The organism is Corynebacterium drakensteinense, assembly GCF_041224285.1.
GTDB lineage: Bacteria > Actinomycetota > Actinomycetes > Mycobacteriales > Mycobacteriaceae > Corynebacterium.
Window position 1 is genome coordinate 57,672 of sequence record NZ_JAXOFP010000010.1, and the last position, 46,654, is coordinate 104,325.

Below are 46,654 nucleotides of genomic sequence, written 5' to 3' on the forward strand. Positions count from 1 at the left end.
GACACTTACCAAGAATTGATCGACTACATCGACGAAATGACCGCCACTGTCCTCGAGCGCAACGACACCGTCGACTTCGCTCTGCGCACCGCTCGTGTCGAACCAATTAAGGCTCCGGATGGCGTTTCCCCGCGTGTCTGGAAGATCATATGGAAACCAATCATGCGCAGCATGATCTGGCTCACCGTCGGCACCCTGGAACAATCGCAGCGCGACATTTTGCAAATTTCTTGGACCAAGAAAGACCAAAAGCGCTTCGACCGCATCAGCAAGTTCATCCGTAAAGTTTACCCGAAGCTACCACTATCGAAGCGCTACATGAACCCAGGCCGTGACGAGATGATCAAGCACGAAATGTTTGACGAAAATGATCAGCTCAAGCCCGTCGGCTCATTCGGATAATTAAGACAGGACAATTAAGACAACGGTGTATTCGGCCAACAAATCACCGACGCCGTAACCGTGGCGGCCCGGTCGTAGTGTGAAACTGCCCGGGCCGCTTTTCGTCTTTCAACTCTCCAATACTCCAGCAGCACAGAACCTACATACAGAAAGTTTTCCTCATGGCACCTCGCATCAAAGTCGCACCCTTACCCGAAGACCTCCTGTCTGCTTACCTCGTAATGACAGCCAACGTGGTCGGTCGGTTCCACGAAAACGAAGAGCGCCAAGACATCGCTTCCCCATTTTTGGATGAACCGTTCGCACACGTCTATGTCGGCGATGAAGAAGTTGTTGATTTCGCATTCGGTCGCGCCCGCCAAGCACAACAACGCTGGGCAGAAACCCCCATCAAGACTCGGCAACAGATCTTCCGCGACTTCCACGATCGCGTGCTCAAAAACCGGGAGCTCTTAGTCGATATCGTGCAAATGGAGACTGGGAAAAACCGTCTTTCTGCACTCGATGAGGTTCTTGACGTCGTCAGCAATGCCCGCTTTTATGCAAACGCTGCTCCCCGATTGCTCAAGGAAAAACCTATGCCTGGCGCAATTCCAGGCCTGACTCGCTCTAAGCTCCAGCGCACCCCGAAAGGCGTGGTCGGCCAGATCAGCCCGTGGAATTACCCGCTTGCCCTTGGAATTTCCGATGCTATTCCGGCCTTGTTGGCGGGTAATGCCGTGGTGGCCAAGCCCGACTCCCAGACTCCATTCTCCTTGCTTTCCGTTTTGCGGCTGCTGTATGAATCCGGCTTGCCACGCGACCTCATGCAGGTAGTGACGGGATCCGGCCGCGTTGTCGGCAGTGCTATCGCCAACAACTGCGACTACCTGATGTTTACCGGTTCGACCGCCACTGGACGGGTCCTGGGTAAGACCGCCGGCGAGCGATTGATCGGGTTTTCCGCTGAACTGGGCGGCAAAAACCCATTGTTGATCTCTGCCGATGCCGATCTAGACCGCTCGATCCGCGAAGCCATTTCTGCCTGCTTTTCCAACAGCGGCCAGCTGTGTGTCTCGATCGAACGCATCTATGTCGAAGAAGCCATCTACGACGAATTCGTCTCGCGCTTTGGCACCGCAGTCAATAATATGCGCCTAGCTTCCGGCTTCGACTGGGATGCTGACATGGGGTCGCTGATTAACGCCGACCAGCTCGAGACCGTCGAGACCTTTGTGGAAAACGCTAAAGAAAAGGGCGCTCGTGTGCTGGCCGGCGGACGCACACGTCCAGAACTCGGACGCTTTTTCTTCGAACCTACCGTGCTTGTCGACGTCCCTAACGACGCTGATCTTTACTGCGACGAAGTATTCGGCCCGGTGGTATTCATCGAAAAAGTCGCAAACCTTGACGAAGCAATCGCCAAGGCCAACGACACTTCCTATGGCTTGAACGCGGCGGTGTTTGCAGAATCCGAAACCGGATGGAAAGCCGCTGGCAAGCTGCTCGCGGGTGGGGTCGGCATCAACGATGGTTACACCGCCACCTGGGCTACTGTTGCCAGCCCGTTGGGTGGCATGAAAGACTCCGGCGTCGCCCGCCGTCACGGCGATGAAGGAATGCTGAAATACACCGAGCCCCGCAACGTTGCCGAACAACGCGGCATTTCGATGCGCGGCCCAGCATCATTACCCCGCAAGACCTACGGCACCCTCATGGCAAACGCCATGCTGTGGGGTAAGAAGCTGAAATTCCTGCCGTAGGCAGTTACAGTAAAGCCCCCTCCGGTGCTGCCGGAGGGGGCTTCCGGCGCTGCTAGCACTGCGTATCCCCGCTAGTAGGTGCAGACGAAAAAGGGCCACGGTGTCATTCATCCTGACACCGTGGCCCTTTCTGGCTATCGTGGCACGACGTTAACTAACGTCCTGCCACCGCGCCGTGAGCTAGCTATGCTCCTGCGCGTTTAAATGCGTTATCGGCGATCGGGACCATCCGCAGCTTGCGCGGCAGCACCGCAAAGATTCCGCGTACGGTCCGAGAGAACAAGAAGAACCGTCGTTGATCTTTCTTCGTCCACGTCCAACCAAGTTTGTCTCGGAGGTTTTCTGGGACCAGTCCGGTAGATACCCAGATGAGGAGACGAGCCACCACCGGCGATAACGGCGCCCACAGCTTTGCCGGGATCGCAGGGTGTGGCGGATCAATGTCGAGGACGCGAACGATGCGCGAGCGCTCAATCGTTTCTGTCTTCTGCAGCTTGTTATCAATGAAATCATTGACATAAGCCTCGAATTCGTCGTAATTAGTCGGAGCATTCTTGGGTTCTGCGACACCGTAGTACGAGTACCACTTGCGACATTCCAGGAATAGCTGCTCTTTTTCTTGCTTGCTCAGTTTCGGCGAGAAGTTTCCAGCAAGGACGAAGGGCATCATCGCGAAAGTCGCATGTGCCCAGTAATAAGCGTCCGGGTTCATCGAGTGGTAGCGCGTGCCGTCCTCATGGGTGCCCTTCACATTGCGGTGGAAATCGCGGATCATGGCACCGTATTCTTCGCCTTCATACACCGTGCGAATGATCGGGAAGGCGGAACGGACCAAACGGGCGACTTCATTGTCGAAGAAATTCGAGTGTTCCACCAGGGAACGGCTGATGTCTTTGTGCGTAGTCTGCAACACACCGGCATACAGCGCTGCGAACAAGGAACGCCAATCGCCAAAGCGTTGCCACAAAATAGAGTCTGGCCCTAACTCCGGAAGTTGTGCTGTAGGTTCTCCCGATGCCAGGTATTGGTTCGATTCACTATCGGTCATATGATCGCGTGGACTCATACTGGTAGTCATAAGAATCTAGCTTTCTGTGAGTGGAGTGTGCGTGTGCGCGGATTCCATGAAGTCGCGCAATTGGCTAATCAGTTTCTTTCGTTCCGGCGCAGCGGTCTTCCAATACGATCGGTTGACGGCGAGCTGGCCAGGCCCTTTCACCTCAAGACGACGAACCCAATGTTGGGCATGATTTGCTTTTGCCTCGATGAGGTCGAGTGGATGACTGAAAAACCCTTCTACCGCAGGTTCCGGAGCATCCATGAGCAGCATGTTCGGTGCCCCGATCGGAACGATGTCCAGATGGCGGTGCAACCCGGCGACATCAATCTCACGCCCGTGTGGGCCACGGATCTCATCTAAGCTGCTGGTACCGGTGGCGAGAATAAGCACATCTGCCTTGATAAGCTCGTTCGCCGATTCACCGGTGTTCGCATCCGATACGCCGATGTGCCATTGTGCAGTCTCTTTATCGAAAGCTGCGCTATCTGCTCGCGTCTGCAGCCGCAACCGTGCTGGGGAATAATCCAACGCAGCTTTGATATGTGCGCACGCAGATGCGGCAGAGCCCTTGTATTTGGAATGTTTCAAATTGCCTTTGCGGAAACCGAATTTCTTCGGCCGATCGGCTGGACGAGGGCCGGCATATTTACCGCCGACTTTGTCCTTTTCGTCTACAAGGACGGTGTCAAAACCAATTAATGCGCATTCAGCTGCAGCTGCGACTCCCGCTGCACCTGCACCGACGACACATACCGTCGGCTTTCGATAGGGTTTCATAGCCATACCAGGCTCCTTAATTTAGCGAATTCAGTAATGTCGTTGGACTAGCTGTTTGTGTGGGACTTTGTTATCGGGCGTGCACACTCAGATTCGGTGCATCCAGCACGTCACCATCGACGGACAATGCATCCAGCGAGACATCACGCAATGCAATGTGGGACATCACTGCATCGGGAACGGATAGTTCGTGCAAACCAGCTGCGACCAGCTGATCGGTGAGTTCATCGATGTTTCCCGCTGCATCAAGTTCGACGGGAATCGTATTCACACCTGCTACTGCTGGGGTTGCATTCAGCGTGCGTGTGCGCAATACCGCTGGTCTTCCGGTCAAAGTAGCCTTGGTCCCCGGACCAGAGGTCAATGCCGAAATCGCCCCGTTTTGTCCTGGTAGCTCGAATGCGATGTTGTCGACAGTTACCGTGTTTCCACTGAGCTCAATCATTTTCTGTGGGCCTTGTTGAGTTTCTACCGTGACAATCGCAACCTTGGCATTGCCGACGACCTTGACCTCATCGGCAGTCACTGGCTGCGTGATGCCAACGATGCTGGGCGCTACCGGCTCCACTTGTGCTTCAGCGTGGGGCTGTGGAGCAGTCATCACCGCGGTAGTCGCAGAAAGCGCAAGCACAATCGCTAACACGGACTTCGTCGTCGACGAGTTACCGAGCAGCTCCTCCAATGTGACAGTGTTCTGGTTTTTGCGCTGCTTTTTGCGCTTGACGACGCTGTGCTCTGTGACGCTGTGCTCTGTGACGCTGCGTCCTGCGGGGCTGTCTTCTGCGGGGTTGTCTTCTGCTGGGCTATGTTCTGTGGGTACGCCATGTTGCGATGGAGAATCATCCGCGGCTTGTGCAGCTGAGTTCGCTTCATCCGCAACCTCCGATTCCGCAGCAGACTCAACGGCTAGGTCCTGATCACTGTGCTTTTCAGCGCCTGGTTTTTTGGCGCCTGTTTTGTTGGATCCTAGCCTTTTGGCACGCTTTTTCGACCGAGCTTGCTCCTTCACTTCGGCGCGATCACGGCTATCCCAGGCAATCAACAAAGAACCACCAATGATGCCGCACAGGGCACCGATGATGAAACCGCCGAAATTTGAGGCAGGCAAGGAAACAACGGCCAATACCAACGCCAGAATTCCCGCGAAAACAGATAAATCTGGACGGACCCAGACACCGATGCCCGACATGATGAGTACCACGCCGATCAGCAGCGTCGATACACCTGACATAGCGGAGACAACGACGAGCAGATCCTGCACCTGAAAGGACAAATACGCTGGCGCCAAGATGATGATGCCCGACAAAATCAGAAACAACCCGCCCATAAACGGCCGGTCACGTCGCCAGTTCCGGAAACGGCTAGTCAACGATTGTGCTGCGGGTTCTTCTACGGGCTGCTTCGATGATTCCTGCGCACCAGCGATATTTTTAGGTGACGCAGACATTGTTATCGCCCCTTTCAATCGTGACTGAGACGTTCTGTACTGTCAGATCGTCCGACGCCAAAGAGGTTGCGTCGATATTGCGTGCCTGGACATTGATGTGATCGGTAACCAGACCCCAGGATCCAGGAGGCGCAGCCGGATTGCGTTGACTAACGTCGGCTCCCAGTGTTGGCCGCTGCAGGGTCAAATCGCCTTGCAGCACTTTCGCGCCGACCACTAGGTTGTTACCGTGCACAGTGTCTTCGCCATCGGCAGTCAGCTTAAAGCTCACATCGCCAACTCCCGGGATATCACCCAATTTGGCTGATAAGCACAGATTCGAGGCTGTCACTTCGCCAAAGTGCAGGCGAGAAACCGGTATATCCCCTTGGTCTCCGAGGGCATCAGAATCTACGAATAGCGAGAAATTAGTACCGTTGGCATTACCCATGGTGACCTTGAAAATGGTTCCGGACAATGCCAAACCGGCATTCAGGCCACCTTGCGCCATGGCTACCCCGGCGCCACCGGCCCCGATTAGGCCTACTGCTAGAGCTGCGGCGAGCCGCCGTGCTCGTGTGTGTCCCATACCTGCTCCTCTTGTGAACTAATCCCACTTCGTCGTGGTGCTTCAGCTCACAATACAGTCGCTTACAGGGCCTTCCGAATAGCCTTTTGTGTTTTTGGCCATACTGCACAACACCCGCTATATTTTTCTAACAAGCCTGTTAAACAGGTCACTAAGTTTTATGTAAGGCTTAGCGAACATTTGCACAAATCTTGCCCGAATACCCCACCCGTACATATTAGCTTTACCTTATTAATGGACAGTGGGCCACCGGTTCGATACTTCACCGCCGAAGCACTTCACCGCCGCAGCCCTGACACAGGCGAAAGGATGAATGACGATGGATAAACAAATCCGAGTCATCTTGACCCAGCATCTTGATAAAAACGTTGCTTCGCTCACCGACTCGATCTGCACCCAGGTCAACAAAGAATTTCAGGAACTGTTCACTGCAGATTTCACCGAAATCATGCGGCAAAGCATCTACACGAATGTGACGCTGTTTAAAGACTTCATCGCCTCTGATGGCGATCCACGCACGATTCAGCCCGGCCAGCCCCTACGCCGGATGGCCCACACCCTGGCGGCGCGCGGGATGCCTTTATCGACGTTGATCATGTTGTTTCATGGCACCCACAACGTCTTAGAGCACAAGCTCTTATTGCTCACCCAAGAGCTGTTCCACGAATATGATGGTGCAGATTTCGTGCAGATCTTAGAACAACTTCGGGTGCTCGCCAACAACTTTGTCCGCATCCGTACAAGTTCATTTCCTGCGATCTACGCTGAAGAAGCAGCTCGTTTGCGCGTACCTGGAGATCCCGCGTTGCTGAATGAAGTACGCAAGGCGCTGCGCGCTCCCGAAGAAACCACGGCGATCATGGATTATTCGCTAGATGCGCGTCACGTCGCATTCCAATTATGGGCTAGCCCCACCAAGCAATCAGAACCAGATGAGCTGTACACAGCAGCGCAACTGATTGCCGAAAAAATTGCACCGCAGCGCACATCACTCATCGTGCATGCCAGCCCCACCCAGGTATGGGGCTGGTGTGCGAGTGACCCAGAACTAGAACATGGACAGCACGTAACGGTTCCCAAACAAGACCTGTTTGCGATCGTTCCTCGACATTGCCATCTCACCGTTGCCGCAAGCTTTAGCGGGCCGAATGGCTTCAAGGTTTCCCACGCGCAGGCGGATCGATTGCGCAGATTAGAAGAAATTCAACCCGGTAAAGAACACTCGGTTCTGAGCAGTGTTGATGAAGGAGCGTTGACCGCAGCTGCGTTTGTTGATCGCTTGCCGTTGGCCAACAGCCTTATTTGGTCGGCGCTGGGCGAATTATCGGGCTCTGACGAATATTCGTTCGCGATTCGCGAAACAGTTCGCAGTTTCTTGAAAAATGGTATTTCGGGCGCAGCCAAGGAGATGGTTATTCACCGAAATACCGTGAAATATCGCGTCGATAAATTCCGTGATGCGCTGCACCTCGACGATATAAACAGCGCCGAGGTGCGCCTCGCCCTGGAGCTATCGCACTGGCTCGGCGCGACTAACGCCACAACCGACTAACGCCGAGACCAGCGGGGCGATGTCTGCCGAGCACGCCTGGCTATTACCAGGTGCGTGCGATGATATCGGCGATATGGCGGTTGCCTTCGTGGGTGTAGTGGAAAGTCATATTGTATGGGTCGGACTGATTATCCAAGAACCCAGAAACCCAGCGGTGTTCCTTCCCTACGCACTGCCCATGACCACGGGTAGCCGACCACAGATCAAAATATTCCACATTTTTATCCGCGGCCACAGTTCTTTGCCAATCAGCGACAGCACGCAAAGAATTGCCCAGTGGTGGGAACGGGAAGTTGAGATCAAACTGGTTCATGTGCACTGGGCACACGAAGTCATCAAGGCCCATCATTTCCGGGTAACCGAGTATTTGAATGCGGGCATTCGGTGCAGCCTCACGAATGCGATCAATCTGGTGACCGACGTAATCACGATAGGACTGCTTTTGGTGGGCGTAAAGGCCAATACCTTTGAAGTTGTCGTTGAGCCCCACCTGCATGTGCACGTTTGTTGTCTGTGGGTTCAGGCGGCGGGAATGCAAAGCTTGGTCAACCTGCATAGCCAACGGGCTGTGGTTGTTAATTTTGCCGAAAGTGGCAGCACCAGAGCATGAGAAATCCGATACTTGTGCGCCGTGACGACGTTCCAGCTCTACACCAACGCGGTCGATTCCTTTTGGACAGCTGCTGTAGTCAGTCTTGGTGACACCGGTGGTGAATCCGGGGTTTACGAAGTCCACGAAGCCATGGGGCGGGTTCGCGAGTAACGAATCGCCGAACAAAACAACGTTACGCTGCTGCGCTTCAGCCACCGGCGAACTCGCCACTGCACCGGTGATGCCCACTACTGCGGCTGCTGCGGCAACAAGGATTTTCCGGATTCTCATACAATTCCTTTTACTGTTTTCCAACAAGTCACAATATTATATCGTCACTTTAGCAACCGCCGTTTCAGAATGTTGCCCGCGTTTAGCTTTTCGGTTTGCGGCCCCAGATGAAAAACGCCAACGGACCAAAGAAATCAACCAATCCGGTCGCCGCTAACCAGGCTTTCCGGTTACCCCGCAGTCGCTTCTCCGGGGTGTGGTAGACGTGATGCCAAGTGAATGCTTTTTCACACACTAAATAGACTCCGACGCCAAGAAATAGTCGTTTTGCCTGCGGGCTGAGCTCTCCCCAGCGCCGCGCCCGGCTGATCCCATTCGACATACTCTCAAACTGTTTCCATGTCTGCTTCAGACTCATTGGTTGCTTCCTTATTTCCAGACCTAATTTTCAGACTCATTAGTCGAACCATTTAGCCGTTTAAGCCACAAAACAGCTCGACGAGCATAGCAAAAAGCGCAGGTGATCAGTTTCCAGATCACCCTGCGCTATATTGTACCCCGTACGGGATTCGAACCCGTGTTACCGGCGTGAGAGGCCGGCGTCCTAGGCCTCTAGACGAACGGGGCTAGAACTAGTGAAACTGTAAATGTCTCACTGCTGGCCTACCAGGACTCGAACCTAGAACGACGGTACCAGAAACCGCTGTGTTGCCAATTACACCATAGGCCATTGCCACAAAACTTAAGAAAGGAAACTAAAAACCAACCAGCTTGATGTCATCGCGATGGCCGTTTCGGTCTTTATTTATCTTTTCCGTGTCGCTCTGTGCAACGGTTATTTACTATAACCATCGCCCTAATATTTCACCAAATCAGCAGCGCAACACTAGTTTTTGTGACGTTTTAGGAACGCTATAGCCTATTCAGATAGCCTATTCAGCTTGTGCTTCCCACGGGGTTTGCGCACGCGCAGACCCCAGGCGCGCCAAAGTGGATTCGCGGCCTAACAACTCCATGGACTCAAACAACGGTGGCGATACCGCAGCGCCCGAAATTGCGACCCGCAGCGCACCGTATGCTTTGCGTGGCTTCAGCCCCAGATCCTCAATGAGTGCTTTGGACAGTACTTCCTCCAGCTTCGCCGTAGACCATTCATCGACGCCTTCGAGCGCAGCAATCGCCTCATCCAGAGGCTGGATTGCCTCTTCCTTCAAGTTCTTGCGCGCAGATTTTTCATCCAACACCAGATCATCGTCGGCGGTGACCAAAAAGCGCAACAGGCCATAGGCGTCGGAAAGCACCTTGATGCGAGTTTGCACCAGGTCGGCAGCGATCGCGAACTTCTCCTCCGGATAATCAGCCGGAAAGTCCGTGTACTCGGTCAAAAACGCACGCAAGCGCCGGGTGAACTCCTCGGTATCTAGACGACGAATCTGGTCAGCGTTAATCGCCTCGAGTTTCTTCTGATCAAACCGCGCCGGATTCCCCAACACATCTTTGACATCGAAAGCCTCGATCAGCTCGTCGACACTGAAAATATCGTGGTCACTCGAAAGCGACCATCCCAGCAATGCCAGGTAGTTCAGCATGCCTTCCGGGATGATGCCGTTGCTGCGATGATTAAACAGGTCCGACTGCGGGTCGCGCTTGGACAGTTTCTTGTTGCCCTCGCCCATCACGAACGGCAAGTGACCAAATTCTGGGGTTGCCTCAGCAACGCCAATACGCTGCAATGCGCCGTACAAGGCCAGCTGACGTGGGGTCGACGACAGCAAATCTTCACCGCGCAGAACGTGGGTAATGCCCATCAACGCATCATCAACAGGGTTGACCAGGGTGTACAGCGGATCACCGTTCGAACGCGCGACGACGAAATCCGGTTGCGTCGAGGCTTTAAATTCCACCTCGCCGCGCACCAAATCGGTCCAGGCCCAATCTTGCTCAGGCATACGCAAGCGCCAGACTGGCTTGCGACCTTCCGCCTCAAAAGCGGCGATCTGGTCCTCGCTGAGGTCGCGGTCAAAGTTGTCATAGCCCAGCTTCGGGTCCCGGCCAGCATCGCGGTGACGCTGTTCAACTTCTTCGGCCGTCGAATACGCCGGATAAACCTCATCAGCCTCGATCAGCTTGTTCAACACATCCGCATAGATCTCTTTCCGCTGCGATTGCCGGTAAGGCTCGTGCGGGCCACCCACATTGATGCCTTCATCCCAGCCCAGACCGAGCCAGTCCAGACCGTCGATAATGGCCTGGTAGGACTCTTCCGAGTCACGTTTCGCATCGGTATCTTCGATGCGGAAAATTAGCTTGCCGCCGGTATGCCGGGCATAGGCCCAGTTAAACAGCGCCGTGCGCACCAATCCGACGTGCGGGGTTCCGGTGGGCGAAGGACAGAATCGTACACGTACATCACTCATAGCAGCCATGGTAGCCCAGTTGTCAGTGCACAGTGCACGGGCGGTATTATCAACTCTTATGCAATCGTCCCGCCCTTCCACCGCACCGGATTTTTTGCTCTCTCGAGCACACGGATCCGTGCGTACCCAAGGTTGTGTGGACACCTATACCGATATCGATGCCGCTGTGCAGGCGCTTGCCGACGGCAAACACGAGATGATCGTCGGCGCGCTGCCCTTTAATCCGAATGACAAAGCAGCGCTCACGGTACCGGAAGCGATCATTCGGGAGGATGGCCCCTTGGAGCCACCCGCCTATTATCGGCAGGGCTCGTTGCGTGCCCGCATCAGTGCGGTAGACCCAGAACCAGAAGAACACCTACGTCGCGTCGAAGCCGCCATCGACACAATCATCTCGTCACGCTTGGAAAAAGTCGTGCTCGCCCGTGCGGTAGACATTGAGTTTCTTGACGACGTCGACCCGCGCTTAGTCGCCGCCCGTCTGATTGATAACTCCGCGCACCGCGACGGTTTTATCGCCGACCTGTCGCCTGCTGGCCGCGAAGGGCACATGCTAGTTGGGTCTTCGCCAGAAGTACTGGTGAAACGCCAAGGTTCTACCGTTAGCGCGCTGCCACTGGCAGGCTCGGCGGCGCGCTCTGCTGATCCGGTAGAAGACGAAAATGCACGTTTTCACCTGCACAATTCCGCGAAAGATCTACACGAGCATGCATTCGTCGTAGAGCATTTGCGCGCGGCACTCTCGCCACTGTGCGAACAGATGAGCATTCCAGCGAAACCACAGCTGATTAAAACGAATGAAATGTGGCACTTGGCAACCCCGATCAGTGGACAGCTCAAGCAACCACAGCTCAGCGCGCTGGATCTGGCAGCACGCATTCACCCCACCCCCGCCATCTGCGGCACCCCCACAGCTGCAGCAGATCACCTAATCCATACCGCGGAATCAGCTCGTGGGTTCTACGCCGGCGCTGTCGGCTGGTGCGATAACACCGGGGACGGCGAATATTTGGTCGCAATCCGCTGCGCAGAAATCTGGGGCCGCCAGGGCCGCACATGGGCCGGTGGCGGCATTGTTGCCGATTCTGATCCAGAACAAGAACTGGCAGAAACCACCGCCAAGCTGCAAACTATCTTGCGCTCCCTGGGACTTTAATTTGTGCAGCTAAGACTGTAATTCGTGGTAGCGCTAAGCCCCCAGACAATGTCAATGCATGGGGCCGGCCTGAATCATGTGAATAAGTTTTTTTGCTAAGCGCGTTCTACCGGGTTGCCGAGCTTACCCAACCCTGGGATCTCGATTTCAATGAAATCTCCCGGCACCATTTCTTCGGTACCAGCAGGAGAACCAGTGCAGACAACATCGCCTGGCAGCAACGTCATCGAAGCCGTAATCTTTTCCAGAATCTGCCCGACAGTGTTGATCATCTGGCCAGTCGAAGAATCTTGCTTAATGTTGGTCTCGCCGTCGTGCGTCAAATAAGCCTTAATTGGATGGTCCGACAAGTCGAATTTATCGACATCAGTCTCAATCCACGGGCCCAGCGGTGCGAAGGTATCGATGCCTTTCGCACGCGCCCACTGCCCATCAGAGAACTGCAGATCACGCGAGGAAACGTCATTAATGATGGTAAAGCCCAAGGTGACGTCTTTCCACTGCTCCGCCTTCAAGTTCTTGCACGGACGCGAAATCACCAGAGCTAACTCGCCTTCAAATTCCACGCGCGTGGCGAAATCTGGAATTTTAATTGGTGCGCCCGGGCCAGTAATAGCTGTTGGGGGCTTTAAGAACAGCGTCGGCGGCAACGATTCCGCCGATTCTTTGAAGACCTCCGCGACGTGGTCGGCGTAGTTACGGCCGAGCGCCACAATCTTCGATGGCAGCATTGGTGCCAACAGTTTCACGTCATCAAGCTTCCATTCCTTGCCAGTAAATTCTGGCTCCGTAAACGGAGTTGAGGAAATTTCACGGGCTACCAGCTCGTCGTCGCCTTCGATGACGACGAAAGCCATACCCTCTGGGTGAGCAATTCGTCCAAAACGCATGCTTTCTACTGTACAGACCTGTCTAAGAGCTGTCCGCAGATAGGTGCGCACATGATTCGCAGCTACGATGCGCACCGAAACTGGCAACCGGGACTATTCCTTAATGTCTTTGAGCGTATGTACGCTACTGACTTCGGTAATCGCCAAATAAGCCTCGGCGCAGGCCAGCGCGTCGCTGAGTGCGTTGTGGCTGGTATAGCGTGGGAGATTATAGCGTTCCCGCACCCGCGGAAGCCGGAGATCTTCGCCACGCGGGTACGTCGCCATCCGCTCCATGTGCCGGCGCTCCAGGGTAAAGGTGTCAACGACGCTCATATCGGGTATCGCCCCGTCATATAATTCACGACAATATTTGTGCACGAAGCCCGTTTCTAGCGCGGCGAAATGTGCCAACAGCACACGCCCACGCAGGGCATCCAGCAACTGCGCGATCGCTTCCTGCGGGGAAACTCCGGTGGCGACCTCATCATCGGTCAGCCCATGAATGGTGGCAGATTCGCCGACCTCGGTGCCCGCAACAACAACATAACCGGCTCCGGAAAGATCAATGCTGCGCCCGTTCAGTGGAACCCAGCCGATCGAGAGCATCGCATCCTTGGCTGGTTTAATGCCAGTGGTTTCCATATCCACCGCGAGTGCCGGCAGCTGGTCCAGTGGTGTATCAGCCGCCGGTGTCTGGATATCGAAAGTCTTGTGCCCAAAGCGCCCACCGGTGATAGCAGAGAGAAAACTCATCACAGCCGTCCTTTCGACGAGAACTCGATCAGGAAATGCTCCGCAGCGGGTATTTATTTCCCAGCGCAGACTGCATCCGTTTGATTACTTGGAAAGAATCGCGCAGATGCTCACGATCCATCTTGGACAAGCGCTTCGGGTCCACGTGATAGTCAGGGTCTTCGTCGTGCCGCAACTGGCGGGCCTGATGGCGCAAAGTCAGTGTGCGTAGGAAATAAAACGCATCGGCAAGATTGCGCGCTCCTTCTCGTGAGACGCTGTTGCCTGCGGCCTGCTCCAGACGAGTCACGGTATCCACCGCATCGACGCCAGCGGCAATCGCATACAGCCGCGCCATCTGCACGATGCCATAGGTGCCGCCGGTTTTGATATTCAGCGTGCGGGCATAATCGCCGGAACGCTCGACGACTAAGCCTTTGAAAAACGTCAACGGTGGCTCGCGGCGCGCTGCGAGGCTAGCCAGGTGGGCATGCAAGCGCTTGGAATCACCGCCCATGTGCACGGCGGTGCGGTGGACGGCATCGGCAAGCTGCATGTCGCCATAGATCGGACGGAAATCAAAAAATGTCTGTGCGTGCAATAGCGCATCCGCATCCGGCGCGGTGATCCACGTGTGAAACGTATCTTCCCAGTCGCGGGCAGTCTGGCGCCATTGTGGGTTCGTCGCCATCATATCGCCCGGGCACCAGGCCTGGCCTGCCTCGGCCAAGCCCTCACAGACCCAGCGCGCCAAGGCCTCGAAATATTCTCCGTGCTGGTCAGGATCATAATCATTGGACAACACCATCGCATTGTCTTGATCAGAAGATAAACCCATCTCGCGACGGCCCTGCGAACCCAGCACCACGAACGCATACGGTACCGGCGCGGGACCGAATTTCTCTTCGGCTAGCTCCAGAAGCCTACGCGCGATGCTGTCTGCGGCGATTGTCATCATCTGTGCTGATTCAGCAGAATTTCCGCTGCGGTCGATGAAGCGCGCGATGACAGCGCAAGCATCGCGATAAGCGTTGCGTAAACCCTCCCGCGAAGTACGCCGGGAAAAATCAGCGGTCAGATACACGGGGTTAACACGCAAAAGCCGAGCGATATCCGCGCCAGCAACAACACCGACCACCTTGTCGGCTTCCAGAACTGGCAGATGGTGAATATTGAGTTCTGCCATGATCAGCATGGCTTCAAACGCCAAGGTCTCTGGGGTGACGGTACGCAAATCTGTTGTCATCACCTCGCTGACAGGCAGTGCGGTATCCAGTGACTCTGCGACGACGCGACCAGTCATATCACGGTCGGTCACGATGCCACGCAAATCATCATCGTCGGTAATCAATAACGACGAAACTACTTTTTCGCGCATCTGCCTGGCGGCCGCAGCGATACTGGTGTTCGGCGAAGTCGCCTGCGGGCTGGTGATCATGACATCACGCAACGGCGTGCGCAACACCCCGGTGGAGGCGTCTTCGGCAAGCTCTTGCGCCGCGCTGCGAATCTGGCGCGACTGCAGCGAATAAAACCTCTCGATATCCGGGTGTGCGGCAATAGCGCGTTGAAAGCTTTCACGCGGCAACTCAAGCACCAAGCTGTCTTCCACCGCGACGATGGTGTACCGCGACTCCGGAACACCCGGATCTGCCAGCAGCGTCGAATAGCCGAAACTTAAACCGGGCTCACGCCGATCCAATAACCCGCCCTCGGCGTCCATGACATCCATGGCGCCTGAGCGAATGACATGCAAAACATCGTTGCGCTCACCGGCGTGCACCATCGTGGTACCTCGCCGGATATACCGCATGGTCATCGACGCGGCGATCGCTGCGAGATCATCCGCGGGCACATGGGAAAACGGCTCGTGCTCTGCCAGAAAGCCGGTAACTTCCTCTACTTCAACGCTCATGCACCCATGCTACTGATTAAAACTTACTGGTAGGAAACAAACCACGGACGTGGATCAATCGCATAGGTTTCTTCCGGGGTGAATGTCGGATCGTCCTCGTCGATGAAGTTCTTCCACGCCATGTACCAATCGTCGGAAAGATCATTACGGACCATATCCCAGGTCGCGAATTTCTCTGCCGGTGGGCCGTGACCATCGGCGTGCAAGACGAATCCCAGCTCCGGGTGCGAGGTGTTGACCGCTTCCCGGTTACGGATCATCTGGTACTGGAACTGGTGCACCATCAGCGCTTTTTGTGGCAGGTTGTTCTCGCGTACCAGCTCGGCCAACCAATCGGCGACCTCATTGATTTCGGCGGCATCGACGTGCCCGACCTGCTGCAACGGTTGCTCGTCAGGGCCCAGCTTCCACTCGGGATCCAGCGCCAAGCCGACGTTGGGGTGTTTCAGCAGATCTTCATAGTGCTGGGCCTGGGATAGCAGGCTTTCGCGTCCCGGCTGCAAGTCCAAGAAAGCATAGCCGCCGTCGTCAACCACAGCATCGATATATGGCTGCAGCTCAGCCTCGTCGGTGTAGTTGGTGTACAGGTTGTGCGGTCCGGGCTGCGCCGCAGCGATCGTGGCAATGATTTCAAAAGCCGGGATCACAGGTTGATCGCTGAACTGCTGGTACTGCTCAGCGAGATCATGCGCGTGGCGAATGGCTTCTTCTGGTGGCATCTCGCCCATCACGCCCAGAGCTGGGCCAGCTGGATGACCGTACAGGGCGATCATGCGACGCCCAGGAAAGACCAATCCGCCGCCGCCTGGCAGCTCGCCGTTTTCGGCAAGATCAATCGTGCGATCAACATAGTCTTGGTCGCCGAAAGCAGCTCCCAAGGTGATGATGTCGCCTTCTAGTGCCGCCTGCATCGACTCAGAGGTAGCCCGAATATCCGGGGCATCCAGGAGTGTGACCTCATTACCAGCAGCCAAAACAGTGGCCACGGATGCCAGGGCGGTCTGTTCGCTGACATAAATCGGCGTGGCAGCTTTATCGGATCCGCCCGGCAAGTCGCCGGCCTGCTCAAGGTGGTCCAACAGGCCTGCAATGCGTGGGCCTTCATAGAGCCATGGCATCGGTTCCGCAGGTGCGGCAGGTGCGGCATGCGCTTCGACGCTGTCCGACCATTCCGACCACTCATGGCCAGCGGGCGCGATCGGGTTCCCGACGGTAATGATGCTTTCTACCTTGTGTGCATCGAAAAATTCCACCAAATCCATCTCCGCTGCCGGCAAGGCAGCGATCATCGGTGCAGATTCTTCCACCGCGACGGTCGCGGCCGTGCGCTGGGCACCCTCGTCGTCAGACGAGACCACGATGGTGGAAATGTCATCGTAGAAATCGTCGATGGTGACATCGCCGGTGTGGTTGCCATCAGTGAGCGCGGTGGCAACTGGTGAACCGGAATCTTTATCGTCTTCCCCACCTTCTCCGTTAGCTTGAGAATCGTGAGCAGAACTCAACGGTGAGGAATCTTCTTCAGCATCAGCACACGCCACAAGCCCGCAAGCCATCACAGCAGCGGTGCTCAACCCCAGAGCTTTCTTCATTCCCGACGGAGAATTCTCCGTAGTGAACGTGGACGGAATGACTTGAGACAGCATGCTGCGCGAATTCATAGCTACTATCCTATGCATTCACCGCGTTGGCGATGCGATCGCCCACTGCGCTCGTGGAAATAGCTTGCTGACCACGGGAACTAATATCAGCGGCAACAGCGGATTCGATCTTGGCGGCATTATCTTCATCACCCAGGTGACGCAATAGCAGTGCGACAGACAAAATCGCGGCGGTTGGGTCGGCGACTCCCCGGCCCGCGATATCAGGTGCCGAACCATGCACGGGCTCAAACATCGACGGATTGGTACCGGAGGCATCGATATTGCCAGAGGCGGCCAGGCCGATGCCGCCCGTGACCGCACCGGCGAGATCAGTCAGAATATCACCGAACAAGTTATCGGTGACGATGACGTCGTAACGCGCGGGGTCGGTCACCATGTAAATGGTTGCGGCATCGATGTGGTGATAATCCACGGTGACATCTGGGAATTCCTGGCCAACCTCTTGCACGGTACGCATCCACAGCCCGCCGGCGTTGACCAGCACATTCGTCTTATGCACCAGGGTTAGGTGTTTGCGCCGGTTGTTCGCGCGCTCGAAGGCATCGCGCACCACGCGTTCCACCCCGTAGCGGGTGTTTTGCGAGACCTCGGATGCCACCTCGTGTGGGGTGCCTTCGCGCAACACGCCGCCATTGCCGCAGTACAGGCCTTCGGTACCTTCACGGACGACGACAAAGTCAATGTCGCCAGGGTTGGCCAGCGGCGTCGACGAGGTTGGGTACAGCTTCGAGGGGCGCAGGTTGACGTGGTGATCGAGCGCAAAACGCAGTTTCAGCAATAACGCGCGCTCAAGCACACCCGATGCCACCTTGCGGGGATCGCCGATAGCGCCCAGCAAAATCGCATCGTGCTCGCGCAGCGCAGCAAGGTCTTCGTCGGTCAGCGTATCGCCGGTTTCCAGGTAGCGTTCCGCACCGAGATTGAAACGGGTGATCTCGACGTCGTCACGCAATGCTTCGAGCACTTTGAGTGCTTCCGCGGTTACTTCTGGCCCGATACCGTCACCGGCAATCACAGCGAGTCTCATAGAGTGATACCCTTTCTCAAATTCACGTTTTTTCTAAGCGTACCCGACGCTGTGAACGGCGCCACCACTGAGACGATTAATCACCGAGATAACTAGCCACCGGCTTCGGTGTCTGAATCAGCTTATTAGATAATCAACTTCTGCCACTTCCCCACATCGGGGAATTTGCGCTCGCCGGCTAACCAGCGCCGGAACACCTCCGTCGCGGTATCCAAATCCAGCCCACCGATGCCGAAATGCATCTCCGCGGCTCCGTTGCGCACCTCAATCCAAAAGCCTTCATCGGCCATGATGTTGCCTTGTGTGCCCACCGAGCCCGAGGTCGGAGAATAAAAACACTGAATATAGTGCTGGGTTTCCCATTGCGAATCGGCCTGTGAATCGGCCTGCAGCGACTGCCCATTCGATTGCTGCTCTGCGGTCTTCGCTGCTTGGCGATCCACAATCTTGACATAATCAGTGCGCGAATATGCCGTATCCGTTTGTTGTTGATAAATCGCTTCCAAGACATCGCGGATGCCCCTTGGCGACGACCACCCCAGCGTGTAATGCGCCGTCGTCATCGGATACCGCACCAGGTCATCGCCATAGGCCAACACGGTCGCGCGGTCGATATCCAACAGCCCCAGCTGATTGGGAATAACCGCCTGGAAAATCGTGGTCATGGCCGTGGGCTCTTGTTCTGGTGCGATGCTCACCAGCACGCTTCCGCTATCGATAACCTGTATTGCTGGTGCAGGTGTTATCGTCCCCAGCTTGTCGACGGCCGCTGCAAGTTGGCCATCTGAGACTTGTGTGCCATCTGCTACCCCGGTCTGCGGCGACGAAAGAACGTTCTGTTTTACCTGCGTCGGCGTCGTGAAAGCGGGTGCAAAAATCGCCAACCGCCGGGATCGTTGCTGTGCCTGGTCTCTATTGCGCTCAGTCATGCCACCAGCCTAATAGGCATTTCACAGCGCGCAGCAGCAATCAACCAAACTCTTTCTGCAGCCGGTGAAGGGCCTCCGGCAACACCCTTCTTGAACACCGTTTAATCCTGCTCATGGGCACGAAATTTCACAGCGAAGACGATAGAGATGATTTAGACTACACATATGCCGGAGCCCATGTACTCGATCAAAATGCGCGCCAGCCGTAACGGTTCCCATATTTCCGGAGCCGAGCGCATCGTTCCAGCCCGTTATGTCGGCCAGGTCAGCCAACAGCTGCACCACCGCGCACTCCAGCACCCGAAAGGGCAGCCGGATTCGATCGTGGTCACCTCAACTGCGCTTGCCGTCGACGACATCAAGTACTTGCCGGAGTTGGCCGTCGGACAGCTGCCCTGCGAATCTCCCGCACAAGCGCACAAGTTAGTCACTGACCTGCTCAGCGAGATCACCCCGCACGGTGAGCGAATCTGGAATTACCTGGCAACCGTCACCGGCATGCGTGGTGCGATGCTTGTCGACGCCGCCAGCGGGCAGCGCGTCGAACCTGATCCAGAACGCGGGGTACGCGCCAGCACGATGGATCACCGCGATTCAATTGCGAGCCTGACAAGCACGCGCCCAACAAGCATGTTCCCTATCAACGCAGACGAGACCGACCAGCTAGCTCCCAGCCCGGCGAAAAATTATGTCCAAGAAGCACGCGTGCTCGCCGCAAAAGTTGCTTCCTGCCCACACGTACTCGCCGAACTCTGTATTTCGGATGATCCTGACTACACCACCGGCTATGCCTGCGTCACCGGCAAGTACTACCGCATTGACAACATGAAAGACGCGGGCACCAAACAAGGCACCCGCGTGATTGTGATCGAACGCAGCGATGAACACGCCATTGCAGAAATTTCCGCATACCTAGAAAACCAGGCGGTGATCGTGGGGTGAAACTCGACGAGCTCGCGTCTGCGCGCATCGCACAGTGGGAAAAACAAGGCCTTCTACGGCACCCGGCAGAATTTACGGGGCCACAAAATCCGCGCGCACACCTGCACGGAGTGCCAAAACCCCGGGTGTTGTTGTCATCATCCAACTATCTCGGTTTATCCACCCACCCAGAGGTGATCGCGGCCGCGCGCGACGCACTCGAAGAATTCGGTACGGGCTCAGGCGGATCACGCCTGACGACGGGTTCGACGAGCTGGCACCGGCACGTCGAAAAGCGTTTTGCCGAATTCGTGGGCTTCGAACAGGCGGTATTGTTTGGCACCGGCTACCAAGCCAATATCTCCATTTTGCAAACGCTGGCGAGCGAAAACCTCACGATTTTTTCCGATTCTTTGAACCATGCCAGCTTGATCGACGGGATCCGGCTCGCGAATGCGTCCGGTGCTGCAAAGGTAATTTTCCCGCACCTGGATTACGCGCGCCTAGAGCAGGAATTGGCTAGCTGCCGCAGCGAGCACAAACTCGTCGTTAGTGACGGGGTCTTTTCCATGGACGGCGATATCGCTGATCTGCGGGTCCTGCGTGAGCTTTGCGATCACCACGGTGCCTGGTTGCTGGTTGACGATGCCCACGGAGTCGGGACTGTGGGCAAGCACGGGGTCGGTGCGAGTGAGCTTTACGACGCACGCCCAGACATCTTGGTGGGCACGGCAAGCAAAGCGTTGGGCGCGGAAGGCGGCTTCATCGCGTGTTCTGCGCCGGTTGCACACATGCTACGCAACCAAGCGCGCGGATACGTGTATTCGACAGCGTGCAGTGCGGCGAACTGCGCGGCGATTTCCGCCGCGTTGGAGATCGTGCAGCGCCCCCTCGATGATGCTCACCCAGTGGTTCGTTTGCACGAGCGCGTCGCAGCGTTGCGCGCGGCTTCTGGATACGGCGTAGAAGGCGCCGGGGCGGGCACGGTGGCAGGCCAGTATTCGCCGATCATCCCGTTTGCGGTCGGTGCGGAATCTGCGGCGATGGAACTTGCTTCCGGCCTTGCAGAGAAGGGGTTTCATGTGCCCGCGATCCGCTATCCGACGGTCGCGCGCGGGCAGGCAATTTTGCGCACCACCGCGATGGCGAGCCTCGATGTCGCTGATATCGCAGAATTCGGCAAAACAATACGAGGCCTCGGGTGGAATCCACCCAAGACCTCATAGCAGCAAAACGAATCTAGGCTGTTGCTAGCACGCTAGCGCTGGGGCGCTCGGCGGTCGTTACGCACTAGAAAACCAGCTGGAACGACTCTGCCGAGAGCTTTTCGGCAATCTTGTTTTCAAGCTCCGCTGGAACTTCAGCTTCCACGCGCAGAATCAAGATTGCACCGTCGCCCTTGGCCGCCTGGGTCAGCGCAGCCGCCTCAATGTTGATGCCGGCGTTACCCAGTTCGGTACCGACCACGCCCAGTGCGCCTGGGACATCGGTGTACTGGAAGAACAGGTTGCGGCCCTCGGCACGCATATCGACACCACGGCCGTTGATGCGCACGATCTTTTCGATGCGTTCAGTGCCAGTCAACGCACCGACAACGGTGGCGGATTCGCCGTTGGAACCGACGACCTTCACTTCCAACGAAGAGCGGTGATATGGCGATTCACTTTGGCTGGAAACATTGATCTCGAGGCCGCGTTGCTCGGCAACCTGCGGTGCGTTCACGAAAGTAATTGCCTCATCGGTGACGCCACTAAACAAACCACGAACGGCGGAAAGTCCCAGCACATCCAGCTTTTCAGTGGAAAGTTCGCCGAGGCCGGTGACCTCCAGAGAAACCGGGGCACCATCCAAGAAGCGGGAGGCAGCAACACCCAATTTCCGGGAGAGTTCCAGCCACAACGCTACTTCTTCGTCGACCTTGCCGCCGGATACGTTCACGGCATCTGCAACGAACTCACCGCGCAGTGCTTTGAGCACCGACGCTGCAACGTCCGTGCCAGCACGGTCCTGTGCCTCGATCGTCGAAGCGCCAAGGTGTGGTGAGACGACGGTTTCTGGCAAATCGAACAATGGCGAATCCGTGCATGGTTCCGATTCATAAACATCGAAACCGGCGCCACGGTGGTGACCGGATTTAATGGATTCTGCCAGCGCTGCCTCGTCGACCAGGCCGCCGCGGGCGGCGTTGATGATGATCTGGCCTTTCTTCGCCTTCGCCAACAGCTCTGCGTTGAACATGCCGGCGGTTTCTTTGGTCTTCGGCAAGTGGATGGTCACGAAATCTGCGCGTGCCATCAGCTCATCCAGTTCCACGAGTTCCACACCAAGCTGGGCAGCACGAGCCGGGTTGGCATACGGGTCATAGGCAATGATCTCGGTTTCGAATGCAGCAAGGCGCTGCGCGAAAAGCTGACCGATGTGACCAAATCCGACGATGCCGATGGTCTTGTTGAAGATTTCTACGCCCTTAAACGACGAACGCTTCCATGCGCCATCGCGCAGAGTTTTATCCGCGGCAGGAATTTGCCGTGCAGTGGCCATCAACAGGGCGATAGCTTGCTCACACGCCGAGTGAATGTTCGAGGTCGGAGCATTGGCCACCATGACACCACGTTCGGTAGCCGCTTCAATGTCGACGTTGTCCAGGCCAACACCGGCACGGCCAACGATGCTCAGGTTAGGTGCTGCCTCGAGCACTTCCTTGTCGACGGTGGTTGCCGAACGCACCAGCAGGGCGTTGGCCTCGCCGACTGCACCGAGCAATTCTTCGCGGTTGGGGCCGTCAACCCACCGAACTTCGACGGCGTCGCCCAGGGCATCCACCGTGGATTGGGCTAGCTTATCTGCAATTAAAACCACCGGCTTGGTCACTGAAATACTCTCCTATGTGAGCGGTTGCGTGTAGACGAAGAAAATCGAATGAAATTGTGGATTCAGTTATGGGTCAGGATGTGGTTTGCATTATACAACCCCGTTCGCACGGTATTGCGTGCTCAACGGGGATTAAATTCGCACCAGCTCCGACCAGTAAGCAGCAAACGATGCGAACCTATCTAAGCTAGCGACGCAAACCTATCTACGTCCGAGATTTCGCGGTATCTTCTGCTCGTTGTGCAGAAAGCTCAGCGACACGGATATTATGCGAAAACTCACGCGAGGTACCGAAGTCACGCCCGAAAGCAATCAGCGGGCCGTCGGCAAGGCCTGCCACCAAGGCGAGCGACTCGAAATTCTTCGTCGGATCCGGGTCTGGCATCATGCGGACCTTCGCGCCGAATGCCGTCGCGTTAGCAACAGAGATAGCCGGCGAGTTTTCCGTCGCCACCATCACCGGAGCCATTTCTTTATCCCGCCGGGATTGGGCGTAGACGGCTGGAAGTTTGTCATGTTCCCGCGTCTCCAACGGGTCCCAGGTGGCAACAACTTCTTGCACACCACCAGGGGTTAATTGTGACAACGCGTGGACGAGGTTTCCCGGATCAGTGACTTCGATTTGCTCAAATTCTTGAGCAGTGAAATCCGCTAACGCCTGATCTGTTCCAGGATCATTGAAGACATGCACATCACCGGCAGCTTCCGCCATCGCAACGTTGCCCACCGTGAGCACGCGTTCGACGTGTAATTCGTCGATCAAAGCGCGGATCTCACGGCGAATACTGCGGTCATAGATAACGACGGGAGCGTATTGCGCAATGGCAATCGAGGCCCCACGCGCGATGGCACCATCACGGTTTTCAACGACGATCAGTGTGCGTGATTGCGGAAAAAATTCCCGCACGGTCTGCAAACCAAAATCTTCGGCAATGACCTGCACGCTATCTTGGTAGGAATCATCGACAAATCGGTTCAGGTTTTCCGAGCGAGCTTGACTAACCGCAGTCGGAACCGCAGAGGTGGTCTTCTCGAAAGGGCGCGATTCAAAGTTTTGTTGCACCGAGCTACACGAGGAGACCACCAAACCACTTGCTGCGATAACTGCCGTTACCGCAGTGCGCAGGCTACGCTGTGGCATCGAGAGGGTTTTTGACCCAGCTCATCAGGTCGCGGAGCTTAGCACCAGTGGTTTCAATCTGGTGCTCGTTGGTCTCTTTACGCAGACCCTCGAGCTCCTGGTTGCCGTTTTCGACGTTGTCGATCAGGCGCTTGGTGAAAGTGCCGTCTTGGATATCACTCAGGATGTCCTTCATGCGCTGCTTGGTCTCGTCGTTAATCACGCGTGGTCCAGACAGGTAACCACCGAACTCAGCGGTGTCAGATACCGAGTAGTTCATGTTGGTCAGGCCGCCTTCGAAGAGCAGATCCACGATCAGCTTCAGCTCGTGCAAGCATTCGAAGTACGCCATCTCTGGCTCGTAGCCGGCCTCAACCAGAACCTCGAATCCGGTCTTCACCAGCTGTTCGGTACCACCGCACAGTACTGCCTGCTCACCGAAAAGGTCGGTGACAGTCTCTGCCTCGAAGGTGGTTGGGATAACTCCGGCGCGGGCACCACCGATAGCCGAAGCATAGGACAGACAAAGGTCGTGACCTTCCTTCTTCGGATCCTGCTCGATGGCGATCAGGCATGGAACACCCTTGCCGTCAGCGAATTGGCGACGAACCAGGTGGCCTGGGCCTTTCGGAGCAACCATGCCGATGGTGATGTTCTCGGCTGGCTCAATCAGCTTGAAGTGGATGTTCAGACCGTGACCAAACAGCACTGCATCGCCATCTTTGAGGTTCGGGGCGATTTCGTTGTTGTACAGGTCTTTCTGTGCGGTGTCCGGAGCCAGCAGCATGATGACGTCTGCCCACTCGGAAGCCTCAGCGTTGGATTTAACCTCGAAGCCGGCTTCTTCTGCCTTCGCGCGAGACTTGGAATTCTCGCGCAGACCGATGACAACCTCAACGCCGGAATCACGCAGGTTCTGTGCGTGTGCGTGGCCCTGGGAACCATAGCCAATGATGGCTACCTTACGACCCTGGATGATCGACAGGTCCGCGTCGTTTTCGTAAAAAGTTTCAATAGCCATGAAAGATCCTTTCTGACGGATTTATCTAGAATTGATGTTAATAAACACCTAACCCGACCTCAATGTATCACATTATGGGACGGTCAGGTCACTCTGTGAGATTTATGCGGGTGATGAGGTTTCCGCGTGGTGACAGCTTCCTACGACGTGCTGTTCCACTGGGCGATCGCCTCCTGCCCCACTGCCTACAGAACCTCGTTATTTACCCAAAGCCATGGTCTTTGGCCCGCGCGCCAGCGCGATTCGTCCACCCATGACAAGTTCGCGGACACCGAACGGGTCGAGAACATCGAGCAATGCGCGCAGTTTTCCGGAAGTACCCGTGGCTTCAATGACGACGGATTCTTGCGCAACGTCGACGATGCGGGCACGGAAAATATTCGCAGCATCCACCACCTGCGGGCGATTCGACGCATCAGCGGAGACCTTGACGAGCATGATCTGCCGCGCGATCGACTGCGAGTCTTCAAGTCGCACGACCTTCAGCACCTCGATCAGCTTGTTGAGCTGCTTGGTCACCTGCTCAATGACGACGTCATCTGCATCAACGACGACCGTCAATCGGTTAATGCCCGGTTTTTCGGTGCGCCCCGATACAAGCGAAACCAACGAATAGCCGCGGCGAGTAAACAACTGCGCGACGCGGGAGACAATACCGTCGACGTCCTGGACCAAAACGGAGAGCGTGTGGCGGGTGGTCTCATATGCGGGCATGGTTATTTCTCCTTGCTGTTCGCGGCGTGTGCTGGTTGTGGCTGCTCTGGTTGCTCTTGGACGGTTTCGTGAATTTCAGCCGGAGACTCACCCGCGGAGTTGTCTTCGTCGAAAAGCGGTCGCAGATCCTTGGCGTACTGGATATCTGAGTTCGACGCACCCGCCGAAACCATCGGCCACACCTGGGCGTCTTCCCCGACGACGAAATCAATCACAACCGGGCGATCGTTGATCTCACGGGCCTTCGCAATAGCTGGGGCGACGTCTTCTTCGCGGGTCACGCGGATCGCGTAGCACCCCATGGCCTCGGAAAGACCGACGAAATCCGGCACATATTCGCTATTTTCGCGCTTCAGTTTGGTGTTCGAATAGTGCTGGTCGAAAAACAGGGTCTGCCACTGGCGCACCATGCCCAAGTTGCCGTTGTTGATCAACGCTACTTTGATGGGAAATCCCTCCATGAAACACGTCGTCAACTCCTGGTTGGTCATCTGGAAGCAACCATCGCCGTCGATCGACCACACTTCTTTGTCCGGACAGCCCGCTTTGGCCCCCATCGCGGCGGGAACGGAATAGCCCATCGTCCCCAATCCACCCGAGTTCAGCCACGTGCGTGGTTTTTCAAAATCCACGAATTGCGCAGACCACATTTGATGCTGCCCCACACCTGCCACGTACACAGCATCCGGGCCGGCTGCCTTGGAAATCTCGGAGATAACAAACTGCGGCGACAAAGAGCCGTCTTCTTGTTTGTCATAACCACGCGGGAAGCGCTCCTGCATGCCCCGCAGGTAGGTCAGCCATGGGCCCAGATCACCGACCGCACGCGAGGAGTTGTTCTGGAAAGCACGCAGCAGCCCCAGCAAAACCTCACGCGCATCACCAACAATGGGAACATCTACGGCACGGATCTTCCCGATTTCCGCGGGATCGATATCAGCATGGATGACCTTGGCGTCCGGGGCGAAAGATTCAGTATCACCGGTCACACGATCGTCGAAACGCGCGCCAATGGTAATCAGCAAATCCGCACGCTGCAGCGCCGCAACCGCAGGCACCGAGCCATGCATGCCTGGCATACCCATATGCAATTCATGCGATTCGGGGAACGAACCCAACGCCATCAGCGTGGTCACGACGGGAATACCGGTGTACTCCGCGAAATCCAACAGCTCCCGGTGCGCCTCCGCCTTTATGACGCCACCACCGACGTACAGCACCGGCTTATTGGCTTGCGCAATCATATCGGCGGCCGCAGAAAGCTGACGCGGGTGTGGGTTCGTCACCGGTTTGTAGCCTGGCAAATCCACCGTCGTCGGAAAGACATAGTCTAGTTCGGCGATCTGCAGGTCCTTCGGAATATCCACTAGGACAGGGCCTGGACGGCCCGTCGAAGCCAAATGGAAGGCTGCAACAATAGCTTCCGGGATGTCCTCGACGTGAGTAACCATGAAGTTATGCTTCGTCACCGGCATGGTGACACCGCGGATATCGGCTTCTTGGAAAGCATCGGTACCCAACATTTTTGATCCGACCTGGCCAGTAATCGCAACCACGGGAACCGAGTCCAACATCGCATCCGCCAGGGGCGTAACCAGGTTCGTTGCGCCTGGCCCCGAGGTAGCAATCATGACGCCAACTTTGCCGGAAGCCTGCGCATAGCCCTCTGCGGCATGTCCTGCACCCTGCTCATGGCGAGCCAGCACGTGACGCAGTTTCTGCGAGTTATATAGAGCGTCATATAAAGGAAGCACCGCACCTCCGGGAATACCGAAGGCAATTTCTGTACCAAGATCTTCCAAGGTCTGCACGATGGCTTCTGCGCCGATCATCCGCCGAGTTGCTCCGCGGGAACCGGAGGCAGCAGCGCTTGCCGACGGGCTGGGCTGGTTTGTGGCCGACACGTTGTGGGTCTCCATTCCATCAATGTTTTCTACGTTTCACGCTCGGGTGATCACAGCGAGGGCGCAAAGTTGCGGTGTTTTATTGCGGTCCTCTCACAACAAAAGCCTCCGACGTTGAGCACTGTGGGTGAGTGCTGTCGGAGGCGTGCGTTAATACGGCTGCAAGTGAGTCCTCTTCGGACACGCCCCCTAGGGCACTACTACTTGAAGTCGAATGTTGATCACGAGACATACATTACACAACGATGTGAAAAAACTCTATTTCACCCTTGACGGCTCACCGGACCGGTTTTACACGGTCTACAATTACGCGCCATGACGCTAGATTTCGTGCTGGAGCAGATCTGGCGCTGGATGATCGAACGCGGCGTAGATTTTGCGCTGCTGTTCATCGCCGCGCTGCTGGTTCCGCGGGCAGGCCGGCTTGCCCACCGCTGGTCGCAACACCGCTCCACGCGGTATACCGATTACGACGAATCCAAGTCTTCCCTCGCTGTCGCCGGTGTTGCCATCTACATCGGACAGTTGATCACTTATTTCGTGCTGTTCGTCTTCTTCTTGCAACAGCTCGGTTTCTCACTTGTCGGAGCGACAATTCCCGCCACCGCAGCCTCGGCTGCCGTCGGTTTAGGCGCACAATCGATCATTGCCGATTTCCTGGCAGGCTTTTTTATCTTGTCGGAAAAACAATATGGCATCGGCGACTGGGTGAAGTTTGCAGGCAACGGCATCGAAGTCGAAGGCACGATCATTCAGGTTACGATGCGAGCTACCCGCATTCGCACCTTGAATGAAGAAACCATCATCATCCCAAACTCCACCGCACGCGTGTGCATCAACCACTCGCACTATTGGTCGTCTGCTGTCGTCGTTATGCCGGTTCCGCTGCTCGAAGTAAAATCACCCTGGGAAGCTGTGGAACGATTCCACAATGCCACCCAACGCGCCCTGCGGGTCCCCGAAATCTCCGAAGTGATTAAAGGAGAGCTCGAAATCCACCCAGCAGTCGGCAAAGGCATTAATCCCCCAGCCGTCGTCGGCATGCCGTGGACAGTTAATATTCGGGCGATGATTCTCACCGAAGCCGGGATGCAATGGATGGTAGAACGCGCAATCCGTTTAGCGATCTTGGACGAATTCTGGAGTGAGTACGGCTCAGCTCCTACCATTAACGGCGACCTGCAAGATGAGGTCACACACCGCGAAAAACCTGATTACACCCCAGATACATCCGGAGCCTATAAGACCATCCCATGGGTAGACCTCTCGCTGGCAACCCCCACACCAGAAGAAAACACCCAGGAGATCACCGAGCTCACGGCCCAGGATGCCGCACAATATCGCCGCTTTGATCCGCGCACCTTCGTCGGCAAGCTCTTTTCTTTCAACGGCACCCTGCGACCGTCGACCACCGGGCTGTCACTGTTGTTTATCGCCTTGTTGGTGGTGCGCATTTTGGGTTCCAGCATCGAGATCGACGGCGAGCTTGTGCACGGACCGCTCGCGCCACCGGCGACAGAATCGACGCTTAAGGTATCAACGAATTAGAGTTTTGCCTGCGATCCCGTAGCATGGTCGCCATGAGTGTTGCAGAAAATCCTGCCCAGGGCACAAGTTTTCGCCCGGATCGCACCCACCTCGTTGCTACCGTGCTCATCGTCGGCATCGCGATCATGGGCATCGCGTGGGCTCCACTCGCCCTCGGCTGGCTGCTTATATTCCCGGTGGCGTTTATATATTGGGTACTGCGTGCCAAAACCACCATTTCTGCAACCGGCATCCACATCACTTATGCCTTTAAATCGGCAGTCGAGGTTGGCTGGGACGATTTCGCGGGAATCGGTTTTCAGCGTTCCCGGGCTTTCGCCAGTACACGCGATAGCAAGCGCCACAACTTGCCCGGCATCTCTTTTCAGTCCCTGCCAGAGTTAGAAAAAGCCTCGGAAGGCCGAATTCGCGACGTCCTTACCGAGGGCAAGGAAGCCGCCGACGAAAAAGTGGTGATCACTCACCGTGATGGGCAGCGCATCATGATGTCGCGCGAAGAATTCGAAAAATACGACGGCGTTGCTGCCCAGCATTATGAAACCCACCCGGCAGCACAAAGCCGTGTGGAGCAGGATCACGCTCAGCAGCGTCCTAGCGTGCGCAACCAGCACAACCGCGCAGAGAATCGTAGTCAGCGGAGCCAACTCAACCGCGATTCTCGCACCGCCAAGCGCAACAATTCCCAAGAGAAAGGCGAATAAGTGTTTCCTCTTCGTTCTAAGGTCACAACCGTTGGTCGTAACGCAGCAGGTGCCCGCGCTCTGTGGCGTGCTACAGGCACCCGAGACAACGAATTCGGCAAGCCCATCGTCGCCATTGTCAACTCCTATACGCAATTTGTCCCTGGCCACGTGCACCTGAAAAACGTCGGCGATATCGTCGCAGAGCAGGTCCGCGAAGCCGGTGGCGTGCCCAAAGAATTCAACACGATTGCCGTCGACGATGGCATCGCAATGGGACATTCGGGAATGCTATATTCTTTGCCTTCGCGCGAGATCATCTCGGATTCGGTGGAGTACATGGTCAATGCTCACACCGTGGACGCCATGGTCTGCATTTCCAACTGTGACAAAATCACCCCGGGGATGCTCAATGCCGCGATGCGCCTGAACATCCCAACCGTTTTCGTTTCCGGTGGCCCGATGGAAGCTGGTAAAGCCGTCGTCGTTGACGGTGTAGCGCAGACTTCCTCCGACCTGGTGGATGCGATTTCGGCATCGGCCAACGACAAGGTTAGCGACGATGAGCTGACCAAGATCGAAGAATCCGCCTGCCCAACTTGTGGCTCCTGTTCTGGAATGTTTACCGCCAACTCCATGAACTGCCTGACCGAGGCCCTTGGATTGTCCTTACCGGGCAATGGAACCACACTGGCAACCCACCAAGCCCGCGAAGGTTTGTTCCGCAAGGCCGGTGAGCTCATTGTCGATATGTGCGAACGCTACTACGGCAACGAAGATGAATCCGTCCTGCCCCGCAACGTCGCCACGAAAGAAGCTTTCCGCAACGCGATGGCACTGGACATGGCCATGGGTGGGTCCACCAACACGATCTTGCACACCTTGGCTGCTGCACAAGAAGGCGAGGTCGATTTCGACTTGCACGATATCGAAGAAATCTCGCACCAAGTACCGTGCCTGTCCAAGGTGGCACCGAACGGTATCTATCACGTCGAAGATGTCCACCGCGCCGGCGGCATCCCTGCGATCCTGGGCGAACTCCGACGCGGCGGTTTACTGAACGAGGGCGTGCACACCGTGCAATACGACACGCTCGACGGCTGGCTCAATGACTGGGATATCCGCGGGGGTAAAGCGATTAACGACGCTGAAGACCTTTTCTACGCTGCTCCCGGCGGGGTGCGCACCACGGAGCCGTTTTCTAGCTCCAACCGATGGGAAACACTTGATACCGACAGCGAAAACGGCTGTATTCACGACGTCATGCATGCCCACTCTGCCGACGGCGGTTTGGTGGTCTTGCGCGGCAACCTCTCGCCTGACGGCGCGGTGCTCAAGACTGCAGGTGTGGACGAAAATCTCTGGGAGTTTAGCGGCCCGGCCCGCGTTTTGGAATCGCAGGAAGCTGCGGTGAGCTCAATTTTGAAGCGCGAAGTGCAGCCGGGTGAGGTAGTGGTTATTCGTTACGAAGGCCCTGCCGGTGGCCCTGGTATGCAGGAAATGCTGCACCCAACGTCGTTTTTGAAAGGCGCCGGCTTGGGCAAGAAGTGCGCGCTGATTACCGATGGTCGTTTCTCCGGCGGTACCTCTGGTTTGTCCATTGGCCATATCTCCCCAGAAGCCGCAGCCGGTGGCCTTATCGGGTTGATCAAAAACGGCGACACCATTCGCATTTCCGTCAAGGATCGGAGCCTGACTTTGGAGCTCGACGACGAAGAAATCGAGCGCCGTCGCCAAGAAATGGAAAGCCGCGAAAAGCCATGGCACCCAACCGAACGCAAGCGCACCGTGACCAAGGCCTTGCGGGCTTATGCCAAGATGGCCACCAGCGCCGATAAAGGGGCTGTGCGTCAGGTTGATTAACGCAGATAGCCGAGCGCAGCAACAACAGCGCGGCCAGGATTACCGAGCGGACTCGGCCCTGGCCGCGCTGCGGCATCACAGTGCCCCGCTCATCAGCATCATCGGACTGCTCGCGGGGCTGGCGGCAACGCTGTACCGACTGAACAAAACCGCAGCACCCGTCGACATGGTGATCTACCGCCAAGGCATCGACGCATTCTTGCATGGCCGCGAAATGTACTCCGAGCCGATGTTCGCCGGTGATCTCGCGCTGCCATTTATTTATCCGCCGTTTGGCGCACTGTTCATGTCGCCGCTTAACCTGATCCCTGGCATCGACGACACCTTGGCTGGTCGCATCATTATCGCCATTTCTAACGCATTACTGCTGCTCTGCTTGTGGCTGGTATGGCGTTGGTTGCTTAACGAGCCTGGTGCGCAGCGCTGGGCACTACCGGCAGCTGCGGTCTCTTGGGCTTTCGCCTTGATTAGCGAGCCAGTAGAACTCAATCACAGTTTCGCCCAAATCAACATGATTGTCATGGCTCTCGTGGTGCTCGATCTGGTGCCACGCAAACGCAGACTTCCCCAGGGATGGCTCATTGGCATCGCGGCCGCGATCAAGCTGACCCCGCTGGCGATGTTGCTGTATTTCTTGTTGCGCAAGGATTTCCGTGCACTGGTCACCGCCGGTGTCTCCGCTACCATCGCCACTCTGCTGGCCGCTTTGGTGCGATTCGACGCCACCTGGGAATTTTATGGCGCTCGCCTGCTGGGCATGGGGTCCGGCGGCGATTTCGGGGTGAACACCTCGTACCAATCAAACAGTTCGTGGCGCGGAATGATCCAACGTTGGTTCACCAACGAACAAGCCCTTGATGATGCTTCCACACTCGTGACAGTGATCTGGGCTGTGCTCGTCGTGGCAACCATCATCGCCGGTGGTTGGATTATGGTGCAGCTGCTAAGGCGCGGCTACCTTGTCGATGCCTGGCTGATCAATGCCTTGGTGATGCTGCTGATCTCGCCTGTCTCATGGTCGCATCACTGGGTATGGCTGGCGATCGCGATGCCAGTCTGGACCTGGCGTGCACTCACCACCCGCGATTACGGGCTGACCGTCCTCGTCGGTTTGTGGAGTGCAGTGCTGGTCTTTCTCGAACAGCCACCAAAATGGTGGTACGGCGATGCCATCGAAGTGCACGCATTAAGTTTTTGGCCGAAGTTCTTCATCAGCGATTTCGTGTGGTTAAGCGTAGCGACGTTAGTCGTTATCGCATTAGCGTGCCGACGGCAGGGGCAGGCGTCGCAGGCGGCGGCATCTTCGTCGACAAGCACAGTGGCAGCTGCAGACGCTGCCTAAACTTGGCAGCGCACTGACTGACTGGCTGACTGACTGACGAAGTCGCACTAGGTCTAGGTCGGCTAGGTTAGGTCGCCAACGGGTTCGTGCCTGCTAGCAGCCACCACGCTGCGACCACAGCGGCTATGCCGATGATCACGAAAATCCAGGACGATGCCAATGGACGGCGCGCCCAAGCACGCGCACCATCCAGCGAATACAATCCAGGGCCGGTAAATTGCACGATCACGGCGATCGCTGCAGCGATGACTGGCAGCCACAGGGCTGGTTCCCAGCTGAAGATATTCAGCCCGGACTGCTCTACCGCGATTTGATGCACGGCCATAAAACCAGTCACGGTCAACGCAACCATCGCGGCAAAGGGAGCCAGCAGACCCAGCAACAGGAATATTCCCGAGGCTAATTGCAACGACGCCACCAGAATCGCCAACAGATGCACCTGGTTATATTCCGAGAACTCTGCTTCTAGGCCTGAGATTCCCTCATAATTGCCCAAGCCGAAGAACGTGCCCACACCTTGAATAATGAGCCACGCAGCAAACACAATGCGCAGCAAGAACAAGCCGAGGTCGATCGTGCCACGGCGGTAATCCACTGAAGGCTCGTTGGCACCTTGGCCATGCTCGTGTGCAGCCTCGGTAGCCTCACTACCCTGCGCATACGGCTGCTGCACCGGATACTGTGGTGCAGCGTCAGCGCCCGCTGCTTGTTGTGCCGGTACTTGCTGCACGGGCTGTGCTTGGCCTGCGTTTCGCGGTACGGCCGACTCTGCGACCGGTACGGTGGTTTGCTTACCCGCAGGGTCAATGATCTCGGTGGAGGCGAAATCCTCATCGCGGTATTCCGGACGGTCATCTTCGCGCGCAGCGGCCTGAACAGTATCCTTCGATTCCTGCTTGGGCTGGCTCTGGGTCTGCTGAAACTGGGTAGTTTCGGCAGAATCCTGCGCTGCTGATGATTCGTCACCAGCTACTGACGAGTTCCCTGCTGCAGCGCCTTTCTCTGCTGCAGCGCCTTTCTCTGCTGCAGCGCCTTTTTCTGCTGCCGGAGCCTTAGCCGTTGCCTGGGCCTGGGCATTGTCGCCACGGTTAGCACCGGAATTGGGCTCAATTTTTTGTGGGGCGGCGCGTCCCGCCCGCTCAAAGATTGTGGTGTGTGGTTCCGGCGCAGTGGCTTGTTGCGCAGAATCCGGGGTGGTTTTATCGGCAGATGTCGCCGGAGAATCGGATGCTTTCGAAGCGTCGTATGTAGGGACGTCGAATTCATCGTCATAAAAGTCGGCTTTATCCGGCTGGCGGCCGGATTTTGGCGCATCTTTCGAGTTTTTCGGGTTGTTTTTGCGATCGCTCATGGACCCAATTTATGCGATAGCCCTGCACAAACCTGTTACCAACCCGCCCCGTGGAGGTTTTAAGCTAAGCGATGCGCAATTTATTGCCTGTCACGGCCGTACGCGCCCGGCTGCACGAGCCCGGGCACATAACACCTACGGCGTAGGGATTAGCCACATTGCTCCAGCAGCTCACCCAGCGCACGATGTTCCGCCTCAGTTGTCCACAGACCGTAAACATATTTCACGTGGACTTGTATGCGCCCATAATCGCACCGAAACGGTTTATGCGGCGGCAACCAGGTAGCAGCATCGGCCGCACCTTTTGCCCGGTTATTAGAAGCATCTACCGCAAGCAGGTTAATCGGATCATTGGCAAAATCGCGCCGTTTAGTCTCGTCCCACTGAAAAGCACCTTTCACCCAGGCGTCGCCAAGCGCAACTACGTGCTCAATATCCACCTGGTTATCGCCGCGGTGAAAGTTGATGGTTTCACCAGAATAGGGGCTGTCGAAGGTGCCACTTTCCACCAGGCAACCATGCGTGCCGTTTCGGATCGAAATATCTTTCAGGTCGCGCTGCAAAATGTCGTTCCGCGTATCACAACCGTTGTGACCTCCGGCGACGTTGACATCATCGCTCCAGGGCTGTCCGAATAGGTCCCGGTCATAACCGGAATTGGGTGCGCGCCCTTTGATTTCTAGGGCCTGGTGCATGCTTCGATAATCAAGGCTGTCATCGGTATACAACCCCGGCTCAGTGTGCGGATAAACAGTAGCGGGCTGATCATCGGGAGTCTCGGCAGCGGTCGTGGTGGGGTCGACCGTGGCAGTAACAGTTGTGGATTCAGTCACCGTGGCGGTGTCCACGGATCCAGTCCCCGGCTCCACACACCCGGTGAGAGCTACCGAAAGCGCACCCGCAAGCGCCGTACCGGTAAATATTCTGGCAATCATGATTTGCCAACCGTAGCACAGCCGCCCGAGCCCACCGGTGCTCACCGAACATCTGGCAGGCGAGCACGAACAACCGCCGAGACGACGGTCTGCACGTCCCAAGTCCTGCCAGAAGCTGCCGGTATTCGCAAAACAGACCACCAACAACCTGATATAGTTGATACATCACCTAAAATCGATGAAATATTGCCCCGTATCGACGAAATACCCTCCGCGAGAGAAAGGGAAACCATGTCCACCGAGTACACCGCAGCAGATTCATCTGCACCCAACGACGACTGGGCTGGCGATGCCCAAAACGCCGCAACCAGCGGCGCATTCGAGCGCGATACAAACTACATCGCCGATCGCATCACCGCAGATGTTTCCGGCGACGCACCGGAACCAGCACCCGCAGACACCTTGCACTGGCCTGTGCAAGCCCACCGCTACCGACTCGTTGCAGCGCGCGCATGTCCGTGGGCACACCGTGCGGTAATCGTGCGTCGCTTGCTCGGCCTCGAAGACGTTATCTCGCTTGCGCTGGCTGGCCCCACCCACGACAAGCGTTCTTGGACATTCGACCTTGATCCCGGCAAGGTCGACCCAGTATTAGAGATCCCGCGATTGCAGGATGCGTTTTTCGCTCGCTTCCCCGATTACCCGCGTGGAATCACCGTGCCTGCGATCGTCGAGGAATCCAGCGGAAAGGTCGTGACGAATGATTTCACTAGCATCGTCCGCGATTTTCAAACCGAATGGAGCGACCACCACCGCGCCGGCGCTCCGCAACTTTTGCCCCCGGAAGACAAGCGTGCGGAGATGGACGAGATCAATGATTACCTCTTCCATAAACTCAACAACGGCGTCTACCGCTGTGGCTTCGCTGGCTCACAAGATGCTTACGAAGAAGCTTATGCAGACGTTTTCGAAGCGCTCGACTGGCTCGAACAGCGCCTGGCGACGCAGCGATTCATCATGGGCGAACACATCACCGAAAGCGACATCCGGGCATATACCACGCTGATCCGTTTCGATGCGGTCTATCACGGCCATTTCAAAGCTAACCGGAATAAGATCAGCGAAATGCCGAACGTCTCTGGCTATCTGCGAGAGCTTTTCCAAACCCCCGGCTTTGGAGACACCACCGATTTTACCGAAATCAAACAGCATTATTACATCGTGCACCGAGAAATCAACCCAACGCAGGTCGTCCCATTGGGTCCGGATGTATCTGGTTTGGCGCAACCGCACGGGCGCGAGCACCTTGCAGGCGCGCCGTTCGCTCAGGGGACAACTTTGCCTGCTCGTCTACCAGAATCTGAAGGGCTGAAAAACCCTACTCAGATCCAACGCGAACTATTCAATCTAGACAGAAGCTAGTTAGCTTATTTCTGCTCTTCTTCTTTTTCTGACGGTGATGCATCACCCGGAAGGGCGGTATCTTGCGCACGAGAATCCGCGTAGGTTGCCGCTTTATTTTCTTCCTTGGCTTCCATCTGGTTTTCGTCGGCAAGCAACTTGTAGTCTTCACCGATGCTGAAATCGACTTCTTCGTCTTCATGCAACTGAGTCGCGACCTCGTCGGAAACATAGTTGTAGAGCTCTTTGTCGCCCAAGTTGGACTCAGCAACCAATTGTTGCAATTCCTCGTTGTGCTTCTTTTCCAGCTCTTTGTCTGGGTGCAACGACAGATACATCAGCTGACGCAGACGGGCACGCTTGGTAGCCTCGTCGCGAATCCGGGCAAAGGACTTGATCCAGGCGCCGACCAATACGACGACCATGAACATACCCATGTAGCCCAAAACTGGGTAGACGTATTGCATCAAGACATCGAAGCCAACGAAGCTGACGGCAAAGCCCAGCAAAGTACCGACGATGAAGATGACGCGGTACTGGTTTTCGCGACCGGCTGACAGGCGCTTACCCAGCGCGTAGAACATACCGATAGCTGTGTTGAAGACCATCGCAAAGATGACCAGAGCCATGACCAGACCCAAGTTCTCATTGATGTCATCGACCAGCGTGAGCATCGGAATCGAAGTTCCATCAATGAGCTCTGCGTTGAACAGCATTGCCATGGTGGCCAGCACCAGCATGATGGCGTAGGCAATACCGCCGAACAATCCACCCCAACCGGCTTCACGTGGGTCGAGGTAATCGCCACCGATAACCAGAGTCATGGACACAGCCAGGATCAATGCCAGACCGTTGTAGTTCAATGCGGAGAGCAACCAGTTGCTGATTGGGCTTTCAATTTCAGCCGAACGCTGCGCAACCAGGTTCACATCATCTGGCCAGTTCACGAAGGTATAGACGGCAACCGAAAGAATCGCGATGATGATCAGCGGGGTGAGCAAACCGATGATGCGCGAAACTTTATTGACATCCAGCATGCCGGCTACCAGGACGAGCCCCAGCATGATCGTGGAACCAATCCACGGCTGCCACCCGAATTGCTGCTCCAGGTTGGAACCAGCACCGGCGAGCATCACGAAACCGATCGAGAACAACGTGATGACTACTGAGATGTCCAAAAGTAGGGACACAATTGGGTGTGTCGTGCGCTTGAACACCAAACGGTGCTCACGGGCGTGGAAATAGCTACCCAATTGCAAGAACACGGTTCCGGCCAGCGCCATCACGATGCCAGCTACCGCAGCACCTGCCAGCCCCCACAATCCATAGGACGAAAAGTATTGTACGACCTCGCGGCCGGTGGCGAATCCCGCACCGACAACAAGGCCCACAAAGGACAAGGCAATACCTGTAATGCGTTTATATGACACCGAATTATCGCTCTTTCTTCGCTTAAGAAAACTATCTTCGGATAATGAACGTAACTACGATACACGCATCACAGCATTATGTGTTGCTGGCTTGTTATTCCGCGAGCTTCTCTGCAATCAATTTGTTGACTTGACCTGGATCAGCTTTGCCCTGGGTAGCTTTCATCACGGCACCCACGATGGCACCGGTCACCTTCTTGTTTCCGGCGCGGTACTTTTCGACGATATCCGGGTTTTCGGCAAGCGCGTCGTCCACGGCTTTTTCGATCGCACCATCATCACGCACGACCTCCAAGCCACGCTTGGCGACGACCTCGTCGACGTCTCCTTCTCCTTCTAGCACCCCATCAACGGCTTTGCGGCCGAGCTTGGTCGTCAGCTTGCCTTCCTTGACAAGCTCGACGACGCGCGCAACCTGCGCCGGGGTAATATCCAGCGCGGCCAGCTCGACGCCGCGTTCGTTTGCCTTAGCAGCCAGGTAAGACACCCACCATGCGCGTGCTTCATCGGCGCTCGCACCGTGGTCGGTAGTTTCGATGATCAAATCCAGCGCACCGGCGTTGACCAGATCGCGCATTTCTTTGTCTTTCAGACCCCACTCTTTTTGGATGCGGGCACGGCGAATCCAGGGCATCTCCGGCAGCGTCTGCGCAATTTCTTCTACCCACGCACGCGGCGCAGAAACCGGTGGCAGATCCGGATCGTTGAAATAGCGGTAATCCTCCGCGGTTTCTTTCGGCCGACCTTTGGCGGTTGATCCGTCCGATTCCTGGTAGTGGCGGGTCTCCAGCGCGATTTCCTCGCCATTATCCAGCGCATATGCCTGGCGCTGCATCTCGAAGCGCACGGCTTGTTCCACGGACTTCAGCGAGTTGATGTTCTTCGTCTCCGTGCGGGTGCCGAATTCTTCGGTGCCTTTCGGGCGCAGGGACAGGTTAGAATCCACACGCATCGAGCCTTGGTCCATGCGCGCATCAGAAACTCCCAGAGCTGCGACCAGCTCGCGCAAAGCAGTGACATAGGCACGGGCTACCTCAGGGGCACGCTCACCGGCACCGACGATTGGCTTAGTCACGATCTCGATCAGCGGGATACCCGCGCGGTTGTAATCGACCAGCGAGGCAGTGGCGCCATGGATACGGCCGTCGACACCGCCCAGGTGGGTGAGCTTACCGGTGTCTTCTTCCATGTGTGCACGTTCGATTTCCACGCGCCACTCGGTGCCGTCGTCAAGCACCACATCGAGGTAGCCATCGAATGCGATGGGCTCGTCGTACTGCGAAATTTGGTAGTTCTTCGGCTGGTCAGGATAAAAATAATTCTTGCGGGCAAAACGTGAAGACTCGGCGATCTGGCAGTTCAAAGCCAGACCAATCTTGATTGCCCATTCCACACCCTTGGCGTTTACCACCGGCAAAGCACCGGGCAAGCCAAGGGAAACTGGATCGACGTTGGAGTTCGGCTCATCGCCGAAGTGTGCCGAGGAGGCCGAAAACATCTTAGTTTCCGTCCCCAATTCCACGTGGACTTCTAGGCCCATCACTGGGTCATACTTTTCGAGGACTTCGTCGTAGTCCAATAAGTCATACATCGCAGCAGTCATAGCCACCATGGTAATAGCACCCCGCGCGATTTGTGCGCACGGGGTTTCGGGCCGCACGGCAAGCGCGCGCGTGGCGGACTAACCAAACAGGGCCTGGGCAATTTCGTAGCGGCGCATCGGCACCGTTTTTAGCTTGGCGACGACCTCGTCTAGCGCCACGGTTTCGATCGTGTCGCCTTTGAGCACCACTGAGGTTCCGAAGTCACGACGATGCGCAGCGCGAGTAGCATGCACTCCAAAACGGCTAGCAAGAACCCGGTCAAACGCAGTCGGCGTGCCGCCACGCTGCACGTGCCCCAACACGGTGGTGCGCACGTCATAACCAGTGGAACGCGAGATTTCTTCGCCGATAAGCTGGCCCATTCCGCCAAGGCGGCGGTGGCCGAACTCGTCGACACCTTTATCATCCACGGCCATCGTGCCGGGCCGCGGCTGGGCGCCTTCGGCGACGACAATGATGCCGTATTTTTCCCCCATCTGGAAGCGTCGCTCCATCGACTTCGTAATCTCACTAACATCGAAGGGCACTTCTGGAATCACGATATGGTGTGCCCCACCAGCTAGACCAGCATGCAGTGCAATCCAGCCAGTGTGGCGCCCCATGACCTCGACGATGAAGATGCGCTGGTGGGATTCTGCGGTGGCGTGCAGGCGGTCAATCGCTTCGGTGGCAACCGCAACCGCGCTATCGAAGCCAAAGGTGTAATCAGTGGCAAGCACATCGTTATCAATGGTTTTGGGCACACCAACGACGGGCACGCCGTGGTCTGCGAGCCATTTCGCACCTTTCAGGGTGCCTTCCCCACCGATGGCGATCAACGCATCGACACGCGCGTCGGCAAGGTTGTCCTTGATGGTCTCCAAGCCGGATTTAAAAATTTCCGGGTGCAGCCGACCAGTGCCCAGGATGGTTCCACCGCGCACCAGGATTTTGTCGATGGCGTCGTCGTCGTAAAGATCGACGCGGTCGTCGTCCAGCAGGCCCAACCAGCCGTCGCGATAGCCGACGACGGTGGAATCGTGTTCTTGATTCGCCGTGCGAACAACCGCACGGATCACGGCGTTGAGACCCGGGCAGTCGCCGCCCGATGTCAGTGTGGCAATGCGCATGCCTCTACTGTAGGCAAGCCCGCAAGATCGTGGGTCGTGCGGTCGGTGTTACGTTGTCGTTTCTGTATTCAGCCTGGACGGAATCCGCGCCCCCGTAAGCACCCAAAGCTAAATAGTTTTTCGGTAGAACAACGAGGTCACCAAACCGATTGCCAGCACTAACACCAACAGCAGCACGGTATTTGCAGTACCGACGGCTAGGCCGGAATGGGCGACAGTAAGTTGCATCAAAGCCGACAAAATAGACACGCCCATGACAGAACCCAGCTGTCGGGATGTGTTGTAGACCCCCGAAGCTGCTCCCATGATCGGCGCTTCCACATCGCGCATCGTGGTCGCTGAATTGGTACCCCAAATGAACGACTGGCCAATGCCCAAAAATGCGGCGGCGATCGACAGCCACCACACCGGGTATTCAAATGCCATGATCCACCAACACACCGCGCAGGCGGCGACCATCAGGCTAAACCCGCCAACGACGAGGTTCCGCGGGTGAAAATTATCCGCCATGATTCCTGCGATCGGCGAAACGAACAGCGAGCTCAATGCCATGGGCACCATGACCAAGCCTGCGGTTCCGGAATCGAGTCCTTGGCCGTCTTGGAGCCACAACATAATCGGCAACATCAACGAAGCTGCCATAAAGCCCATGCAGGAAATGATGAGGACGCCCAGCCGGTAATTGTGGTTGCGGAATAAGAACAGCGGAATCATCGCCTCCACCCCGCGGTCCTGCGCGCTGCGCTGCAGCTTAATGAAGCAGTATAGGCCGAGCACACCCAACGCGAGCATCAGCCAGATCCACCAGGCCCAATTCGACTCCGGGGCTTGCTGAATAGCACCAACGATTAACAGCATGGACACCAGAGAAACCATGACCGATAGCGGGTCGAGTTTTCGCGCGTAAGTCGGCATCCGCGGCACCCACAAGGTGGCGAGAACGATCGCCAGAATGCCAAACGGAATGTGAATGAGAAATACCGCCTGCCACGACGAGCGTTCTACCAAAAACCCACCGAGCGCTGGCCCGGTAATAGCTGCAACGGATCCGATAATGCCCCACACCCCGAGCGCGCGGCCACGACGCTCGCGAGCAAAAACCCGGTTGATCACCGACATCGTCTGCGGCATCTGAATCGACGCCCCCAAGCCCTGTACGCAGCGCGCGGCGATGAGCAACTCGATGCTGGGGGCCCATGCCGAAGCGAGTGCCCCCAGCACAAACACGGTAATGCCTATGCGGAACAGGCGGCGTTGGCCGAAGCGATCGCCCAGTCGCCCGGTAAATAACAGCGGCACCACCACGAAGAGCAAAAACCCGGATGATACCCACAACGTCTCTGCGAGCGTCGCATCAAACGCACGACGGATGCTCGGAATTGCGACAGCAATGAGAGTTTGATCAAGCAAAGACATGAAAAAGCCCAATGACAGGGCAAACATTGCCTTCCACGCCTGGGCCTCTGGAAGCACCGTAGACTCCATCGCACCTAGAGCTGTGGGAGTATGTGGTTGCTTCGGCTGTGGTTGTGGTGCGGTAGTCACCTGGCCCATCCTAGCGCCCGGAAATTTTCTAGCGCTCAACGCAGCCACCGACCTAGACTAGTGCGCATGGCATTAATCGATGTGAAATCCCCCAAAGAAGTATCGACCGCAACCACCACCGCATTCGGCCTGGTGGGCGGCTACCTCACTGCTGTCCAGACTGGCGTGCGCCCGCTGGGTGGCATCGTGCTCGGCGCTGCCGGATATTGGGCAGCACGCTCGTGGGCGGCGAAAACCAACCCAGCGACCACCGCGGGCTTGCTCGGTGGCTACATAGCAGCCTTTGGACTATCGCACCCACTGGCCAAGAAGATCGGCTCCTGGCCAGCCGTGGGTGTCGTCACCGCTGCCACCGCAGCGGCGTCCTACGCGTTATCTGACAAAAAATAAACGCGCCCAGAAGGGCGCGCGCTGCGAGTGTGGGCTAGCCGCTACACACACTCGCTCGTGATGCGTGAGTATGAACACTCACGGCACCAACCTTGTGCATTGCATTAGCTCCGGGTGAGGGCTTCGAATGCGGCACCAACGCGGTAGAGGCGCTCATCAGCAAAAGCTGGCGCCATAATCTGCAATCCAGTTGGCAGCTGCGTATCTGCTGCCATGCCGGAAGGTACGGACATGCCACAGACACCCGCCAAGTTCAACGGCAAGGTGCACAAGTCGAAGTTATACATAGCGGTAGGGTCTTCGACCTTTTCGCCTAACCGGAATGCTGTCGTCGGCGTCGTTGGGGAAACCAAGACGTCGACTTTTTCATAGGCACGTGCAAAATCCTGTGCCACCAAGGTGCGGATGCGCTGCGCTTGCAGGTAGTACGCATCGTAGTAGCCCACGGACAAGGCATAGGTACCTACCATGATGCGGCGCTTGACCTCGGGGCCAAATCCGGCCTCGCGGGACAGTTCCATCACCTGGTTTGCGGAGTGCTCGCCGTCGTCACCCATGCGCTTGCCGTAGCGCATGCCGTCGAAACGCGCCAAGTTTGACGAGACCTCGCACGGCATAATCAGATAGTACGCCGCCAGTGCATCGTCGAAATGCGGACAATCGATTTCCACGACCTCAGCGCCGTTGTCCACCAGCGTCTGCACGCTCTTGTGGTACTGCTCCATCACCCCGGTCTGCCAGCCGTCGCGTTCGAATTGCTTGATGATACCGACCTTCAGCCCGGAAACATCACCATTCGCGCCTTCACGCGCAGCACCGACCACGTCTGGGACGGCTTGATCGACACTGGTGGCATCGTGTGGATCATGGCCGGCAATAATCTCGTGCAACAGCGCGGTATCCAGCACCGTGTTGGCACATGGGCCGGCTTGGTCCAGCGAAGAAGCTGCGGCGATCAAACCATAACGAGACACCGTGCCATAGGTCGGTTTCACACCGACGGTGTTGGTAAGCGCTGCAGGCTGGCGGATCGAACCTCCAGTGTCCGTGCCGATGCCCAACGGCGCCTGGCCGGAAGCCAACGCGGCTGCCGTACCGCCACCGGAACCACCAGGTGTGCGGTCGGTGTCATAGGGGTTGCGCACCGGACCGTAAGCGGAGTTTTCGTTCGACGAACCCATGGCGAACTCATCCAAGTTGGTCTTACCCAAAATCGGAATGCCGGCTTCGCGCAGACGACGAGTCACGGTCGCATCATAAGGGCTGCGGTAGCCTTCGAGCATTTTCGATGCCGCCGTGGTTGGAGCATCGGTGGTGACCAACAGATCTTTGAGTGCGAGTGGCACACCAGCCAGTGGCGAAGCCGGTGCCTCACCGTTATCTAATGCCGAGTCGACGGCATCGGCAGCTGCCAAGGCTTGCTCTGCACCGATGTGCAAGAAAGAATTCAGGGTCTCGTTGGTCTCGCTGATGCGGTCCAAATGTGCCTGTGTGACTTCGCGAGACGTGATTTCCCGGTTGTGGATACGGCGAGCTAATTCCGCTGCGGTTTCCGAGGTGAGTCCGGATGTTGGGCGTGTAAATTCAGTCATTAATTATCTACCTTTATCGCTTTTCAACTGGGCTAGCCACGGATTTTTGGAACCACGAAACGACCATCACGCGCATCAGGGGCCTGGTCCAGGGCTTCCTCAGCCGACAAGGTGGGAACAACCTCGTCTTTACGCATGGTGGTTTCTACTGAATGCGGGTGGCTCATCGGTTCTACGCCGCTGGTATCCACGTTCTGTACCGCCGAGACCACATCAACGATGCCGTCAATTTGTTCTGCATACGTAGCGATTTCCGAATCGCTCAACGCCAGGCGTGAAAGCTTCGCCAGGTGCTCAATTTTCTCGCGGGAAATTTCTGACACAGTCGATTCAATCCTTTGCTATCCGTGAAGCAATTTTCTCCCGTACTATGCTACGCCACTGGCGCCAACACTACGACGACTGGGATAGCGGGCAACGACGCTCACGGACGCAACAGCACACCGCAGATGTGGAATCCAAATAGATACCGTGTACATACTGTGTTTTCGGTCCCAAATTCAGGCGCCGCGTTGCTAGGATGGTGAAGACCAACGCCAAACGCAGAAAGTGGTGGCTTAAAATCATGTCGTTTTTGATCCGTGTCCTGCTCCCGGATACCCCGGGAGCGCTCGGACAATTAGCCGACGCCATCGGCCAAACCGGCGGAAATATTCAATCCGTCGACATCATCGAATCCTTTTCTGCTGACGCCGTCATGGACGATATTGTCGTCGACCTTCCGCCCGGCGTGATGGCAGATGCCTTGATCACGGCCGCTAACTCCGTCGATGGCGTAGAAGTCGATTCCATTCGGCCGTTCTCGGGTCGAGTAGATCGCCGCGGGCAGATCGAAATGCTCTCGGAGCTGGCGACTAACAGCGGTGGTCTGCGCGCTTCCTTGCAGAAATTCGTCTCGGTTTTCCCAAAGGCATTGACCTCATCGTGGGCAATTATCGTCGACACTAGTGGTGAGATTACCCGCGTGGCCGCATCAAGCGCGGCGCCAGAAGACGATGGCTCGATCCCGGCCGATATCGATATCACCGCAGCCCGTGTGCTCATCGCCGACAGCGAAGCATGGATTCCAGAATCCTGGCGGATCCTCGATTCCGCACTGGCCGGAGCGCCGCTTGGCAATAGCGGCTTGGTGCTTATTATCGGTCGTGCAGGCGGCCCAGATTATCTTGCCAGTGAGGTCGTCCACCTGGGGCATCTCGGCAATATCCTGGGCAAACTCATCGACTAGACGGTGTTACGGCTAAAGCTTGCCGTCGAGAAGCTCGACGAATTCTGCTTCTGACAAGACGCGGACGCCTAAATCACGAGCTTTGGTCTCTTTCGATCCCGCGTTGGCCCCAGCCACGAGGAAATCGGTCTTTTTCGATACCGATCCGGTGGCTTTTCCGCCGCGCGAGACAATCGCTTCTTTTGCGCTATCGCGACTAAAGCCCTCCAGAGTGCCCGTGACGACGATGGTCAGCCCTTCCAGAGTCTGAGCAAGCCGCTGTTCGGCGGCAACTTCCATCGTCACACCAGCGTGCGCCCACTTGTCGACGATGGCGCGGTGCCAATCCACGTCGAACCACTCGCGTAGGGAATTCGCGATGGTCGCTCCTACTCCATCCACATCTGCGATTTGTTCGACCTCGGCGCTGCGCAGCGCCTCCATGGAACCGAAACGCGTCGCCAAGGCCCGTGCCGCCGTCGGGCCGACGTGGCGGATCGACAGCGCGATCAACACCCGCCAGAAATCCGCGTGCCGTGCGCTCTCGAGGTTTTCCAGTAACTTCTTACCGCTAGCGTTGACCACCCGCTGGGTTTTGTCGTCTTTGTCCAGGCGGGTGTACACCGTGGATTTCACCAGTGATTCTTCATCGATGGCGAAGAGGTCTGACTCGTCGACAACAACGCCACTCGCGATCAGGTCGTGGGCGCCTTTTTCTCCGAGCGCCTCGATATCGAAGGCCTTGCGGGAGGCAAGGTATTCCAGCCGGGCCCCGAGCTGGGCCGGGCACGACTGTGCATTCGGGCAGCGCCAGTCAGCATCGCCTTCTTTTTGCGGTGCCAGCTTCGTGCCACACGACGGGCAGTTTTCCGGGAAGCTCCATTCGTATTCGCTACCGTCGCGTTGCGCGACCACCGCGCCCAGCACTTCTGGGATGATCTCGCCGGCTTTGCGGATGACCACGGTATCGCCGATGAGCACGCCTTTGCGCTTCACCTCAGTCTGGTTGTGCAGCGTCGCCATGGACACGGTGGTTCCGGCGACGAAAACCGGATCCATGATCGCAAACGGAGTCACCCGCCC

The 46,654-nt window shown here is 56.7% G+C and carries 40 protein-coding genes and 2 tRNA genes (1 of these 42 running past the window's edge); 13 read left to right on the forward strand and 29 right to left on the reverse strand.

Annotation, left to right across the window (positions count from 1 at the left end; all coding sequences use genetic code 11):
* Together U1140_RS07150 and U1140_RS07155 are read left to right on the forward strand one after the other, a co-directional pair.
* Nucleotides 1-402 carry the end of an oxygenase MpaB family protein gene (locus U1140_RS07150; protein ID WP_369846844.1) on the forward strand. The gene continues 573 nt to the left of window position 1, outside the view, so 402 of the gene's 975 nt are visible here — the last part of the coding sequence; its start codon lies beyond the left edge, outside the window; it ends in the stop codon at nt 400-402.
* A gap of 161 nt (nt 403-563) precedes the next feature.
* The gene (locus U1140_RS07155; protein WP_369846845.1) at nt 564-2,144 is read left to right on the forward strand and encodes a succinic semialdehyde dehydrogenase; all 1,581 of its coding nucleotides are present in this window, start codon (nt 564-566) and stop codon (nt 2,142-2,144) included.
* 184 nt (nt 2,145-2,328) lie between these two features.
* On the opposite strand, the gene U1140_RS07160 is transcribed toward U1140_RS07155, so the two are convergent.
* The 4 genes from U1140_RS07160 to U1140_RS07175 form a co-directional block, all read right to left on the reverse strand.
* The gene (locus tag U1140_RS07160) at nt 2,329-3,222 is read right to left on the reverse strand and encodes an oxygenase MpaB family protein (protein ID WP_369846846.1); all 894 of its coding nucleotides are present in this window, start codon (nt 3,220-3,222) and stop codon (nt 2,329-2,331) included.
* A gap of 6 nt (nt 3,223-3,228) precedes the next feature.
* Entirely contained in the window at nt 3,229-3,987 is a 759-nt protein-coding gene (locus U1140_RS07165) for an FAD-dependent oxidoreductase (protein ID WP_369846847.1), read from the reverse strand.
* A gap of 64 nt (nt 3,988-4,051) precedes the next feature.
* A complete protein-coding gene (locus tag U1140_RS07170; protein WP_369846848.1) occupies nt 4,052-5,428 on the reverse strand; it encodes a DUF6114 domain-containing protein in 1,377 nt (458 codons plus the stop codon).
* Entirely contained in the window at nt 5,412-5,996 is a 585-nt protein-coding gene (locus tag U1140_RS07175; protein ID WP_369846849.1) for a DUF6230 family protein, read from the reverse strand. The genes U1140_RS07170 and U1140_RS07175 overlap by 17 nt, the downstream gene beginning before the upstream one ends.
* A gap of 319 nt (nt 5,997-6,315) precedes the next feature.
* Between U1140_RS07175 and U1140_RS07180 the strand changes: the two genes are divergently transcribed.
* A complete protein-coding gene (locus tag U1140_RS07180; protein WP_369846850.1) occupies nt 6,316-7,548 on the forward strand; it encodes a helix-turn-helix domain-containing protein in 1,233 nt (410 codons plus the stop codon).
* Between the two features lie 43 nt (nt 7,549-7,591).
* On the opposite strand, the gene U1140_RS07185 is transcribed toward U1140_RS07180, so the two are convergent.
* The 5 genes from U1140_RS07185 to gltX all read right to left on the reverse strand — a co-directional run bounded on the left by U1140_RS07185 (nt 7,592) and on the right by gltX (nt 10,797).
* A complete protein-coding gene (locus tag U1140_RS07185; protein WP_369846851.1) occupies nt 7,592-8,431 on the reverse strand; it encodes a GDSL-type esterase/lipase family protein in 840 nt (279 codons plus the stop codon).
* A gap of 82 nt (nt 8,432-8,513) precedes the next feature.
* Nucleotides 8,514-8,789, reverse strand: a complete 276-nt coding sequence (locus U1140_RS07190) for a hypothetical protein (RefSeq protein WP_369846852.1) — start codon at nt 8,787-8,789, stop codon at nt 8,514-8,516.
* A gap of 136 nt (nt 8,790-8,925) precedes the next feature.
* Nucleotides 8,926-8,998 (reverse strand) — tRNA-Glu (locus U1140_RS07195).
* Nucleotides 8,999-9,029: 31 nt separating this feature from the next.
* Nucleotides 9,030-9,101 (reverse strand) — tRNA-Gln (locus U1140_RS07200).
* Nucleotides 9,102-9,303: 202 nt separating this feature from the next.
* Nucleotides 9,304-10,797, reverse strand: a complete 1,494-nt coding sequence (gltX, locus tag U1140_RS07205; RefSeq protein WP_369846854.1) for a glutamate--tRNA ligase — start codon at nt 10,795-10,797, stop codon at nt 9,304-9,306.
* A gap of 49 nt (nt 10,798-10,846) precedes the next feature.
* On the opposite strand from gltX, the gene U1140_RS07210 reads away from it, so the two are divergent.
* A complete protein-coding gene (locus tag U1140_RS07210; RefSeq protein WP_369846855.1) occupies nt 10,847-11,944 on the forward strand; it encodes an isochorismate synthase in 1,098 nt (365 codons plus the stop codon).
* Nucleotides 11,945-12,039: 95 nt separating this feature from the next.
* Here U1140_RS07210 and U1140_RS07215 read toward each other — a convergent pair whose 3' ends face one another.
* The 6 genes from U1140_RS07215 to U1140_RS07240 form a co-directional block, all read right to left on the reverse strand.
* Nucleotides 12,040-12,834, reverse strand: coding sequence for a fumarylacetoacetate hydrolase family protein (locus tag U1140_RS07215; protein ID WP_026167789.1), 795 nt, complete (start codon nt 12,832-12,834; stop codon nt 12,040-12,042).
* Nucleotides 12,835-12,927: 93 nt separating this feature from the next.
* Nucleotides 12,928-13,569 (reverse strand): exonuclease domain-containing protein, encoded by a 642-nt coding sequence (locus U1140_RS07220; protein WP_369846856.1) that lies wholly within the window; start codon nt 13,567-13,569, stop codon nt 12,928-12,930.
* 28 nt (nt 13,570-13,597) lie between these two features.
* On the reverse strand, nt 13,598-15,463 hold the full coding sequence (locus U1140_RS07225) for a DUF294 nucleotidyltransferase-like domain-containing protein (RefSeq protein ID WP_369846857.1): 1,866 nt from the start codon (nt 15,461-15,463) through the stop codon (nt 13,598-13,600).
* A 23-nt stretch (nt 15,464-15,486) separates the two neighbouring features.
* Nucleotides 15,487-17,124: a cell wall-binding repeat-containing protein gene (locus tag U1140_RS07230; protein ID WP_369846858.1), complete on the reverse strand. Its 1,638-nt coding sequence runs from the start codon at nt 17,122-17,124 to the stop codon at nt 15,487-15,489.
* A gap of 10 nt (nt 17,125-17,134) precedes the next feature.
* Nucleotides 17,135-18,154: a 3-isopropylmalate dehydrogenase gene (locus U1140_RS07235; RefSeq protein WP_369846859.1), complete on the reverse strand. Its 1,020-nt coding sequence runs from the start codon at nt 18,152-18,154 to the stop codon at nt 17,135-17,137.
* Between the two features lie 125 nt (nt 18,155-18,279).
* A complete protein-coding gene (locus U1140_RS07240) occupies nt 18,280-19,083 on the reverse strand; it encodes a hypothetical protein (RefSeq protein WP_369846860.1) in 804 nt (267 codons plus the stop codon).
* Between the two features lie 165 nt (nt 19,084-19,248).
* Between U1140_RS07240 and U1140_RS07245 the strand changes: the two genes are divergently transcribed.
* Nucleotides 19,249-20,025 (forward strand): 6-carboxyhexanoate--CoA ligase, encoded by a 777-nt coding sequence (locus U1140_RS07245; RefSeq protein WP_369846861.1) that lies wholly within the window; start codon nt 19,249-19,251, stop codon nt 20,023-20,025.
* Nucleotides 20,022-21,230: an aminotransferase class I/II-fold pyridoxal phosphate-dependent enzyme gene (locus U1140_RS07250; protein ID WP_369846863.1), complete on the forward strand. Its 1,209-nt coding sequence runs from the start codon at nt 20,022-20,024 to the stop codon at nt 21,228-21,230. The genes U1140_RS07245 and U1140_RS07250 overlap by 4 nt, the downstream gene beginning before the upstream one ends.
* A 64-nt stretch (nt 21,231-21,294) precedes the next feature.
* Here the strand turns inward: U1140_RS07250 and serA are convergent, their stop codons facing one another.
* From serA to U1140_RS07275, 5 genes are all read right to left on the reverse strand, one after another.
* The gene (gene serA / locus U1140_RS07255; protein WP_369846864.1) at nt 21,295-22,875 is read right to left on the reverse strand and encodes a phosphoglycerate dehydrogenase; all 1,581 of its coding nucleotides are present in this window, start codon (nt 22,873-22,875) and stop codon (nt 21,295-21,297) included.
* A gap of 205 nt (nt 22,876-23,080) precedes the next feature.
* Nucleotides 23,081-24,016: a hypothetical protein gene (locus U1140_RS07260; protein ID WP_369846865.1), complete on the reverse strand. Its 936-nt coding sequence runs from the start codon at nt 24,014-24,016 to the stop codon at nt 23,081-23,083.
* On the reverse strand, nt 24,003-25,016 hold the full coding sequence (ilvC, locus tag U1140_RS07265; RefSeq protein WP_369846866.1) for a ketol-acid reductoisomerase: 1,014 nt from the start codon (nt 25,014-25,016) through the stop codon (nt 24,003-24,005). The genes U1140_RS07260 and ilvC overlap by 14 nt, the downstream gene beginning before the upstream one ends.
* Nucleotides 25,017-25,214: 198 nt before the next feature.
* The gene (ilvN, locus tag U1140_RS07270) at nt 25,215-25,730 is read right to left on the reverse strand and encodes an acetolactate synthase small subunit (RefSeq protein WP_369846867.1); all 516 of its coding nucleotides are present in this window, start codon (nt 25,728-25,730) and stop codon (nt 25,215-25,217) included.
* A 2-nt stretch (nt 25,731-25,732) separates the two neighbouring features.
* Nucleotides 25,733-27,649, reverse strand: coding sequence for an acetolactate synthase large subunit (locus U1140_RS07275; RefSeq protein WP_369846868.1), 1,917 nt, complete (start codon nt 27,647-27,649; stop codon nt 25,733-25,735).
* 300 nt (nt 27,650-27,949) lie between these two features.
* On the opposite strand from U1140_RS07275, the gene U1140_RS07280 reads away from it, so the two are divergent.
* From U1140_RS07280 to U1140_RS07295, 4 genes are read left to right on the forward strand one after another with little or no spacing between them, the layout of a single operon-like run.
* Nucleotides 27,950-29,182 carry a mechanosensitive ion channel family protein gene (locus U1140_RS07280; RefSeq protein WP_369846869.1) on the forward strand — a complete coding sequence of 411 codons (1,233 nt, stop codon included), beginning with the start codon at nt 27,950-27,952 and terminating at the stop codon, nt 29,180-29,182.
* A gap of 32 nt (nt 29,183-29,214) precedes the next feature.
* Nucleotides 29,215-29,883, forward strand: a complete 669-nt coding sequence (locus U1140_RS07285) for a PH domain-containing protein (protein ID WP_369846871.1) — start codon at nt 29,215-29,217, stop codon at nt 29,881-29,883.
* Nucleotides 29,884-31,725 carry a dihydroxy-acid dehydratase gene (ilvD, locus tag U1140_RS07290; protein ID WP_369846873.1) on the forward strand — a complete coding sequence of 614 codons (1,842 nt, stop codon included), beginning with the start codon at nt 29,884-29,886 and terminating at the stop codon, nt 31,723-31,725.
* Nucleotides 31,718-33,067, forward strand: a complete 1,350-nt coding sequence (locus U1140_RS07295; RefSeq protein ID WP_369846875.1) for a glycosyltransferase family 87 protein — start codon at nt 31,718-31,720, stop codon at nt 33,065-33,067. Before ilvD ends, U1140_RS07295 begins: the two co-directional genes overlap by 8 nt.
* Before the next feature lie 67 nt (nt 33,068-33,134).
* On the opposite strand, the gene U1140_RS07300 is transcribed toward U1140_RS07295, so the two are convergent.
* Complete coding sequence (locus U1140_RS07300) at nt 33,135-34,418, reverse strand: DoxX family protein (protein WP_369846877.1); 1,284 nt, start codon at nt 34,416-34,418, stop codon at nt 33,135-33,137.
* A 149-nt stretch (nt 34,419-34,567) separates the two neighbouring features.
* The gene (locus tag U1140_RS07305) at nt 34,568-35,353 is read right to left on the reverse strand and encodes an HNH endonuclease family protein (RefSeq protein WP_369846878.1); all 786 of its coding nucleotides are present in this window, start codon (nt 35,351-35,353) and stop codon (nt 34,568-34,570) included.
* Between the two features lie 231 nt (nt 35,354-35,584).
* On the opposite strand from U1140_RS07305, the gene U1140_RS07310 reads away from it, so the two are divergent.
* Entirely contained in the window at nt 35,585-36,715 is a 1,131-nt protein-coding gene (locus U1140_RS07310) for a glutathione S-transferase family protein (RefSeq protein ID WP_369846880.1), read from the forward strand.
* A 5-nt stretch (nt 36,716-36,720) separates the two neighbouring features.
* Here the strand turns inward: U1140_RS07310 and U1140_RS07315 are convergent, their stop codons facing one another.
* The 4 genes from U1140_RS07315 to U1140_RS07330 all read right to left on the reverse strand — a co-directional run bounded on the left by U1140_RS07315 (nt 36,721) and on the right by U1140_RS07330 (nt 42,391).
* The gene (locus tag U1140_RS07315) at nt 36,721-38,124 is read right to left on the reverse strand and encodes a YkvI family membrane protein (RefSeq protein WP_369846881.1); all 1,404 of its coding nucleotides are present in this window, start codon (nt 38,122-38,124) and stop codon (nt 36,721-36,723) included.
* 94 nt (nt 38,125-38,218) lie between these two features.
* A complete protein-coding gene (gene gatB, locus U1140_RS07320) occupies nt 38,219-39,736 on the reverse strand; it encodes an Asp-tRNA(Asn)/Glu-tRNA(Gln) amidotransferase subunit GatB (protein ID WP_369846882.1) in 1,518 nt (505 codons plus the stop codon).
* 69 nt (nt 39,737-39,805) lie between these two features.
* Nucleotides 39,806-40,837, reverse strand: a complete 1,032-nt coding sequence (locus tag U1140_RS07325; RefSeq protein WP_369846883.1) for an ATP-dependent 6-phosphofructokinase — start codon at nt 40,835-40,837, stop codon at nt 39,806-39,808.
* A 108-nt stretch (nt 40,838-40,945) separates the two neighbouring features.
* Nucleotides 40,946-42,391, reverse strand: a complete 1,446-nt coding sequence (locus tag U1140_RS07330) for an MFS transporter (RefSeq protein WP_459076889.1) — start codon at nt 42,389-42,391, stop codon at nt 40,946-40,948.
* Between the two features lie 57 nt (nt 42,392-42,448).
* On the opposite strand from U1140_RS07330, the gene U1140_RS07335 reads away from it, so the two are divergent.
* Nucleotides 42,449-42,772, forward strand: coding sequence for a hypothetical protein (locus U1140_RS07335; protein ID WP_369846886.1), 324 nt, complete (start codon nt 42,449-42,451; stop codon nt 42,770-42,772).
* A gap of 104 nt (nt 42,773-42,876) precedes the next feature.
* On the opposite strand, the gene gatA is transcribed toward U1140_RS07335, so the two are convergent.
* Both gatA and gatC read right to left on the reverse strand, forming a co-directional pair.
* On the reverse strand, nt 42,877-44,364 hold the full coding sequence (gatA, locus tag U1140_RS07340) for an Asp-tRNA(Asn)/Glu-tRNA(Gln) amidotransferase subunit GatA (protein ID WP_369846888.1): 1,488 nt from the start codon (nt 44,362-44,364) through the stop codon (nt 42,877-42,879).
* Between the two features lie 32 nt (nt 44,365-44,396).
* On the reverse strand, nt 44,397-44,687 hold the full coding sequence (gatC, locus tag U1140_RS07345; RefSeq protein ID WP_369846889.1) for an Asp-tRNA(Asn)/Glu-tRNA(Gln) amidotransferase subunit GatC: 291 nt from the start codon (nt 44,685-44,687) through the stop codon (nt 44,397-44,399).
* A 242-nt stretch (nt 44,688-44,929) separates the two neighbouring features.
* Here gatC and U1140_RS07350 point away from each other — a divergent pair, with 242 nt between their 5' ends.
* Nucleotides 44,930-45,592 carry an ACT domain-containing protein gene (locus tag U1140_RS07350; protein WP_369846891.1) on the forward strand — a complete coding sequence of 221 codons (663 nt, stop codon included), beginning with the start codon at nt 44,930-44,932 and terminating at the stop codon, nt 45,590-45,592.
* Nucleotides 45,593-45,604: 12 nt separating this feature from the next.
* On the opposite strand, the gene ligA is transcribed toward U1140_RS07350, so the two are convergent.
* On the reverse strand, nt 45,605-46,654 hold a 1,050-nt coding region (ligA, locus tag U1140_RS07355), incomplete at its 5' end, for an NAD-dependent DNA ligase LigA (RefSeq protein ID WP_369846892.1).

What these genes read in the sequence shown, in the direction of transcription:
- U1140_RS07155 (WP_369846845.1), top strand. Translation starts at nt 564, where the DNA reads ATGGCACCTCGCATCAAAGTCGCACCCTTACCCGAAGACCTCCTGTCT.
- U1140_RS07160 (WP_369846846.1), bottom strand. Translation starts at nt 3,222, where the DNA reads ATGACTACCAGTATGAGTCCACGCGATCATATGACCGATAGTGAATCG.
- U1140_RS07165 (WP_369846847.1), bottom strand. Translation starts at nt 3,987, where the DNA reads ATGGCTATGAAACCCTATCGAAAGCCGACGGTATGTGTCGTCGGTGCA.
- U1140_RS07170 (WP_369846848.1), bottom strand. Translation starts at nt 5,428, where the DNA reads ATGTCTGCGTCACCTAAAAATATCGCTGGTGCGCAGGAATCATCGAAG.
- U1140_RS07175 (WP_369846849.1), bottom strand. Translation starts at nt 5,996, where the DNA reads ATGGGACACACACGAGCACGGCGGCTCGCCGCAGCTCTAGCAGTAGGC.
- U1140_RS07180 (WP_369846850.1), top strand. Translation starts at nt 6,316, where the DNA reads ATGGATAAACAAATCCGAGTCATCTTGACCCAGCATCTTGATAAAAAC.
- U1140_RS07185 (WP_369846851.1), bottom strand. Translation starts at nt 8,431, where the DNA reads ATGAGAATCCGGAAAATCCTTGTTGCCGCAGCAGCCGCAGTAGTGGGC.
- U1140_RS07190 (WP_369846852.1), bottom strand. Translation starts at nt 8,789, where the DNA reads ATGAGTCTGAAGCAGACATGGAAACAGTTTGAGAGTATGTCGAATGGG.
- gltX (WP_369846854.1), bottom strand. Translation starts at nt 10,797, where the DNA reads ATGGCTGCTATGAGTGATGTACGTGTACGATTCTGTCCTTCGCCCACC.
- U1140_RS07210 (WP_369846855.1), top strand. Translation starts at nt 10,847, where the DNA reads ATGCAATCGTCCCGCCCTTCCACCGCACCGGATTTTTTGCTCTCTCGA.
- U1140_RS07215 (WP_026167789.1), bottom strand. Translation starts at nt 12,834, where the DNA reads ATGCGTTTTGGACGAATTGCTCACCCAGAGGGTATGGCTTTCGTCGTC.
- U1140_RS07220 (WP_369846856.1), bottom strand. Translation starts at nt 13,569, where the DNA reads ATGAGTTTTCTCTCTGCTATCACCGGTGGGCGCTTTGGGCACAAGACT.
- U1140_RS07225 (WP_369846857.1), bottom strand. Translation starts at nt 15,463, where the DNA reads ATGAGCGTTGAAGTAGAGGAAGTTACCGGCTTTCTGGCAGAGCACGAG.
- U1140_RS07230 (WP_369846858.1), bottom strand. Translation starts at nt 17,124, where the DNA reads ATGAATTCGCGCAGCATGCTGTCTCAAGTCATTCCGTCCACGTTCACT.
- U1140_RS07235 (WP_369846859.1), bottom strand. Translation starts at nt 18,154, where the DNA reads ATGAGACTCGCTGTGATTGCCGGTGACGGTATCGGGCCAGAAGTAACC.
- U1140_RS07240 (WP_369846860.1), bottom strand. Translation starts at nt 19,083, where the DNA reads ATGACTGAGCGCAATAGAGACCAGGCACAGCAACGATCCCGGCGGTTG.
- U1140_RS07245 (WP_369846861.1), top strand. Translation starts at nt 19,249, where the DNA reads ATGCCGGAGCCCATGTACTCGATCAAAATGCGCGCCAGCCGTAACGGT.
- U1140_RS07260 (WP_369846865.1), bottom strand. Translation starts at nt 24,016, where the DNA reads ATGCCACAGCGTAGCCTGCGCACTGCGGTAACGGCAGTTATCGCAGCA.
- ilvC (WP_369846866.1), bottom strand. Translation starts at nt 25,016, where the DNA reads ATGGCTATTGAAACTTTTTACGAAAACGACGCGGACCTGTCGATCATC.
- ilvN (WP_369846867.1), bottom strand. Translation starts at nt 25,730, where the DNA reads ATGCCCGCATATGAGACCACCCGCCACACGCTCTCCGTTTTGGTCCAG.
- U1140_RS07275 (WP_369846868.1), bottom strand. Translation starts at nt 27,649, where the DNA reads ATGGAGACCCACAACGTGTCGGCCACAAACCAGCCCAGCCCGTCGGCA.
- U1140_RS07280 (WP_369846869.1), top strand. Translation starts at nt 27,950, where the DNA reads ATGACGCTAGATTTCGTGCTGGAGCAGATCTGGCGCTGGATGATCGAA.
- U1140_RS07285 (WP_369846871.1), top strand. Translation starts at nt 29,215, where the DNA reads ATGAGTGTTGCAGAAAATCCTGCCCAGGGCACAAGTTTTCGCCCGGAT.
- U1140_RS07300 (WP_369846877.1), bottom strand. Translation starts at nt 34,418, where the DNA reads ATGAGCGATCGCAAAAACAACCCGAAAAACTCGAAAGATGCGCCAAAA.
- U1140_RS07305 (WP_369846878.1), bottom strand. Translation starts at nt 35,353, where the DNA reads ATGATTGCCAGAATATTTACCGGTACGGCGCTTGCGGGTGCGCTTTCG.
- U1140_RS07310 (WP_369846880.1), top strand. Translation starts at nt 35,585, where the DNA reads ATGTCCACCGAGTACACCGCAGCAGATTCATCTGCACCCAACGACGAC.
- gatB (WP_369846882.1), bottom strand. Translation starts at nt 39,736, where the DNA reads ATGGTGGCTATGACTGCTGCGATGTATGACTTATTGGACTACGACGAA.
- U1140_RS07325 (WP_369846883.1), bottom strand. Translation starts at nt 40,837, where the DNA reads ATGCGCATTGCCACACTGACATCGGGCGGCGACTGCCCGGGTCTCAAC.
- U1140_RS07330 (WP_459076889.1), bottom strand. Translation starts at nt 42,391, where the DNA reads ATGGGCCAGGTGACTACCGCACCACAACCACAGCCGAAGCAACCACAT.
- U1140_RS07335 (WP_369846886.1), top strand. Translation starts at nt 42,449, where the DNA reads ATGGCATTAATCGATGTGAAATCCCCCAAAGAAGTATCGACCGCAACC.
- gatA (WP_369846888.1), bottom strand. Translation starts at nt 44,364, where the DNA reads ATGACTGAATTTACACGCCCAACATCCGGACTCACCTCGGAAACCGCA.
- U1140_RS07350 (WP_369846891.1), top strand. Translation starts at nt 44,930, where the DNA reads ATGTCGTTTTTGATCCGTGTCCTGCTCCCGGATACCCCGGGAGCGCTC.